The following is a 53,974-nucleotide window of genomic DNA, read 5'->3' as shown; positions in this document are numbered from 1 at the left end:
CTGGTTCGCACACATCGGCGAACCCATCGAGCGCTACGGCAACAAGCGCGGCAAAATCGTCAAGTTCTCACAGAGAAATTACGAGAAGATGCTGTTCGCGCCAGAGACCAACAGCATCGAACTGCTTTCGCCGCGTATCGTGCCGCCCGACGAAGCCTACGAGGCCGTCAACTGCGACGCGCAGGCCATGTATTCATCGGACGCGTCGCTGATTCTGTCCATACGCGCCAGCAAGCTTGCGCTGGCGCCGTTGTTCGACGCCGCGCGGGCCATACCCGGCCTGTTTGAGCATTGCGAATATGTGTACTGCTATGCTGAAACGCAGGGCTATGGCACCGGCTACGCACTCGGCTACCGGCAGATCGATGAGGCCCATCCGATGACCTTTGGCACTCCTTGCCCCGCAAATAACTGGGCCGCCATCAAGCGGCGCGGGTTGCAAGCTTCGCACCTGCGCGATGTATATCCCATCAATGGTTTCACGCAAGCCAGACTGGATGCGCTGCCGCCCGAGCGCCGGCAAGCGCTGCGCGACACGATGCAGGCGTATGGCCGCTGCGAAGAGCATGCCGGCTTGACTTTCTGGTACCTGCCACCCGAGGAACTGGACGCCGCCCGCGCCGCACTGAACGCACACGCCATGCTGGGCGCCTACATCAACAATTGATACCCATGACCACACATTTATCGCTGCACTGCTATCTGCAGGACGAGGCCGCAGAACGCCCCAAACGCTGTTCCGACGTCACCATCCAGGCCGACCCGGCCACCCTGCGCGCCATCGCCCACTTCCTGCTGGCCAGCGCGGACACCTTTGATCAGGCGCCAGAGCGCGCCGGCATGCACGCCCATCTGCAAGACGAATGGGACGGCTGGCAGGACGACTTCCCCGACCTCGTCGTGGTAGCGGCCTAGGTGGCAGCCTACCCCGGCGCCTGCGTCGGCGCGCGTCGGGTAACATACGCCACCTTTGCCATACAGAGAACACTCGATGCCCCATTCCCGATACGCCCTGCCGTCGCTGCGCACGGCCGTGCTGGCCGCCGCGCTGGCCAACCTGTCCGCCTGCGCCAGCCCGCCCGCGCACGAGGCGCTGTTCCTCACCACCACCCTCACGCCCGCGCATTCCTTCACCAAGGGTATCGAAGGCCCGGCCGTGGATGCGGATGGCAATATCTATGCCGTCAACTTTGCGCGCCAGCAGACTATCGGCAAGGTCAGCCCCGGCGGCATGGGCGAGGTGTACCTGACCCTGCCCGGCACCAGCATCGCCAACGGCATCCGCTTCGGCAGCCGTGGGCAGATGTACCTGGCCGACTACATGGAACACACGATCTACCTGGTCGATCCGGCCACGCGCGCGCTGACCATTCACGCGCGCGAGCCGCGCATGACGCAGCCGAACGATATCGCCATCACGCAGGACGACGTGCTGTATGCGAGCGACCCGAACTGGAAAGAAAACACGGGCCGCGTGTGGCGCATCGCGGCCGATGGCACGGTGACCCTGGCGCTCGACACCATGGGTACGGCCAACGGCATCGAGGTCAGCCCCGACGGCAAGATTTTGTATGTGAATGAAAGCGTGCAGCGCAATATCTGGATGTATGACATCGCCGCAGATGGCAGCCTGAGCGGCAAGCGCCTGCTGATCAAGTTCGACGATTTCGGCATGGATGGCATGCGCGTGGATGTAGACGGCAACCTGTACGTGACGCGCTATGGCAAGGGCAGCGTGGTGAAACTGTCGCCACAGGGGCGCATCCTGCGTGAGATCAGCGTGCCCGGCGCCAAGCCCAGCAACATCACCTTCGGCGGCCCCGATGGCCGCATGGCGTACGTGACGGAAGTGGTGCAGGGACGGCTGCTGCAATTCCGCGTCGACCGCCCGGGCCTTGAGTGGCAACGGGCGCAGCAGCATAGGGCAAATGCGGCAAATGCGGCGGCGGCAGCGGCAGCCGCGCCACCGGCCGCAGCGGAGCAGGTCAGCGCGGAATGACGCGCTCCGCCTTCAACTTCTTGAACAGGTTAAAGAAGGCATCCTGCGTATCCTGGAAATCGAGAAAACCCGCCTTGCGGCTCTTGCCCATGTCCGTCATCACTTCCATCGGCCGTCCCAGGTCGGCATCCGTATGCCACCAGGAAGCGAGGCGGCTGATGTCGGCTTCCACCAGGCCGTGCTGCTGCGCGATGGCGCGCCACCGCGCGGGCGCGTCCTGCATGCGCTCGGCCAGCGGCGCCATCGTCCCGGGCAAGTCCGCCGCCTCGACGCCAAAGTAGGCGGCCAGGCGCGGCCACAGCCACTTCCAGCGGAATACATCGCCATTGACGATATTGAAGTCTTCGTTGCGCGCGGCGGGGCTGTCGGCCGCCCATGCCAGGTGGCGCGCGATCTGGCCCGCGTCCGTCATGTCGGACAAACCGTGCCATTGGGCGCTTGAACCGGGAAAGACGAAAGGCTGGCCGCCGGCCTTGCACAGATTCGCATACACGGCCAGGGTCAGGCCCATGTTCATGGCATTGCCCAGCGCGTAGCCGATGATGGTGTGCGGGCGGTGCACGCTCCACGTAAAACCGTACTGCGCGGCCGCGTCGAACAGCCGGTCTTCCTGCTCATAGTAAAAATTATCAACGTCCTGGCGGCCCTGCTCTTCACGGAACGGCGTGACGGGAACGCTACCCTTGCCATAGGCATCGAACGGTCCCAGGTAATGCTTGAGGCCCGTCACCAGCGCCGCATGGCGCAAGTGGCCAGTGGGGCCCAGGGCGGCCAGCACATTGGCCACCATGGCGCCATTGACGCGGATGTTTTCCTGCTCGTTTGCCTGGCGTGCCCAGGCCGTGAAAAAGACGTGGCTGGCGTCAAAGCCCGCCAAGGCGGCGCTGACCGCCGCGCCATCCGTGGCATCGAGCGGCAAGCATGCGCAGCCTGCGGGGACTGGCGTGCGGCCGCGCGAGACGCCCGTCACCTGCCAGCCCTGCGCCAGCAAATGCGTGGCCAGGCTGCTGCCGATAACGCCGCTGGCGCCGATAATCAATGCGTGCTTGTTCATGCGTACTCCCATGCCTGTATAAAGAAAATCATGATATATCGGACAGAAATTCTTATCCGCGATAGTATTTCACCTCATTCATGAAAAATATTCTTCAATCATGTCCGAACACTTGAAAGGCATCGCGCCTTTTCTTGCCACCGCCGACGCCGGCAGTTTCACCAAGGCGGCCACACGGCTGCACCTGAGCAGCTCGGCCGTGAGCAAGAGCGTGGCGCGCCTGGAATCGCGCCTGGGCGTGATCCTGTTCGAGCGCAGCACGCGGCGTTTGCAGTTGAGCAGTGCGGGGCATGCCTATTACGCCACCTGCAAGCGCGTGCTGCAGGAACTGGCCGATGCGGAAGACGTCCTGGCCGAACACGCGACGGAACTGGCGGGCAAGGTGCGCATCGGTGTGCCCGCGTCGTATGGCCGCCTGCGCGTCATGCCGGCGCTGCTGGCCCTGTGCGCGCAGTATACCGGGCTGCAGCCATCGATCGCCTTCAGCGACCGCTTCGTCGACCTGTTCGAGGAGCGCATCGATATCGCCGTGCGCATCGGCGCGCCATCGCACTGGCCCGCCGCGCTGGGCCAGATGCAGCTGGGGGCGGAACGCCTGATCCTGTGCGCGGCGCCCGCCTACCTGGCGCGGTGCGGCACGCCCGCCTCCGTCGCGGAACTGGAGCGGCACGACTGCATCGCCTATGGCCGTGGCGACGGTTCGCCCATGCCGTGGCTGTTCCCGGATGAGGACAAGGGCGGCCAGCTGGAATACCGCGTAGCCGCGCCGCGCATGACGGTGGGCGACGCCGAGGCGCGCACCGCCGCCGTGCTGGCGGGCCTGGGCGTGGCGCAGCTGGCCACGTGGCTGGTGGAAGAACACCTGGCGTCAGGCGCCATCGTCGCCGTGCTGCCGCAGCTGGCCACGCCAGGCCTGCCGTTGTATCTGGCATGGCCGCTGACGCGCCAGTTGACGCCGAAGACGGGCACCCTGTTGCAGGAGTTGCGCCAGCGCCTGACGATCTGAGGATCTGAAGACGTGAAAAATCAGTACAACACGTTCTTCGCTTCCGGCAGTTCGACATTGGCCTTGGTGACGATCACCACGCCCGTGTTGACGAACGGCGCGACCTTCTTGCCTTCGATCAGGCTGACGAGGGTTTTCACGCCCAGCGCGCCCATCGAGTACGAGCCTTGCACGGCGGTCGCATACAGGGTGCCGTCCTTGACGAAGTTTTTCAGGTCTTCATTGCCGTCGAAGCCCACGGCGATCACCTTGCCGGCCTTGCCCGCCTGCGCGATGGCGCGGCCCATGCCCACGGCCGTCGGTTCATTGGCGCCGAAGATGCCCTTCAAGTCCGGATTCGAGGCCAGCACGTCGGTCGTCTGGTTCAGCGCCGTGGCCATCTGCGACTGCGAGTAATACGTGCCGACGATCTGCAGCTGCGAGTTCTTTTCGATATAGCGCTTGAAGCCGCCCACCCTGCCCGTTTCGGAACCGGCGCCCGCCACATACGACATCACGGCGATCTTGCCCGTCTTGCCGACCTGCGAAATGAGGGCCTTGGCGCTTTGCTCGCCGGCCGCTTCATTGTCGGTCGAGAGGAAGGACTGGTAATAGCGCTTGCCGCTGTCGGCCACCAGCGAATCGATCAGCACCACGGGAATCTTCGCTTCCCACGCCTTCTTCAGGGCCGGCACCAGCGCGTCCGGGTCGGACGCGGCCAGCACGATGCCGGCCACTTTGCGCGTGACGGCGTTTTCCACCATGCTGACCTGGTCGGCGATGGCCGATTCCGAGGCCGGCCCCTGGAAGGTCAGGCTGTAGCCCTTGGCATCGGCGGCGCTGGCCGTGGCGCCCTTCTTGACGTTTTGCCAGTAGTTGGAATTGGTCGTCTTGACGATCACGGCGATCTCGCCCGGGGCGGCGAAGGCGGCGCTGGAGCTCAGGGCAAATACTGCGGTCGACAGACCGAACAGGATGGTGTTGAAGGCTGGGATGGTTTTCATTGTCGTCCTCATTTAATTATAGATTTATAGGTAAGACTGCGTTGCTGCACTGCCTCAGGCGCGGTTGCGCTTCTGATCGATCCAGACGGTCAGCAGGATGACCAGTCCGATAATGATTTGCTGGATAAAGCTCGAAACCCCGTTCATGTTCAAGCCGTTGCGCAGGATGCCGATGACGAAGGAACCGATGACGGTGCCGGAAATGGTGCCGATGCCGCCGATCAGCGAGGCGCCGCCGATCACGGCGCTGGCGATCGCATCGAGTTCGTACATCACACCCTCGTTCGGCTGCGCAGTCACCAGGCGCGACATCAGCACGCAGCCCGTCAGGCCAGACAGGGCACCGGACAAGGTGTACACCAGCAGGGTCACCCGCCCCACCTTCACGCCCGACAGGCGCGCCGCTTCCGCATTCGAACCGACGGCATAGATATGCCGGCCAAAGGTGGTGCGGCTGAGCATGATGGACACGGCCACGGCGATCACCACCATCAGCACCACCGGATACGGAATGCCAGGGAAGACGACTTCGGGAAAGGTGCCGCCCGTGTCGCGCTCGATGCGCCACAGCACGCCGTTACCCAGTTCGCCGAACGAGTCGCCGAGGCCGGAAATGGCGCGCGCGCCCGTGACCTGCAGCGCCAGGCCACGGGCGATCAGCATCATGCCCAGGGTGGCGATGAAGGGAGGCAGTTTCAATTGCGTGATGCAAAAGCCGTTGACGGCGCCGCACATGGCGCCCACCACGACGCCGCCCAGCATGGCGAGCGGCACGGGCACGCCGCTCTTGACAAGCAGCGCGGCGGCCACGCCGGCCAGCGCCAGTACGGAGCCGGAACTCAGGTCGATGCCGCCCGTGATGATGACGCAGGTGGCGGCAATGCCCAGGTAGGCGATCGACGTCACCTGCAAGGCCACGCTCATGCCGTTGCTGACGGAGAAAAAGGCGTTGCTTGTCAGGGAAAACACCAGCAGCAACAGCGACAGGCTGCCCAGCGCGGCGAATTTTTGTATCAGTTCTTTATTCATTTTTTTAAGCTTTCTGTTTTTAATGGGCTGCCGCCTGGCCAGGTGCGGGACTGGCTACGCGCCCCGACGCCAGTTGCATGATCTCTTCCTGCGACGACTCGCGCGTATTGACGATGCCGCTGATGCGCCCTTCATGGAACACGGCCACCCGGTCCGTCATGCCCATGATCTCGGGCAGCTCGGACGTGATCAGCACCACGCCGATGCCTTCCGACGCAAGCTTGTCAAGCAGCTGGTAGATGGCGAACTTGGCCCCCACGTCGATGCCGCGCGTGGGTTCGTCGAAGAAGATAATTTTCGATTCGCGGTACAGCCATTTGCTGATAACGATCTTTTGCTGGTTGCCGCCAGAGAGGTTGCGCGCGATCTGTTTCGAGGTCGGCGTCTTGATGCCCAACGCCGCGATGTACTGCTGCGCCACCGCTTCTTCCCTGGCGAAATCGATGAAGCCGAAACGGTTCGCCAGCCCCGATACATTGGTCAGGGTCAGGTTGGCCGCCACCGACATGCGGATCGCCAGGCCGTGGCTCTTGCGGTCTTCCGACAGGTAGGCGATGCCGTGTCCGATGGCGTCGATGGGGCTGGTGATCGTCACCGCCATGTCGCCCAGGTGGATCGCGCCGCTGGTCAGCGGATCGGCGCCGAAGATGGCGCGCGCCACTTCCGTGCGCCCCGCGCCCATCAGGCCGGAAAAGCCGAGGATCTCGCCGCGCCGCAAATCAAAGCTCAGCGGGCCGAAGACATCCTTGCGGTGCAAATCGGTCACGCGCAGCAGCACGTCAGCGGTCGGTGTCGAGACGCGATCGGGAAATTTTTCATCGAGGGTGCGGCCCACCATCTTGGCCACGATGGCGTCCAGGCTCGTGGCGGCAAAATCGTCGGTGCAGACGAATTTCCCGTCGCGCAGCACCGTCACCCTGTCGATGATGTGCTGCATCTCTTCCAGGCGGTGCGAGATGTAGACCACGCTCACGCCGTTGCGCTTGAGTTCATTGATGATGTCGAACAGCTGGCACGTCTCGCTTTCCGTCAGCGACGACGTGGGTTCGTCCATGATCAGCACTTCCGTATTGAGCGACAGGGCCTTGGCGATTTCCACCATCTGCTGCTGCGCGCAGGACAGGTTCTTGACCAGCTGGCGCGGGTCGATGCGCAGTTTCAAACGGTCCAGCAGCGCCTGCGCGTCGGCACGCATTTTTTTGCGGTCGATAAAAATGCCGCGCACCGGTTCGCGCGCGAGGAAAATATTCTCCGCCACGCTCAGGTGCGGGATCAAATTCAGTTCCTGGTGGATGATGGCGATGCCTGCCGCCTCCGCATCCACGCTGCAGGCAAAACTGCATACCTTGCCCTTGTAGACCAGTTCCCCCTCGTCGGCTTGGTACACGCCGCTCATCACCTTCATCAGGGTGGACTTGCCGGCGCCGTTTTCGCCGCACAGCGCATGCGCCTCGCCCTTGCGCAGGCTGAAACTGACGTTGTCGAGCGCCAGCACGCCGGGAAAGCGCTTGCTGACCTTGTTCAGCGCCAGTATCTCTTCGGATTCATTCATGGTGTGTCTCCTCCACTCCACTGCCATAGGCCGGCGCGCCGATGTCTGAGCACCTTGGCGGCACGCCGGTCTGCTACTTCATTAACTGTCGATCAGTTGCGGATTCCATGCATGCACGGTCTGGTGCTGCTCACCGAGGCCGTTGATCCCCAGGCGCATGGTGTCGCCCGGCTTCAGGTACACGGCTGCGGGTTTCTGGCCCATGCCCACGCCCGGTGGCGTGCCGGTGCTGATGATGTCGCCCGGGTACAGGGTCATGAAGCGGCTGATATAGCTGACCAGATTGGCCACGCCGAAGACCATCGTCTTGGTATTGCCGTCCTGCACACGCTTGCCGTTCACTTCCAGCCACAGGCCCAGGTTTTGCGGGTCCGCCACTTCGTCGGCCGTCACCAGCCAGGGGCCGATCGGGCCGAAGGTATCGCAGCCCTTGCCCTTGTCCCACTGGCCGCCGCGCTCCAGTTGATACTCGCGTTCGGACAAGTCATTGACGACGCAGTAGCCGGCCACGTGCGACAGTGCATCCGCTTCGCTCACATAGCGGGCGGTGGTGCCGATCACCACGCCCAGTTCCACTTCCCAGTCGCTTTTCTTCGAGTCCTGCGGCATCACCACGGCATCGTTGGCGCCGATGATGGCGCTGGTGGCTTTCATGAACAGCACCGGTTCGGCCGGCACAGCCATGCCCGATTCGGCGGCATGGTCGGCATAGTTCAGGCCCACGCACAAAAACTTGCCCACGCCTTTCCACGGCGGCGCGATGCGGCCAGGATGGTCCACCACCGGCAGGCTGGCGATATCGATGGCGGCCAGGGTCGCCAGGCCATCCTTGCCCAGGGTCGCGCCCGTGATATCCGACAGCACGCCGGAGAGGTCGCGCACAGCGCCGTCAGCATCGATCAAGGCAGGTTTTTCAGCGCCCTTGGCGCCATAACGCATCAGTTTCATGGGGTTCTCTCGTTGTAGTGATTAATTTGACCAGCCACCGTCGATCACATGGACCATGCCGGTGGTAAAGGCGGATTCATCGGAAGCCAGGTAAACGGCCAGGGCGGCGATTTCCTCTGCCCTGCCCACTCTTCCCATCGGCTGGCGTGCCACGAAAGCGGCTTGCACTTCATCGATGCTCACGCCCGTCGCTGCCGCCTGCGCGGCAATGCGTTCCTTCAGCGAAGGCGACTCGATGGTGCCGGGGCAGATCGCATTGCAGCGGATGCCGCGCGTGACAAAATCCGCCGCCACCGATTTCGTCATGCCCACCACGGCCGCCTTCGAGGTACCGTAGATAAAGCGGTTCGGCGCGCCCTTCACGCTGGATGCCACGGACGACATATTGACGATGGAGCCGGCGCCCCTGGCCAGCATGCCGGGCAGCACGGCGCGCATCAGCCGGTACATGGAGCGGGCGTTGATATCGAAGGAACGGTCCCAGGCCGCATCGTCGCAGTCGAGGATGGTGCCGCCGTCGACGAAGCCGGCGCAGTTGAACAGGATATCGACGGAACCGATCTCGTCGGCCAGCGCGGCGATCGCCGCGCCATCGGTCACGTCGAGCCGGCGGATGGCGCAACCAGTCGCCTCCTTCAGCGCGTCGAGCTGGGACTGGTTGATATCGGTGGCGATCACGGTGGCGCCTTCGCGCACGAACGCTTCGGCCGTGGCGCGGCCGATGCCCTGGCCGGCGGCGGTGAGCAGGGCGATTTTGCCTTGTAGTCTGGCGGTCATGTTGTCTCCTTTGTTTTATATTGATTACCCCAACACCTGAGCTGCCGGGGTCAGACCATCAGGGTCTGACCCCGGTCTTCGCTTTGGGGTCTACGACTAATCCATATGAAAAACCTGTTCCATCATCGCCCAGTGCTCGCCTTCGGCGCGCGAGGCCAGCGGCTGCTGGCACGGGGCGCAAAAGGTCCACCAGCGCTGCGTTTCGGGGTCGGCGGAGATGGCCGCCATGTCGGCTTCGAAGTCCTCGCCGTGGTATTCCCAGTAACCGAACAGCAGGTTTTCCGGCTGGCGCAGGAAGATCGAATAATTGCCGACATGCGCGGCTGCCAGTTTGGCCAGCACCTGCGGCCAGACGGCCGCGTGCAGGGTTTTGTATTCGGCGATACGCTCCGGCGCGATGCCGATGAGCATGCCCATTCTTTTCATGGCGTTTCCTCGTTGATACCGTAAAAGCGCAGTGCGTTGAGGCCGAAGATATCGTTCCTGTCCGCTTGCCCCAGATGCGCCAGCAGCGCTTCGCTGGCGGCCAGCCACGCCGCATAGCCGCCGGCCAGGTCCACCACGGGCCAGTCGCTGCCCCAGATCACGCGCCGGGGGCCGAATACTTGCAGCACATGTGCGGCATAGGGACGCAAATCGTCCACGCACCAGCCGGGCCGCGCTTCCGTCACCAGCCCGGACAGCTTGCAATGCACGTTCGGCAGCGCGGCCAGCTGCGCCATGTCTTCGCGCCAGGTGCCGAAGGCCGCATCGGCTATCGGCGGCTTGGCCGCATGGTCGATCACGATGGGAAGCCGCGGATAGTCGCGCGCGCATTGCAGCAGCGCGGGCAGGTGGCGCGGCAGCACCAGCGCGTCCAGCCGCAAACCGTGTTCCACCATGGCGTTCAAAGCTGGCGCCAGCGCGGGATCGGCGATCCATGCATCGTCATCGAGATCCTGCAGCATGGGACGCAAGCCTTTGAGCTTGCCGTGCGACGCCAGGCGGGCGATATTGGCCGGCGCGTCGGGCGCCCGCAGCGCCGTCCAGCCCACGACGGCGCGGATAAAGCCGCTTTCTTCGGAGAGCGCCAGCAGCCAGTGCGTATCGTCTTCGGACGGCAGCGACTGCACCAGCACGGTGCCGGCGATGCCGTGCGCGGCCAGCAGGGGCGCCAGGTCGGCGGGCGCGAAATCGCGGTGGATGGCGGCCAAGGATGGCGGCGGCCAGCTGCCGGCGCGCGCGGCCAGCTGCCAGAAATGCTGGTGGGCGTCGATGCGCATCACGCGGCCACTCGCGCAGGCAGCGGCGCGCGCGCATCGAGCAAGTCCGCTTCCCGCAGCGCCTGCCACAGGGCGTCGGGCAGCGGCGCGGCAAACCAGTCCAGGTTTTGCCGCAGCTGCGCCAGGTCCTGGCCGCCCGGGATGCAGGAAACGACGGCCGGATGGGCGAGCGGAAACTGCAGTGCGGCAGCCTGCAAGGGCACGCCAAAGTCGCGGCAGACGGCGTCCAGGCGCGCCACGCGCTTGAGGATCGCGGCCGGCGCATCGGCGTAATTGAATTTGCCGTTCCCGGCCAGCACGCCCGAGTTGAACGGGCCGCCGATCACGATGGCGTTGCCGCGTTCCACGCAGGCGTCCAGCAGCGGCGACAGCGACGCCTGTTCCAGCAAGGTGTAGCGGCCGGCCAGCAGGGTGCAATCGAGGTCGAATTCCGCCATCGCGCGCAGCACGATCTCGCATTCGTTGACACCCAGGCCCACGGCTTTCACCTGGCCGCTGGCGCGCAGTTCATCGAGGGCGCGAAAGCCGCCGCCGGACGTCAGCTGGCGCCAGTAGTGCTGATCGCGTTCGCCATGCGTGGCCTTGCCGATATCGTGCACGAACAGGATGTCGATGCGATCGAGCCCCAGCCGCTGCAAGCTGTCGTCGTGCGAACGCAGCACGCCGTCATACGTGTAGTCGTAATGGGGGCGGAACGGCAGCGGCGCGGCAAAACCGTCATCGCCTGGGCGCACGGAGGCGTCGGGCCGCATCAGCCGTCCCACCTTGGTACTGACAACAAAATGATCGCGGGGCCGCCCGCGCAGCGCAGCGCCGAGACGGTGTTCGGATCGGGTGTAGCCGTAGAACGGCGCCGTGTCGAAGAAACGCACGCCGGCATCCCAGGCGCCATCGAGGGTGGCGCGCGCCTGCGCGTCGCTGACCGGCTGGTACAGGCCGCCCAGCGGCGCGCAACCCATGCCGATGCAGGGCAGCGAGAGGCCGCCGCGCGGCAGGGTACGGCGGCGCGTGGTATCCATGACATCCATCGCCGTGGCCCTCATGCTGCGCGCAGCGGGAAGCAGCCTGGCCCCACCGCCTCGAATTGTTTATAGGTCAGCACGAATTCCTGGTGGCCCAGGTCTTCCGAGCGGCTCAGTGCTCCATTGGCCACGTTCAGCACGGCGGTGACGATCTCCGCGCCCACTTCTTCCAGCGTGGCCTCGCCCGTGAGGATCTTGCCGGCGTTGATATCCATGTCGTCGGCCAGGCGCTCGAAGGTCTGCGGATTGGCGCACACCTTGATGACGGGCGAAATCGCCGAGCCCACCACGGAGCCGCGGCCCGTCGTGAACAAGGTGATGTGGGCGCCGCAGGAAATGAGTTCGACGATTTCCGCGTTGTCCGACACGTTAGGGAAACCGAAGCGCGGCTCGCCGTCCGGCACCACGTCGAGCAGGTACAGGCCGCCGCCGGCCGGCTGATCGCCCGGTTTCAAAATGCCGACGATGGGCGAGGAACCGCTCTTGGCGTAGGCGCCCAGCGACTTTTCTTCCTGCGTGGTGAGGCCGCCATCTGCATTCCCCGGCGAGAAGCTGCCATGGCCCATGATGGTGTAGTAGCGGGCCGCCTTGGCCACGGTGTCGACGATGGCGTTGCCCAGGTCCGGGCTGACGGCGCGCCGCTGCATGTGGTATTCGCAGCCGACCAGTTCACCCGTCTCCTCGAAGATGCAGGGGCTGCCGGCCGCGATCAGCGTGTCGAACGCCACGCCGACGGCCGGGTTGGCGCTGATGCCGCTGGTGCTGTCGGAGCCGCCGCAGATGGTGGCCACCACCAGTTCATCGATCCCCATCGGCACGCGCTCCTGCTGCGCCAGGTGCTCGAGGGCCCAGCTGATCCACTCGACGCCGCTGCTCACGCTGGGGCGCGTGCCGCTGTTTTCCTGGATGGTAATCGTATGCACGGGGCGGTCGCTGTCGGCCACGGCGCTGGAGAGGCCATATTTGTTGAAGCCTTCGCAGCCCAGGGACACCAGCAGCACGGCGCCCACGTTCGGATGCGTCAGCAGGCGGCGCATCACCTGGTCCGCGTATTCATTGGGGAAGCAGCCAGTAAAGCCGATCAGGTGCACGGGCTGGCCGGGAAAAGCGTTGACCATCAAGCGCGCCACGTGGTGCGCGCATTCGACCATATAGGCCACCACCACGATATTGCGGATGCCCTTGCGGCCATCGGCGCGCAGATAGCCCGACAGGGCCGGTGTCGTTACGGGAGCGTTCATGCTTGGTCGTCCTTGTCCAGGAAATGGTGGCCGTCCTGGCCCAGGGTAAACGTGGGGATGTAATCGCTTGCCAGGTTGTGGGTGTGGATATGCTCACCGATGGCGACGGGGGCCGTGATGCTGCCGATCAGGGCGCCGTAGCGCAGCACCTTGTCGCCCACGGCCAGCGCGCGGCGCGCCACCTTGTGGCCGATGTGGATGTCTTGCACCAGGGTGATGGGCAAGCCATCGATGGCGACGACGTCGCCGCAGGCCAATGCCGTCCTGGCGATCAGGCAGTTATCCTCGGGCGACATCAACAGCAGGCTGGCAGGCTGGGAAGCGAGGCTCATGGCGCACCCTCCCCGGCAAGGATGGCTAGGCGTCCGGCTGGCTCAGTTTTTCGCGCGTGCCGATCGAGGACAGCATGGTGCGGCGCGAGGAATCCAGGTGCGAGCGCATGCCCTCGAGCGCCTTCGGTATGTCGTGCTCCGCCAACGCGCGCAGGATCGCCAGGTGCTCCTGCACCGCGTACTGGTTGCGGCCTTTTTCCTCGCCCTTGTCCCACTGGTAGTGGTAGTGGAAGACAAACGAGACGATATCGTAGAAGCCCTGCGCGAAGCGGTTGTTCAGCAAGCCGATCAGAAAAGTGTGGAACTCGCGGTCCAGCGCCGGAAACGCGTTGTGGCGCGTGTCGATCCTGGCCGCCAGCTTCTCGTGCTGCTTGATCAGCCGCGCCAGTTCCGCATACGCCGGATCGCCGTGCGGCAGGTGCGCAAACTGCTCCACGGCCGCCATCTCGAACATGCGCCGCATGTCCGCCAGTTCCGTGGCGAACGAGCGGTCGAACGCGCACAGGCGCCAGCCGCCGCGCGGTTTCTTTTCGATCAGGCCGAAGCGCGAAAAGCCGATCAGGAATTCGCGCACGCTGACGGTACTGGCGCCCGCCTCGCGCGCCAGCTCCGCTTCCGAGAATTCCGCGCCGGGCGGCATGTCGCGCTGGTACACGCGCTCCATCAGCACTTGCTGGATGCGCTCGGCCCCCGACTGCAATTCGGAGATATCGAAGTAGTCGCCCGGTATCGGTTTGCGCAGCAAGCGCCGGTCCGCCGGGCTGGCGATCAGCCGCCGCGTCGACAGGTAGGCGATCGCGCTGCGGATCGCCGTGCGGCTGCCCTGGCAGATGGTGGTCAGGAACTGCTCCGTCGGCAGCATCTCGCCCACTGCGGCATTCTCGGCGAGAAATTGCAACAGCAGATTGGTACTGCGCTTGAAGACGGTGGCGGGTTTGGACATGGATGAATGAACGCGCTATGCCAGCGAAGGGGAAAGTGGATGAGTGGGCCATTTTAGTCGATATCGGATTGGATCGGCATGCCGAAAAAGAAACAACTGCGTTGACCGGGGCGTTCATGGCAGCGCTCCCGGCGCCAGCATGGCGCGCAGGCGCGGCTGCGCCAGGGAGGGACAGAGCTGCCGCGCCAGCGATGCCACGGGCGCCATGCGGCGCTCGATCTTGCCAGCGTGGTGCTGGGCGATGTCGGCCAGGCGGTGCGCGAGGAAGGGGTTGCCGAAGCGCTCCCTGACCTGCGCCACGTAGGCCAGCGCGGCGTCACCGTGCTGTGCCCCCATGGCGGCAAACACGGGCAGCACTTCCTCGTGCCATACCGCTTCCAGCGCGGCGCGCATGGCGCCGTCGTCCATCGCCTCGCGCACCGTCATGCCGGCCGGGCTGCCCCGCTCCATCCACAGCTGCGCCAGATAGGTGTGGCCCAGGTTGAGCAAAAACAGCTTGCGCCGTTCATATTCGCGCAGGCTGTCCGTCACCACCACTTGCGGGTGGCGGCACGGCAGCAGCATGCCTTCCTGCGCCTCGATGGCCCACAGGGCATAGGGCTCGGCCACCGCGCCTATCGGTTCGATCGGTTCGGAAACGATGCGGTCGACCAGGGAATTGATCCACAGGCAGCCCGTTTCCAGGTAGCCGATGAACGCGGCAGCGCAACGCCACTGCCGCGCCAATGTCACGATCACCTGGCGCAGTACATGGCCGTTGTCGGCCACCAGTTCGCACGGAAAAATCGAGATGGGCGCGGCGCCGGCCAGGAAGCGCCCGTGCAGCAGCACCAGCAGCTTGGCGGGAAAGCTGGCGGGAACGGTCGCGCCGTCGAGCATGCCCGCGTGGTCGGCGCCATCGAGCTGGTAGCCCGTGTCGCCCGTATTCGAGATGATCACGCGCGCGGCCACGGCCGCATCGCGCACCTGCCGCCAGTCGCTGCCGGCTTGCCACGCCTGCGTGACGGCGTCGGCACGGCGCTCTTCATCGACTTGCGCGCCGTCCTGCCAGCCGCGGATGCGCACGGGGTAGCCGTCGCTGCGGCGAAACGCCGCCACCCTCGCCGCGCCCTGCGCGCTGTGCGTGGTCTGTACGATGGTGATATTGCCCAGCGCCTCGCCTGTCTTGGCCGCTTCGCTGACGAACAGGTCGGCGTGCGCCTGCAGGAAGCGGCTGGTGCCAAATTGAAGTATCGGGTTGATGTCGCTCATCTCAGACCTCGACGATGGCCTTGATGACGCCCGCTTCCGGCTGCATCCAGCGATCGAGCACGCCGGTAAATTCGTCGAGCGTGGTGCGGTGGGTATTGAGCAGCGCGGTGGGTACCTTCCCCGCCTTCATGGCCGCCACCACTTCCTCGAAATCATCGACGGTGGCGTTGCGGCTGCCCAGCAAGGTCGTTTCGCGCTTGTGGAATTCAGGGTCGGAAAAGGACAGGCGGTCGCGCACGATAGACACCAGCACATAGGACCCGCCGTGGGCGACGAAGTCCAGGCCCCGCTCCATGGCGGCGATATTGCCGGTGGCGTCAAACACCACGTCGAAGAATTCGCCGCCGGTGGCGTCCAGCAGCTGCTCCTTGTCGCCCTCGCCCAGCGCCACCGTGCGGGCGATGCCCAGCGCGTCGCGGCAGAACTGCAGACGGTCGGCGCGGCCATCGAGCACCGTCACGTCGGCGCCCTTCAACGATGCGAACAGCATCACGGCCATGCCGATCGGGCCGGCGCCCACTACCAGCACGCGCTTGCCGGCATCGACCGCCCCGCGCTTGACGGCATGCGCGCCGATGGCGAGAAATTCGATCATGGCCGCGTCGTCGAGCGAGATGCCTTCCGTCTTGAAGACAAAGCGCTCTGGCAGCGCCAGGTATTCGGTCATGCCGCCGTCGCGGTGCACGCCCAGCACTTCGATGCGGGTGCAGCAGTTGGTCTTGCCCTGGCGGCAGGCCACGCAGCTGCCGCAGGACAGGTAGGGTATCACGTAGACCTGGTCGCCCACGGCCAGGCGCGAGCCGGCTGGCGCGCTCTCGATATGGCCGGACAGTTCATGCCCCATCACGCGCGGGTAGCTGAGGAAAGGCTGGGTGCCGCGGAAGATATGCATGTCGGTGCCGCAGATGCCGACGCGGCGTATGCGCAGCAGCACTTCACCCTCGCCGGGCACGGGAACGGGGCGCTGCTCCATGCGCAAACTGCCGGGCGTATCGCAAACGATACTTTTCATCATGGTCGTCCCTCTCGCCGCCCGGATCTTGCCGGCGGCATATTATATTTAACGTACAAATCAACTGTGAAAAAAATCCGTCTGCGCGGATTGTCTTTCCAGCCCTGCCAAGGGCGCTTCTTGCTGCGCCGCACAACGATCCATTCGTCATTCCATGTGGCTCAAACGCGCCGTTCATGGCGCAGTCGTCGTTCGGTTTTATAAATATACCGTACAAAAAAATGAAGGTCAACGGATTCTTTTACCGGCTTTTTCAGTTCCTCTGCTACATTTCTGCTTGACCCTGACGTTACGTCAGGCGCCATCGTGGTTGCACGCACTGGAGACAAGGAGAAGGCGATGCTGTTGAAAATCGGGGAACTGGCCAGGCTCACGGGCCTGACTATCCGCACCCTGCACCACTACGACAGCATCGGCCTGCTCTCGCCTTCGGCGCGCACGCAAGCTGGCTACCGCCTGTACCAGCACGGCGACATGGACCGGCTGCACCGGATCATGGCGCTGCGCAAGTTCGGGCTGTCGCTGGCCGATATCGCCAACGCCCTCGCCGGCCCGGATCTTCCTTTGCATACCATCGTGGCGCAGCAGATCGCCATGCTGGAACACCAGATCGCGCAGGCTTCCACCTTGCGCGAACGCCTGTGCAGCTTGCAGGCGCAACTGGCGCAGGGACAGGCGCCGGAACTGGCCGAGTGGCTCACCACTATGGAGTTGATGACCATGTACGACAAATACTTTAGTCACGAAGAACTGCAACAACTGCCGCTGCTGTCCGATGCGGCCGTGGAACAGGAATGGAAAGTGCTGGTGGCGCGGGTGCGCGCCGCCATCGAAGCAGGCGCAGACCCCGGCGATGCGCCAGCGCAAGCGCTGGCCACGGAGTGGATGGTCAAGCTGGTGCGCGACACGGGCGCCCATCCGGGCCTGTTCGCGCGCCTGAACGACATGCACGCGCAGGAGCCCATCATGCAGGCCACGACCAGCATCGATGCGCAACTGATGCAATTCATCCTCGCCGCCTTCAATGCCTCGCGCATGGCGCTGTACCGGCCTTTCCTCGACGAGCAGGAATACGCGTACTTACTCGCAAACTACGGCAAGCGTTCGGGCGAATGGCCGGCCCTGATCGCCGCCGTGCGCGCCGCCATGGATGCGCGCACGCCGCCCACCGACCCGGCCGTGCTGCAACTGGCGCGGCAGTGGCTGGACCTGTTCCGCTCGTACGCAGGCACGAACCCGGCCACGCAGCTGAAATTCCGCCAGGCGCACCAGCAGGAACCGCGTCTGATGGAAGGCAGCTTCGTCGACGGAGCCATGCTGCAATACCTGGGCGCGGCGATGGCCGTGGTGGCGCAGGAGCGTCCCGCCAAATAAGTTGACGTGTGGCATCTCGTGGGCGCGGCCATGTAGAATCGGCCTTCGCCCACGAGAGGAAAAACCGATGCGCCGCTTTCTGTTTGCTTGCCTGACCCTGCCCGCCCTGCATGCCGCCATGGCTGCCGAGCCGCCCGTGCAAGGGGTGTGGCAGGGCACTGTGGGCAAGGCCAATATCGTGGCCTGCTTCAACCAGCCCAGTCCCACGCAAGGGTCTGATCGCAGCGGCAACTATTACTACACGCGCTACAAGACGCCGATCATGCTGTCCAAGCCGAATGGCAAGGCGTTGTGGCAGGAACTCAACGCCAAGGGCGACACGACGGGCACATGGAGCCTGGACGCGCCGCAAGATGGCAAGGTCACCGGCACATGGACGGACCCGCAAAGCGGCAAGACCCTGCCCGTGGCCTTGACCCTGCTGGAAGCGGCGGGCGACCGCGAACACCCATCCTGCGCCAGCGATGCCTACAACCTGGCGCTGGAAGCGTTTCCCGGCACCAAGGTGAGCAAACCGATCGCCTTCGAAGGCAAGCAATACCGCAACCTGCAAGTGGGCGACACCATCACCGTGGAATTGATCGCGCCCGGCGATGGCGTGGCAAAAATCAATGCGCAGCTGCGCGCCGTGCTGGCCAGGAACAAGAAGGACCTGGAAGACTTCTACGCCACGCGCCGCGAATACCTGGGCCGCAACGGTTTCACGACGGAAGACGAAGTGTATGCGGAACCCACCTACTGGTCGCCGCGCTGGGTAACCATCAAATTCTACCGCTGGGCTGCCGGTTATGGCGCCAACGGCATCTCCATCAAGTTCCGCACCTGGGACGTGAAGACGGGCCAGGAAACGGACGTGTGGAACTGGTTTGGCGCCAGCGCCAGCGATGGCGACGACAAGGCCGAATTGCCCGACCGCTTACGCCAGGCCCTCTTCAAGAATGTGACAATCGATGCCGAGTGCAAGGGCACGGATTACGACGGCCGCGGCCGCTTCCACCTGTCATTGAAACCCGAAGGCGTGTCCTTCTGGGAAGACTCGAACGGCAGCGGCTGTGAAAACGATTTTTTACTTCCCTACAGCAAGGTCGGCCCTTTCCTCACCGTCAAGGGCCGCGCCGCGCTCAGCGATCTGCTGCCGAAGAACTAAGCATAGTAGCTGTCATCGAGCAGCATGTCCTCGAAGAAAGCGCCATACGGCAAGGTCGGATGGCGCAGATGGATTTCCAGGATCCAGCGCATCGGTGACGGCGAAAAATCCGCGTCGGCCAGCGCGCCAGCGTAGAGCGTCGCGTGCGGGAAGTCGGACACGCGGTGGCCGCCCAGGTCAAAGTTCAATTCCCAGCCCAGCTTGCGCGCTTCCTCTTCTGCGTAGGCATACAGGGCTTGCCCCGTCAGCCTGTCGCGCTGCCACACGGCGCGCACCTGGTGAAACAGGCATTCCGCATCGCGCGCGCAGCGGGCATAGTCCGCCTGCTGTTCGCTGGCGCCCACCGTAAACGTGGCGCCGCCATCGCCTTCCCACGCCTGCACACGCGGTGCGATATCGAGGAAGAAAATGTCGCTCTCTTGCAGGATCACGTCGGGCTCGGAGGCGCGTTTCATCGGTTTCGTGGTATTGCGCCCGAAGCGCACGCGCGTGGGATGCCAGCTCAGCGCAAGCCCCATGTCCAGCAGCACCTGCTTCGCCATGGCGACGGCGTCTTCTTCCAGCATGCCGGGGCGGATGCGCGCGGCGATGGTGGCAATCGCCTCGCGCGTCTTGCGGCGCGCCAGCAGCATGCCGTCCTCGGTATAGGCGGGGCCGACCCGCTCGGCGTCCAGTGTCGTGTGCATGTTTGACCTTCCTCAAGGGCGCGGCCGAAGTGGCGCGCCAGCAGGAAAAGTATAGATTTACGCCCGGCGCAGCGGGGGTGCTGGCTGCCGCGCTTTCCGGACAGCATGGCGGGGATTCCTGCCATGCGCGGTGTCAGGCTTGCCGGTAACTGGAGAAATGTTGCCGGTATTGCTTGGCCGATACGCCCAGGCGCCGCAGGAATACCGTGCGCAACTGGTCGGCAGTGCCGAAGCCGCAGCGCCAGGCGACGGTTTTCAGCGGATCGCTACTCGCTTCGAGCAGGGCGCGCGCCGCATCGAGCCGGGCGCTTTCGATGAACTGGGCTGGCGTCACACCCAGCTCCCGCACGAAGACGCGGGCAAAGTTGCGCGGACTCATGGCCACCAGCCGCGCCAGGGTGTCCACGTCGAGCGCCTCGCCCAGATGTGCCAGCACGTATTGCTGCGCCTGCGCCACGGGAGAAGCCGCATCCACCACGGGCATCAGATACGGACTGAACTGCGACTGCCCGCCCTGGCGCTGCGTGTACACCACCAGGCGGCGCGCCACCTGCAGCGCCAGCTGCGCCCCTCCCACCCCGCCTGCTTCGGCCAGCAAGGAGAGCGACAGGTCGATGCCGGCCGTTACGCCCGCCGAGCTGACCAGATTGCCGTCATGCACATAGATGCTGTCCGCATCGACCTGCGCCAGCGGAAAACGGGCGGCCAGCGCGGCCGCATCGTTCCAGTGCGTGGCCACTTTTTTACCATCGAGCAAGCCCGCATGGCCCAGCAAAAACGCGCCATTGCAGATGGAACCGTGGCGGCGCGCCTTGCCGGCCGCACTGGCCAGCCAGGCGCTCAGGTCCGCGTCAACCGGTTGCGCCGGCAAGCCGGGGCCGCCCGCCACCAGCAACAGGTCATAGGCGTCGTGCGCCTGCGCATAATGCCGGTGCGCGGCCAGGCATAAGCCGTTGGAGCAGCACAGCAAGCCTTCCTGCGTGCCCAGCACCTCAATCCGGTATTGCCGTTCTGGCGGCAGAAAGCTGTTCGCCTCGGCAAACACGTCCATGGGTCCGCTGACGTCGAGCGCCTGCACGCCGGGAAAGATCAGGATAGCGATCGTTGGCATGGCTCAATCCCGCGCCACGGCAGCCACTTGCTGCGCCACCATCTCCGCCGTGGCCGCCGCCAGGGTCCAGCCCAGGTGGCCATGGCCCGTGTTGTAGTACACGCCCGGCGCCTTGCCCGGCCCCACTTTCGGCAGCATGTCCGGCAGCATGGGACGCAAGCCCGCCCACGGGATCACCTTGCGCGTATTGATGCCCGGAAAGCACTGCTCCACCCACTGCAGCAGTGGCCGGATGCGGTCGGCGCGGATATCGTGGTTGATGCCGTTGAATTCGGCCGTGCCCGCCACTCTGAGCCGGTCTTCGCCCAGGCGGCTGCTGACCAGCTTGGTGGCATCATCGAGCAGGCTGACCTTGGGCGCCGCCGCGCGGCTGGCAAGGTCATCGAGCTGCACGGTAATCGAGTACCCTTTCACGGGATACACATTCACATGGTCGCCCAGGGATGCGGCCAGGGTGCGGCTGGCCGTGCCCGCGCAGATCACGACGGCGTCGAACAGGGTGCTGTCCTCGCCCGCGCCGTCTCCCACGCTAATGCGCACCTTGCCGTGTTCGCGCGCCAGCGCCGTGACCTCTGCACCGTAGCGGCAAGCCACGCCACGGCGCACGCAGGCGTCGGCCAGGCCGCTGGTGAATTTGTGGATGTCGCCCGTGGAATCGCTGTCCGTGTAATAGCCGCCGTAAAACTCGCCCTGCAAGGTCGGCTCGATGGCGCGCATTTCCTGCCGCGTGACGGCGCGCCGCTCCAGTCCGCCCTGTGCCAGCAGGCGCGACACGCCTGCCGCCCGCTCGAAGCCGGCACGCTCCCGGTACACATGCAGGATGCCGGCGCGGCGGTGATCGAAAGCTATATTTTCCTCTTTCGCCCACGCAAACAAATGTTCGCGCGCGGCGATCGCCATGCGCGCCGTGGCGATGGTGTTGCGCTCGTAGGCGGGCATGGCGGCAAGAAACTCCGCAAACCAGCTCAGCTTGTGCCAGCTGGGCCATGGATGCAGCAGCAGTGGCGCATCGCGCCGCGCCATCCATTTCAAGGCGTTGAGTATTGTTGCCTTGTGATTCCACACTTCCGCATGCGAGGCCGACAATTGCCCGCCGTTCGCGTATGACGTTTCCATGGCGGCATAGCGGTGGCGCTCGATCAGGGTCACGTCCACGCCCCGTTTCGCCAGCGCATACGCCGTCGTCACGCCCGTGATGCCCCCGCCCAGCACGGCCACGCGGCTCATTGCGGCAACACCTTGTGCACGACCGTGTCACCCACCTGCAACACGTCCCCATCCGCTGCCAGCACATCCATGCGGCGCACAGGCAAGCCTGAACCGCGTTGCAGCAAGGTGGAATGCGCCTCGCCCGCCTCGAACAAGTGCGCCTCGCTCCACTGGCGCAAGCCTACGACGACGGGAAACAGGGCCAGCCCCTTTTGCGTCAGCACGTATTCCTGGTACGCCGTGCCGTCCGAGGCGGGGGCGACCGTAAAGATGCCTTCTTCCACCAGGGTGTGCAGGCGGTCGGCCAGGATGTTCTTCGCCACGCCCAGGCTTTTCTGGAATTCGCCAAAGCGGCGCATGCCGTCGAAGGCGTCGCGCACGATCAGGAGCGACCAGCGCTCGCCGATCGCGTCGAGCGCGCGCGCCACGGGACAGGGGTCGGTTTTCAGGCTCTTGCGCTTGGCCACGGCATTCTCCAGGATTGACTGGTTGCATTTTAAAACTTCTCGGCGTAGACTCCAACTAGTTTTAATTTGAAACCACCTACATACAAGCCCATGCGCGATACCAACCCACCCATCACGACAGCACTTCCCCCTTCCCTCGTCTGGCTGTTTGCCACGGCGGCCGGCCTCAGCGTGGCCAATGTGTATTACGCCCAGCCTTTACTCGCCACCCTGGCGCACGAATTCGGCATGACGGACGCTGCCAGCGGTATGGTCGTCACGGCCACGCAGCTCGGCTGCGCGCTGGCCCTGCTCTTGCTCGTACCGCTGGGCGACATGCTGAACCGGCGCCGCCTGACCCTGTTCCAGCTGGGCTTGCTGGCCGTCACGCTGGCGGCGCTGGGCTGCGCCCGTTCCACGGCCGGTTTGCTGGGCGGCATGCTGCTGGTGGGTCTGCTGGGCACGGCCATGACGCAGGGCTTGATCGCCTATGCGGCCAGCGCGGCAGCCAGCCATGAGCGGGGCAGAGTCGTCGGCATGGCGCAGGGCGGCGTGGTGATCGGCTTGCTGCTGGCGCGCACCCTGTCCGGCGTAGTGGCCGATCTCGCCGACTGGCGCGCCGTGTATTTTGTTTCGGCGGCCATCGCTTGCGCCCTGCTGTTGCTGCTGTGGCGCAAGCTGCCGCCGGCGCAGCCGGCCAATCGACGGCTGGGCTACGGCGCCCTGCTCGCCTCGATGCTGGACATGCTGCTGCACCACAAGGTGCTGCGCGTAAGGGGCATGCTGGCCCTGCTGATGTTTGCCGTTTTCAATATTTTCTGGAGCGCCCTGGTGCTGCCATTGACGGTGCAAGGCTATTCGCATGCGGCCATCGGCGCGTTTGGCCTGGTGGGCGTGATCGGCGCGCTGGGCGCGGCGCGCGCCGGGGCGCTGGCCGACGGCGGACGCGCGCAGTGGACGACGGGCGCGGCCCTGTTGCTGCTGCTGGCCGCGTGGCTGCCGCTGAGCTTTGCGGGCGCGGCCCTGTGGCCCTTGATCGTCGGCATCATCGCGCTGGACCTGGCGGGCCAGGCCATCCACGTGACGAACCAGAGCCTGATTTTCAGGCAGGACAGCGATGCGCACAGCCGCCTGGTGGCGTGCTATATGCTGTTTTATGCGGTGGGAAGCGGAGTCGGTGCGATTGCCGCCACCAGCGTGTATGCGCTGGCGGGCTGGCATGGGGTGTGCGCGCTGGGCGCGGCGGTCAGCTTGCTCGCCCTGCTGTTCTGGCGGCTGACCTTGCCTGCTGAAAAAGCTTAGTTCAGCATGGCCGCGGTAGAACCATGGCGGTAGGTTTTCAAAGCGTCCGGCTGGATCTGGATCAGCGAACCGCTGACTTTAATCAAATGCAAGTCCGTCAGTTGGTGCAGCACGCGCGACAGGGTGGCAGGCGCCAGGTTCAAAAACGATGCCAACAGACTTTTCTTCAGGTCCAGCTTGACCTCGTTCGAACGCTGCTGGTCCGACGCTTGCAGCAGGTACTCGACCACGCGCTGGGTGGCGTTCTGCACGGAGCAGCGCTCCACGTTGCGGATAAAACCCATCAGGTGATGCGACAGGCTGTTCATCATCTGGCGCGCGATGCGTGGCGACTGGTCCAGCAGGCGCAGCAGCGCGTGCGGCGGGATGCGCAGCAGCAGGCAATGCTCGAGCGCTTCGGCGCAGAACGGATACGGTTCATCGAGGAAAATCATGGCTTCGCCGAAGCTCTGGCCCGGACGGATCAATTCCAGTACCTTGTCCGTGCCTTCCATGGAAAACACGCTCAGCTTGACGAGGCCGAAGACCACCACATAGGCGCCTTCCGCCACCTCGCCCTTGCGGAACAGCACTTTGCCTTTTTCCACTTCGACGCGCACGACATCCTGGCGCAATTGTTCTAATTGCGAAGGGGAAATATGGCGGAACAGAGCCTGGCTCGATAGCAAGCCATCGACGTTGACCTTATGCATGACACTCTCTTATTAGATTAGCGAATGACTAAGAGTGTAATGCGCAGGCACGGTCAAGGCCATACGTCAAAGGAACTAGGGTTGTCTAGGCCGGAACGCCATGCAGATCAAACAATCGCGGATTCCTTGCGCACTATTTGCGCGTTGTTTGATCTTTATTTACTCAATTCGCGCTCGACGGCGTAGACGGCAATCTGCACGCGGCTGCTGAGCTTAAGCTTTTTGAGGATGTTTTGCACGTGGATTTTCACCGTGCTTTCGGCCACGTCCAGCTGGCGCGCGATTTCCTTGTTGCTCAGTCCTTGCGCCAGGCAGGCCATGGCTTCCCGTTCGCGCGGCGTCAGTTTGTCATAGTCGGCCTGGGGCGCATTCTGCCCCGCGCGGAACTGCGACACGAGCTTGGCCGTCATGGCGTCGGCAATCACGGATTCGCCGGCGGCGGCGCGGCAAATGGCCTGGCCCAGCTGCTCGGCTTCGATATTTTTCAGCAAGTAGCCGCGCGCGCCAGCGCGCAGGGCCGCGCCCAGGTCGGCCGCGTTTTCCGACACGGTCAGCATCAGCACGACCATCTGCGGCAGGTCCTGCAAGATCAGCTGCAGCGCCTCGACGCCGGACACGCCGGGCATGTTCAAGTCCATCAGCACCACGTCGGGCCGCAGTTCGGCCGTCAGGCGCACGCCGTCCAGCCCGTTCGAAGCCTCGCCCACCACCTGGAATTGAGGATTGCGCTGCAACAGCAGCTTGACGCCGCTGCGCAGCAAGGTGTGGTCATCGACCAGCAGGATTTTGATTGGTGCGTTCACTATGTTTGTTGCCTGATAGGGATAAGTCATCTGTTACGCGGCCTGGCGCCGGGCTGCCGGCAAGGCCAGCGAGATCGTCGTGCCGGCGCCGGGCCGGCTGTCGATGGCAAATTGCGCACCGAGCCGCTCGGCCCGTTCCTGCATGATACGCAAGCCGATCTGCAATTCCGTTTTCTTGTCGCGCAGGTTGGCGGCAAAGCCTTCGCCATCGTCGCGCACCTGCAGCGCAAAATCGCGCCCGTTTTCCACCCGCAGCGTCACGCTGCCCGCTTGCGCGTGCTTGCGGATATTCGACAGCGCTTCCTGCACGATGAACAGGATCTGCAACTGCTGTTCCGGCGCCAGCGGCGCGCCATTGCCGCTCATCTCCAGGGTTCCCGTGACGCCCGTCTGCAGCTCGAACTTGGCCAGCACTTCCGTGAGCTTGCTTTCGAGGTCGCTGCCATGCCAGCGCGTGCGGAAATTGACCAGCAATTCGCGCACGTCCTGGTAGCTTTGCTCGACGCCCATGCGCATCAGCGGCAACACTTCGGCCGCTTCGTCGAGCTGCCCCCGGCGCACGGAATCGTCGAGCATCTGCACTTGCAGGCTGATGAAATTGAGGCTTTGCGCGATGCTGTCATGCAAGCCTTCGGCCAGCAGGCTGCGTTCGCGCGCCACGGCAAATTCCTTTTCGCGCGCGATCAGGCGCTGGTTTTCGATGGCGATGCCCAGGCTCTGGCCCAAGGTTTCCAGCCAGCCCTGCTGCTGCGCCTGCACGGCTTGCGGCTGCGCAAAGTGCAGCGAAAAACTGCCCACCACCTGCTCGCGCGCGAGGATGGGAAAGACGGCGATGGCGATAAAGCCTTCGTCCTGGCAACGGTAGCGCTGCAGCGCATCGACCTGGCGGAAATCGCGGATCTGGATCACGCCCTGCGCCACAGCCGCACCGCACAGGCAATCGTTGTTGCGGATGCAGTGTTCCTCTTCCACCATGGCATCGGAAATGCCCTCGTGCACGATGATGTGCACGGTATCGTGCTGCGGGTCGAGGATGCGCACGGTGCCCCCTTCGGCCTGAGCGAACTGCATCACGTGGCGCAGGAAGCCACGGCACAGCGCATCGATGGCGTGCTGCCCCGCCAGCAAGGTGGAAATCTCGTGCAGGGTGGCCAGCTGGCGTTCCTGCGCGGCGCTCAGGCCCGATGCGGCTTGCGCCAGGCGGCGCTGGCGCCAGCGCGAGGCTGGAAGTTGTTTGCGGGAGGATTGACTGCGCGGCGCATGCATGAAGAACTCGAATCTGAAAAGTGGTGCGCCCGGCAAGCGCTGCGGCCTGCCGGGCTGGTAAAGGTTACAAACGGATCTCGGTACCGAGCAGCTTGACGAACTGCGCCAGCCAGGCCGGATGCGCAGGCCAGGCGGGGGCCGTGACGAACTGGCCATCCGTAACGGCGTCCGTGACGGCGATGTCGGCATACGTGCCGCCCGCCAGTTTCACTTCCGGCGCGCAGGCGGGATAGGCGGAAATGCGCTTGCCGCGGATGACGTCGGCGGCGGCCAGCAATTGCGCGCCGTGGCACACGGCCGCGACAGGCTTGCCCGCTTCGGCGAAATGGCGCACGGCGGCGATGACTTTCTCGTTCAGGCGCAGATATTCGGGCGCGCGGCCGCCGGCGATCATCACGGCGTCATAGTGGGCCGGGTCGATCTCGTCGAAGCTGGCGTTCAGGGTGAACAAATGGCCCGGCTTTTCTGTATATGTCTGGTCGCCTTCGAAATCGTGGATGGCCGTCTTGATCGTCTCGCCGCTCTTCTTGCCGGGACAGACGGCATGCACGGTATGGCCGAGCATCAGCAGGGCCTGGAAGGGCACCATCGTTTCATAATCTTCTGCAAAATCGCCGGTCAAAAACAGAATTTTCTTCGCTGCCATTTGGTTCTCCTATGAAAGATTGATCCCGCATCCCTGCCTGCAGGACGCACCGCAAGGCGTATCTTAGCGCGACTTGGCAGCCATACTGGATATTTATCAAACTTTTGCGCCTTGATCGAGGATTTTACAGGCTGAGGCAGAATTTTTTACAGGCTCGCCGGTCAAATTCAAACGACACCTTCCGAGAGCCAGACCATGAGCACCGCCACGCACTCCCTTGCCCCATCTGCCCTGATCCGTATCTTCGACCATTTTGCCGAGGCGCAGCAGGCCCGCAGCGCCCTGCTCGACGATGGGTTCCCCGCATACGCCGTGCAGCTCGACACGGTCGACGACGAGGCCGTCCCCACCGTCCCCATACAGGGCAAGGCCGCATGGCGCGGCATGTTCCGCCTCGTCGTGGCCATCAGCAACCCGCAGGAACGGGAACGGGCGCACGCCATCGTGCAGGCGCATCACGGCTGCGATATCGAACTGCGCACGGCCAGCCACGCGGGCGGGCAGCGCGCAGGCGCACAGGCGCTTGCAGGCTGACGTCCTCCCCCTGCGCGGCGAAATTATGGCAAGATCAGCATTCCTTCATTCCTCAGTGGAACTTGCCATGATTTTTGAAATTGCCCACATCCAGATCAAATCGGCCACGCATGCTGCCTTCGAAGCGGCCGTGACGAAAGCCATCCCCCTGTTCCAGCGCGCACGCGGCTGCGAATCGATGCGCCTGGAGCGCTCGATCGAAAACGGCGATGCCTACCGCCTCGTCGTGGGCTGGACGACCCTGGAAGACCATACCGTGCATTTCCGCGGCAGCGACGACTTCCAGGCATGGCGCGGCCTGGTGGGCGAATTCTTCGCCGCCCCGCCCCAGGTCGAGCACATGAACACGGTAGTGACGGGCTTCTAGCCAGGCACCTACACTGCCGGGTGGTGAAACACTTGCCGTAAATACGCGAGGAAGGTTTCATCCTTGCACAGGGTCTTGCCCGGCGAATCAGACAGTTTCGCCACGGACTGGCCATTGCAGCGCACCAGTTTCATGACGATGTTGAGCGGCGTCAAACCGACATCGTTGGTGAGATTGGTGCCGATGCCAAAGCCCGTCATGATGCGGTCGGCGAAGTGCTGGTACAGGGCAAACGCCTTGTCCAGGTCCAGGCCGTCGGAAAACACGAGACGCTTGGTATTGGCGTCGATGCGCAGGGCCGCGTAGTGGGCCAGCGCCTTCTCGCCCCACTCGACGGGGTCGCCCGAATCGTGGCGCAAGCCGTCGAACAGCTTGGCGAAATACAGGTCGAAGTCGGCCAGGAAGGCGTCCATGCCCACCACGTCCGTCAGGGCGATGCCCAGGTCGCCCCGGTATTCCTGTACCCAGTCTTCCAGTGCCGCCTTCTGGAAGTCGCGCAGGCGCACGCCGAAGGACTGGAACGATTGCATGTATTCATGCGCCATGGTGCCGATCGGCACGATGCCCAGCTTTTTCGCCAGGTAGACATTCGACGTGCCCTTGAAATATTCGGGCACCTCGCGCGCCAGCCGTTGCACCACCTCGTCATGCCAGGCGCCGGAAAAGCGCCGGCGCACGCCGAAGTCGGAAAACTCGAACGGATGCTTGCGCCGCGGCAGCTTGCCGAATTCCTTGACGGCCGCCACTTTCAAGCCCAGGCGGTGGCGCCCTTCGCGCATGGCCGCATCGAGGTCGAAGCGGCGGAAATACAGTTCGTTGATGATGTACAGCACGAAAATCTCGAAGCCCATCACGTGCACCTGCGGCCCGGCCGCATGCACGAGCAGGGTGTCGCCATCCGTGCTGACGTCGATGAATTTGCGCTGGAAGCGGAACACCGTCAGGAAGTCGACGAAATCGCTCTTCATGAAACGCAGGGTGCGCAGATAGGCCAGCTCGTCATCGGCAAACGACATCGAGCACAGGTGGTCGAGCTGTTCTTCCAGTTCGCCCTTCAGTTCGGCCAGGGGAAAGGCGGTGGCGTTACGGCAGACAAATTCGTATTCGGTATGGGTATTCGGATGACCGTGCAGCAATGCTTGCCACATTGTAAATTTATACAGATCGGTTTCCAGCAAACTGCGCACTATCGGGGTCATGTGTGTTTTCTCCAACTTCCTGAAGCCAGAATAGTACGCCACCGCAAGCATTTCAGCAGGGCACGATTAATAATGGCTCAGGCAGCCGCGTTGGCCAGCAACTCGGGCATAACGTCGGCGGAGGTGGCCAGCCGCGCGCCGCGTGCATGCATGGCGGCAAGGAAGTCGCGCTGCTGCGATGCAAAGCCCGTGACGGGGCTCATGCAGTCCGTCAGCAAGACCAGGCGCGACAGGGCCGGCTTGCCTTGCTGTGCTTCCAGGTAATCGGCGATGTGCTCGGTGCTGGCTTTCACGCAATGGCTGCCCGCCTCGCCGGTGACATAAATCTGCTGCGCCGGCAGCAAGGTGGCAAGGAAATCCAGGTTCAGCTGGGTAGCCGCATCCTGAGGATCGGGCACTTCCGCCATGACGGCAGAGTAATGCTCGGTCCACGGATTGGAACCCTTGCTCAGCTTGGCCACCACTCGCAGGTGATCCACTTCCCAGGCGTTGTAGGCGGCGCGCACGGCCGCATGGATATTCTGGCCCCAGCTGCCGATCTCGCAATGCACGGGCCACACCATCAATTGATAGCGTCCCGCTTGCTGCAAGGCATCGAGGTAAGCCAGCGCACGCGGCAAGGCGCCGCTGGCGGCGGGCAGGAACAGGCGGTCGCGCACCTGCTGCGCGCTGATCTGCGTAAATGGCGGCACGGCGCCGCCATCGCCCGTGCGCCAGAAGGCGGGGTGGGCAATGTCGTAGCGATGGTGCGCATCGAGCGTGATGCTGATCTGCGTCAAACCGCTGCCCCCTTCGCGGATCAGTTGCGCCACGCGCAGCATGTCGGCGTGGGCGCCAGGCACGGCCAGCGCCGGTGCCGTATCTGGCGGCAGCCAGGCGGCGGGCAAGTCGCAAAAATCGTTTTGCGGATCGATGACAAGCAGGTGCAACTGGCGTTTCATGGCGGTCCTCTGGCGTGGCAATATCTCGCATGATACGGGCAACTTCGTCGGCGCGCCTGCACCGGCTACGCCAGGACTGTGCTCACTCGCAATAACTTGCGCCGAAACAAGCCACGCGACGGTTCAGGGATGGAAGACGTAACGGCGCTGGCGCCGCTCGACCAGCTTGACGGCCACCTCGCCCGCTTCGGCCATGGCGTCCGCTTCCGTTGTAAACTGGTGGTCGGCCGACACCCGGCGCTTGCGAACCAGATTCATCCGGTGCATGGGATTGGGCGAAGGGGCATAGATGGCGACGTAGGCGCCCCATAGCTTGCAGCCCGGCAAGCGCTCTGCCGTGTAATTCACCTCATAAAAATCAACATACTTTATCGGCACGATGTTCGCTCCAAAAATGACATGGCCGGACAGCTTGTCTCTACGGACTGACGCGGTGAGGGTAAAACCATGCGCTCGCGATTGCTCAGGATACTCAATTCAGCTCTCTTTTTATAACGCGGCACAGGAGAAAAAGATGAATGACTACATTATCTTCATGCACGACGACACGGAAACACCGGTGGACGTCGCCACCTCAGCCTGGGAAGACTACTTCGCCATGCTCAGGGCCAGTGGCCGCTTCTGCGGTGGCAGTTCCATCGGGCCCGGTATCTGCGTGCACCAGTCCGGCCAGGCCAGACCGGTCACGTCACACTTGTCAGGCTATCTACGTGTGCAAGCTGAAAGTATAGACGATGCAAAAAAATTATTAATCGGAAACCCCGTACTGAACGCAGGGGGAACGGTGGAAATTCGCGAACTGCCGCGCGACTGACGCGGCCTGTCTGGCGCCTATTTTCCCGCCTCGGCCGCGGGATGCATGGACCAGACGACGCTGAGGATTTTCCATTCGCCATCACGCTTGACCATCTGCCACGCTTCCACGCCATAGTTGGACAATTGATTGCCGACGAGGAATTCGTAGTCGAAGTTGACCCACGCCACGTGACGGTCCTGGGTGATCTTGACGTTGTAGAATTTTTCTTCCGTGCGCTGCGGTTCGCGCTTGATGAAGTTGGCGAATGCAACATAGCCGGCCGCCCCGACGCCGTCGAAGTGGACGTCCGTCGTGTCGCGCATTTTCTTGATGAAACCGTCGTCGGCCGGCGAGGCAAACAGGATGTTCGTATGCAGCAGCAGCGACGACAGCAGCTTGACATCCTTGGCGATCAAGGCCGCCTGGAAGTCGGCGACGACTTTTTCGATGGCGCGGATATCCTCGGGCGTGGAGGCGTGGCGCCCCACGTGAGGCGGCGCAGGGGGCGCGGTCTGCGCCAGCGCCATGCCTGCTGAAAACAAAGAACATCCGAACAATACCGCGCTTGCCAACTTGTGCATGAGGGACTTTCATGGCGAACGGCTCGCCAGGCTGGCACGGGGCGTGCCGCTGGCAAGCTTATGTCAACCATGGCAGATTGGCAATCCCTCTTTGGAACTAGGCGAGGATCGAACTCAGGCAGCCAGCGCCTCGATCGAGGCACGGCCCTTGGCGATCGCGCTGCTGACGGCTTCCTCGCCCATGGCCACGCCTTCGGCTTGCACGAACTCGATATCCGTGATGCCGATGAAGCCCAGCGCCGTGCGCAGATAGGTGCTCAGGTAGTCATACGCGGCGCCCGGGCCTTCGCTGTAGACGCCGCCGCTGGCCGTGAAAATATACGCTTTCTTGCCCGTGGCCAGGCCGACGGGGCCCGTCGCCGTGTACTGGAACGTGCGTCCCGCGCGCGCCACGTGGTCGATCCACGCCTTCAGGGTCGACGGCACGGAAAAGTTGTACATGGGCGCGGCCAGCACCAGCACGTCGGCGGCCAGCAATTCATCGACCAGGATATCGGACAATTGCACGGCCGCTGCCGCCTGCGCGCTGCGCTGTTCAACTGGCGTAAAAAAGGCGCCCATCACCTCTTCCGTCAGGTGCGGCACGGGCTGCGCCGCCAGGTCGCGTTCAACGACGCTGGCGCCTTGCGCGGCCAGTTTCGCGACGAATTCGCCGGACAATTGACGCGACAGGGAACCGCTGTTGCGCACGCTGCTATTGATGTACAAGACTTTGCTCATGAAATGCTCCTTCGAAAACGGTAGACTGGAATGCCGCATCGCGGCCCTTGCACACAGCATAGTTCGGGTCTACCATCGATGAAACCGTATAAATATAAATGATTAGCATCGAATTTTTAGATATGGAGTCACCATGAGAGAACCGGGCCAGCCTTCGCTCGACCAGTTGCGCGTGTTTGTCGCCGTCATCGACGCGGGCGGCTTCGCCCACGCGGCGCGCCAGCTACACCGCACGCAATCGGTGATCAGCTACACCATCGCCAACCTGGAAGAACAGCTGAACGTGGTGCTGCTCGACCGCGGGAAGCGCAAACCCACCCTGACTGACGCGGGCAAAGCCCTGCTGGCCGACGCGCGCGCCGTGGCCCTGAAGGTCGACGGCATGCGCGCGCGCGCCAAGGCGCTGGCGGGCGGGCTGGAAGCGGAAGTATCGGTCGTGGTGGACGTGATGTTTCCCACCTGCGTGCTGGTGCGCGTCCTGGAAGCGTTCCAGGCGCAGTTCCCCACCGTCGCCCTGCGCCTGCGCATCGAAGCCATGGGCGCCGTGGCGCAGCTGGTGATGGATGGCAGCTGCCACATCGGCCTCGGTGGCTGGATGACGGCCACGGCCAGCGTCTTCGAGCGCCTCGCCGTCGGCCACGTGCGCCTGATTCCCGTGGCCGCCCCCAGCCACGCGCTGGCGCAGCAGGCAGGGCCGATTGCCTCCAGCGTTGCGCGCGAACACGTGCAACTGGTGCTCAGCGACCGCAGCGTGCTGACGGAGGGCCAGGATTTTGGCGTGCTGGGATTGCGCAACTGGCGCCTGGGCGACCTCGGTTCCAAGCACGCGCTGCTGCGCGCAGGCCTGGGCTGGGGCAACATGCCCGAAGCGATGGTGCGGGAAGACCTGGCCGAAGGCCGCCTGGTGCACCTGCCGCTGGCCGTCGACAATGGCGAGAATTACCCGATCTACCTGATCCAGCGCGCCGACACGCCGCCGGGCCAGGCGGGCAAGTGGCTGACGGAGCGGTTTGCGGAGCAGTTGCCGTTGCTGGCACAAGGGTTTTAAACGCCAAACAAAACCTACTGCGCGTCGCGCTTTGCGGCCTGCGATGCTCACCGTACTAAAGTACGGTTGCGCTTCTTAGCCACAAATCGCTGCCGCTCGCTACGGTTTTGTTAGGCGTTGTGAGTTCACAATTGACACAGGTATGATGCGGGTAACACTTTAATAAGGAACCACATGGCCGGCATCGACGACTTCGTCAACAAACAAAAACCTGGCGCGCGCTTCGTCATCACGGCGCAGATGCTGCGCATGACGCCGCAGCAATTCGACTCGCTGGCGCAGGAATGGATGGAAGACGGCGGTCCCGGCTTCGACGTGGCCGGCATCCCGCACCGGGTCGTCGTCAATGGGCAATTCTATATCGGCAGGCTCACCGTGCAGCGGCACGGCGAACCTGCATAAGGACTACTCCACACCCAGCACGTGCAGGCGGCGGCGCAAACGCGCCACTTCTTCCGACAAGTCGACCACCAGCGCGGCCAGTTCGGCGTTCGCGTCGAACACGGATTCGATTTCGTGCAGGCGGCGCGCGCGCACCAGGTCCAGGCTGGTGAAGCGCCAGGCCGTCAGCTGCCCCGCCGGCGGGCCGTCCTGCAGCAGCACGCCCGTCTGCACGTGCTGCACCACCCAGTCCGGTTCCACGGCGCAGGCGCGCGCCAGTTCTTCCAGGCTCAGGGCACGGTCTTCGAGCAATTCGCCAATTACCTTGTTTGTCATGATTTACCCTCCCAGCTTCTGGCGCGGATTGAAAGCCATCTCGCGCGCCATGGTTGCATACAGTTCCCGCGCCTTGTCGTCGTTCGCCGGCGGCAGCACCACTTCCAGCAGCAGATACAGGTCGCCCGGCTGGGCGGCGGGAATACCGCGCCCTTTCAGGCGCAGCTTGCGCCCCGTCTGCGAATTGGGCGGCACGCTGACGGACACCGTGCCAGATGGCGTGGGCACGTCGATCTCGCCGCCCAGCGCCGCTTCCCATGGCGTGACGGGCACCGTCTCGAACACGTCGCGCCCTTCCACCTTGTAGCGCGCATCGGGCCGGAAGCGGATCTCCAGGTACAAATCACCGGCGGGAGCGCCGCCGCTGCCGGGATTGCCCTGCCCTTTCATGCGCAGCTGCTGTCCTTCCGTGACGCCTTTCGGTATCGTCACTTCCAGGGTACGCTCGCGCGTTACCACGTGGCCTTGCGCATCCGCTTCGGGCACGCGCATGACGATGTGGCGCTTGGCGCCCTGGTAGCTGTCCTGCAGGTCGATGGTGATGGCCGCGTGGCTGTCCTCGCCCTGCATCTGGAAGGTGCTGTTGGCGCGGCGCCGGCCGCCCACGTGGGCGAACAGGTCGGCAAAGAAATCGCTGTCGTCGGCGCCCGACGATTCGTAGCCCGAACCCCAGTCCGGCGGCGGACGGAAGGGCTGGCCCTGCGCGCCCTGGTTACGGCCCAGTTCATCGTAGGCGGCGCGCTTTTCCGCGTCGCCCAGCACGCCATAGGCCTCGTTCAGGGCCTTGGTGCGCTTGTCGGCGTCCGGTTCCTTGCTCACGTCGGGATGGTATTTGCGCACCAGCTTGCGGTACGCCTTCTTGATCTCGGCCTCGGTCGCCGTCTTCTCGACGCCCAGCTCCTTGTAGTAGTCCTTGTATTCCACCGTGCTTGCTCCCCATGGTTGAACTGCCTATGGGAAGAGTACACGAATTGGCGCCGACAGCGCGTGCGCACAATACAACACCGCCCGCGGGGCACGGGGCGCGCGGGCGGTGAAAATGGCAGCGGAAAATGCCTAGCGCACGCGGCGCACCGAGGAAATGCGGCGGTCCAGGCCTCCATGCAGGCGGCCATAGCTGCCCGGCCCCATCACCACGCAGCGGCCGCGGAAATTGGCATCGACGCAGAACTCCCAGCGGCCGTAATTGACGACGATCGATTCGGCGCGGTCGTTGAAGCCATAGCGGTTCAAGTCATGCACTTCGCGGTCCAGGCGCACGGGCCGTCCGCGCATGCCGGCGTCAGGGAACATCAGCACGGCGCCATTCATGTCGGGACGGTGGCCGCCGCCGTGGCCGGGATAACCTGGATGGCCGGGGTAAGGACGCTCCGGCTCCGGACGCGGAGGGCGCGGCGGGTAGGGACGGTGGTGGTCGCCGCCATGGCCCGGGCGGCCCGCTTCGCGCACCGAAGAGATGGCGTCGTTCATGCCCGGCATGCTGCTGTAGCGGCCCGGTCCCAGGGTGCGGCAGTTGCCCCGGTAATTGGCGTCCTTGCACACTTCCCAGGTGCCCGAGCGCACGATCACGCTGGAGGTCTTGTCGTTAAAGCCCATGCGCGACAAATCTCCCGCATCGGAACGCAGGGTGACGGGACGGCCTCGGAAACCGGCGTCCTCGAACAGGGTGATTTCGCCCGCGGATGCGGCAAGGGGCGCGAGGAAGGTGGCGGCGCACAGCAGCGCGGGGCGGAAAGATCGAACCATGACAACTCCAATACTGAGACATTTTCGCCAGTGTAGTCCAGGCGGCAGGCGGCGAGTGTAACAAAGGGCAAGCAAATGTCAGCACACGGCTGGGAATGTAAAAGCCGCCTGGCGGGGCATTCCCGGCAGGCGGCCTGTCAGCACGGCGTCAGGACGCGGTCAGCGCACGCGGCGCAGCGAGGAAATCTGGTTTTCCATGCCATTCAGGCGGCCATATTCGCCCGGCCCGATCACTTCGCAGCGGCCGCGGAAGTTCGAATCGCTGCACACTTCCCACTGGCCCTCGTTGACGACGATGGACGAGGCGCGGTCATTGAAATTGAGACGCACCAGGTCTTCCGTGCTGCGATCCAGCGCCAGCGGTTCGCCGCGCATGCCCGCCTCGGGGAACAGCAGGACGGCGCCGCGCTGCTGGTACTGCGGCTGCTGGTATTGCGGATACTGCTGCTCGTACTGCGGCCGCTCATACTGCTGCTGGCGGCGCGCTTCGCGCTCGTCGACCATGCGCGCCGAGGAGACGCGCCCGTCAAGGCCGCGCCCCAGGTCGTCGTGACGGCCGGGGCCGAAAATGCGGCAAGTGCCCTGGTAGTTCGAGTCGCTGCACAACTGCCAGTAGCCGTTATGGATGACGATGCTGCTGGTGCGGTCGTTGAAACCGATGCTGACGAAATCGTCCGTATCGCGGTTCAGGCGCGCCGAGCCGCCATTCTGGCCCGCGCCCGAATACACTTCCAGGGTGCCGCCACGGCCATAGCCGCCATGGCCACGGTCTGGATCGCGCCCAGGGCGTCCCGGATTGTAGCCATCGCCGCGCCCCGTTTCGCGCACCGAGGTGATGGCGTCGTTCATGCCAGGCATCGAGCGGTATTCGCCTGGCCCCAGGCTGCGGCAATTGCCGCGAAAACCGGAATCCGTGCACACATCCCAGGTACCCGAACGCACCATGATGCTGGACGTCTTGTCGTTGAAGCCCATGCGCGACAGGTCGTCCGTCGTCTCGCGCAAGGTCAAGGCGCGGCCGCGGAAATTATCATCCTCGAACAGGGTGATCTCGCCCGCATGGGCGCCCAGGTGGGTGAACAGAACGGCGCTGGAAAACAGCGCCAGTTTCAAGCTAGGGGATATCATTCTCAACTCCAGTTAATTAATCGTTATTCTTCATGCATTGCGGTGCCGTGTCAACGCAGGCGGCGCAGCGAGGAAATGCGGCCGTCGAGTGCATCAAGCGTATTGTAGATACCGGGCTCGAGGATCTCGCAGCGACCACCGTAATGCGCATCGGCGCACACTTCCCAGTCGCCGGCATTGATCACGATGGAATTGGTCTGGTCGTTGAAGTTCATGCGTACCAGATCGCTCACATCGCGATTCACCGGCAGGCCGCGTCCCCCCATATGAGAGCGCGGGTACAGCAGCAGCATCGGGTCTTCGCTGGCCGGCTGGTTTTCCTCGCGCGGGTCAACCAGGCGTGCCGATGACGTCTTGCCTTGCAGATTGCGTGGCAACTCGTAGCTGCCCGGGGCATACACTCGGCAGCTGCCATGGAAATTGGAGTCACTGCACAGTTGCCAGTAACCGTGGCGCACGCGAATGCTGGCGGAGCGGTCATTGAAGCCGATATCGACAAAGTCGTCGCGGTCGCTATTGATGTCGACCGAGGCACCGCGCTGCGCCGAGGTATCAAACACTTGCAGCGCCGCACCGCGCTCGCGCTCGCGTTCTCGCTCTGGCGGTGGCCGCGACGTTTCTGGCGACGGCGACACTTCTGGCGAGGATGGCGACGGCGCGGATGGCGTTTCGGGCCGGCTGCCGCCGCCCCTGCCGTCCGCCAGGCGCACCGAGGAAATCTTGTCGTTCATGCCGGGCATGGAAGGGTAATCGCCGCGCTCGAACGTCTTGCATGCGCCCTTGAAGTTGGCATGCGCGCACACCTCCCAGCGGCCCGAAGCAACCTTGATGCTCGACACCTTGTCATTGAAATTCATGCGCGACAAATCGTCCGTCGTGTCGCGCAAGACCACCATGCGGCCCTTGAAATTATCATCGGTGTACAAGCTGATTTCAGCGGCGTGCGCCGACACATGGGCTAACAGCGCACTGGCACACAGCAGCGCAAGACTCAGCGGACGATTCATCGGGTGGTCTCCAGTACCGGTAAAGGTCAATTAGTGATCGACATGACAACTGATGCCAGTGTAACCATCCGCAGAAAAAAACGGTGTAACAAAGTATGGGAAAAGCACAATAAATTGTTACCAAAAGCAATAACCGGCCCCGGCAGGGACCGGCCGTTCCTGCCCGCTTGGCGTCAGCGCACTTCGCGCACGGACGAGATGCGGTTGCTCATGCGCTCCAGGCTCGCGTATTCACCGGGGACCAGTGTCCGGCAACGGCCGCGGAAATCAACGTCCTCGCACACTTCCCAATAGCCGGAGCGCACGCGCACGCTTTGCACCGTATCGTTGAAATCGCGCTCGCGCAAATCGGCAGAGGCGTTGCGCACGGTCAAACTGCGGCCGGCGAAATCGTCGCGCGTATAGAAGGTCAGTTCACCGCCCAGCGAGCGCCCCGGCAAATGGCCGTGCTCACGGTCGCGGTCGCGGCGGCCGTCCCAGTCGCGCCCACGGTCACGATCACGATCACCGTCGCGATCGCGGCCCGGATGACCACCCCAGCCGCCGCGCACTTCGCGCAGCGAGGTGATTTTGTTGGCGCGGCCATCGAGCGAGGGATACTCGCCCGCCTCCAGCAGGAAGCAGGCGCCGCGGAAATCGGCTTCCTCGCATGCTTCCCAACGGCCCGAGCGCACGCGGATGCTTTGCGTCGTGTCGTTGAAACGGACATCTTCCAGGTCGGCGACGGCGTCGCGCACGGTCTGCGAGCGGCCGTGATAATCGTCGCGCGAATACAGGGTCAGTTCGCCGGCGCCGGCCAGTTCGGCCGTCATGGCGGCGCCCAGCAACAGGGCGCAATTCAAGGCTTTCTTCAACATGGTCTTACTCCATAGTCAGGGTACTGCGGTTGACTATTTGGTCATTTTGCCAAATAGAGCACGCAGTCTATCCGCGACCGGCCCACTTAGCTGTAACAAATGATTACCGCGCCCGGCGCCCCTCCGGGCATCTCCCGGGAGCGGCGGCGGACAAGCACGGCGAATGCCGGTAGAATCTTGTGTTTAGTCAAGCTTGCCGCCCATGCCATACACTACCTCGTTTACCCTGCCCGCCATCCGCACTGAAGTCTCGTCTCTGTGGAAGCTGGCCTGGCCCATCCTGATCGGCCAGCTGGCCACCGTCGGCATGGGCGCGGCCGACGTGGCGATGACGGGCCATACGAATCCCGAGGAACTGGCCGCCGTGTCGCTGGGCGCGGCCATCTGGTCCATCGTGCTCGTCACCGTGAGCGGCATCATGATGGCGATCAATACCCTGGTGGCGCATGAAATCGGCGCCGCGCGCCACGACCGGGTGCCGCACATCGTGCGCCAGTCGCTGTGGAAGGCGCTGCTCGTGGGCCTGGTGGCTTGTTTGCTGACGAACATGGCGGCGCTGGTATTCGACCACCTGATGCTGGAACCCGCCGTCGCATCCAAGGCCAAGCTGTTCGTGCACATCATCAGCTGCGCGCTGCCGCCGTTCGCCGCCTACCGCGCGCTGTACGGCTACAGCACCAGCATCAACCAGACCAAGCCCGTGATGGTCATCGCGCTGGCTGCGCTGGGCCTCAATATCCTCGTCAACTACCTGCTGATCTACGGCCACTGGGGCATGCCGAAGATGGGCGGCGTGGGCTGCGCCGTGGCCACCACCTGCTGCGTGTGGATGATGCTGCTGGCCATGCTGGCCTGGATCAGGATCGCCCCCGCCTACCGCGCCACGTATCCGTTCACGCACTGGGAAGGACCGCAGCTGTCCTCCATCGGTCCCATGCTGCGCCTGGGCCTGCCCATCGGCGTGACCTATTTTGCCGAAGTAAGCGCCTTTGGCGTCATCAGCCTGCTGGTGGCGCGCTTCGGCGTGATCCAGGTGTCGGCACACCAGATCGCCCTGAATTTCTCGTCCGTCGTCTTCATGGTGCCGCTCACGTTCGGCATCGCGCTGGTCACGCGCGTGGGCCACGCCGTGGGCGAAGCCAATCTGCGCCGCGCGCGCTTCATTTCGTGGGTGGGCGTGGCCATGTCGCTGACGGCGGCCATCGTCTCGGCTGCCGTCATCACCGTCTTCCGCCACCAGATCGCGCAAGCCTACACGTCCGACCCGCAGGTGCAGGCGCTGTGTGCGCAGCTGCTGCTGTTCGCCGCCCTGTTCCAGCTGTCCGACGCGACGCAGGTGGCCACTTCCTGCGCCATCCGCGGCTACAAGGTGACGCGCCAGCCGATGCTGATCCAGTTGCTGGCGTTCTGGGGCTTCTCGCTGCCGATCGGCTACGTGCTGGGCCTCGCGCCGGCCGGCTTCCCCTGGTCGCCGACCGAGCCTATGGGCGCCGCCGGTTTCTGGATCGGCCTCGTCACGGGCCTGACGGTGGCGGCCGTGCTGCTGACCTGGTATTTGAACCGCCTGTCGCAGCAGCGCCTGCGCGCCGCCCGATAAGCCAGCGAGGAAGCCGCCATGCCGCAACAACGCCCCTTCAGGCAAGTCGATGTCTTCAGCGCGGTGCCCTTCCTGGGCAATCCGCTGGCCGTGGTGCTCGACGCGAATGGCCTCGATGACGCGCAGATGCAGGCGATCGCGCGCTGGACGGGCCTGTCGGAAACCACCTTCGTGCTGGCGCCGCGCGATCCCGCCGCCGATTACCGCGTGCGGATCTTTTCGCCCGAGATGGAATTCCCGTTCGCCGGCCACCCGACCCTGGGCACGGCGCATGCCCTGCTCGATGCGGGCATGCAGCCCAAGGGCGCGCGCATCGTGCAGGAATGCGGCGTCGGCCTGGTGCCGATAGAACGCGGCGCCGGCGGCATGCTGGCGTTCCAGGCGCCGCCCTGCACCGCGCGCACGCTCCCCTCTGCGCTGCTGCCGCTGCTGCAAACGGCGCTGGGCGACGCGACGGCCGCTGGCGGCACCATCGTCGACATGGGCATCCGCTGGCTGTGCGTGCCGCTGCCGGACGCCGCGGCCTGCCTGGCCGTCCATGCCGACATTGCGGCGCTGACGGCATTGCTGGCCGCGTCAAGCGCTGACGGACTGGCCCTCTACGGCGCGCACGGCGCCGGCGGGCCGGCCGATTACGAAGTGCGCGCTCTGCTCAGCGAGCACGGCGCACTGGTCGAGGATCCCGTCACGGGCAGCGCCAACGCCTGCATCGCGCACCTGCTGGCGGGCGCCGACTACCGCGTGCGCCAGGGTACCTGCCTGCAGCGCGACGGCCGCGTGTCCGTCAATTTCCGCGATGGCCACGCCTGGATAGGCGGCGCATGCCTGACCGTGGTCGCAGGGTCGATATTGGCCTGACCAGGCAAAGCGCCATGGAATGAGTGGCGATCGGATATTTCCATCGAAGGAAATACGGCCAGGAACGCCTTATTCCGTGGCCGGAGCTATCGCATAAACAGGCACGCTCTGGTATCGTCTTACGCTTAGGCAACGCTCAAGCGCGCCTTTTTGCATGCAGAGCCATTCATTCCTCCAACTACCGAGACATCCATGCGTTTTATTCTTTGTTTTCTGGCCGCGATGGCCAGCGTTCCCGCATCGGCTGAAAAGCTGACCCTGGAACGCATCCACGCCGATCCGGCGCTGGCCGGCCCCGGCGTGCGCAACCTGAAGGTCTCGCCCGACGGCGAGCGCGTCACGTTCCTGCGCGGCCGCGCCGACAACCAGTTCCAGCTCGACCTGTGGGAATTCAAGCTGAAGGACAAGAGCACGCACCGCCTGGTCGACTCCAAGGCGCTGGTGCCGAATGAAACGATTTCGCCCGAAGAGCAGGCGCGCCGCGAACGCGAGCGCACGGCCAGCCTGAACGGCATTCTCAGCTACAGCTGGTCGCCCGATGGCAAGCAGCTACTGGTGCCGCTGGCCGGCAATCTGTACCTGGTCGACGCGGCCCATCCGGACAAGGCGCGCCTGGTCGCCAAGGGCAATGTGCTCGATCCGAAAATCTCGCCGAAAGGCCGCTATGTGTCGTTCGTGCGCGACCAGAACATCTATGTCATCGACCTCAAGACAAACAAGGAACGCCAGCTGACGACCGATGGCAAGGGCACCATCCGCAACGGCGAAGCCGAATTCGTGGCGCAGGAAGAAATGGGCCAGCGCACCGGCTACTACTGGGCTCCCGACGATTCCGCCATCGCGTATAAACGCTATGACGAAGCGCCCGTGCCCGTCGTGCGCCGCTTCGAAATCTTCGCCGACCGCACCGACGTCGTCGAGCAGCGCTACCCGGCTGCCGGCGACCCGAACGTGCTGGTGCAACTGCTGATCGTCTCGCCGGAAACGGGCGCGCAGCGCCAGGTGGACCTGGGCACGAACCCGGACATCTACCTGGTGCGCGCCGACTGGAGCGCGGACAGCAAGTCGCTCGTGTACCAGCGCCAGTCGCGCGACCAGAAGACCCTCGATTTGGTGGCAGTTGATGCAGCCACGTTGGCGCAGCGCACACTGCTGACGGAAACGTCGAAGACCTGGGTCAGCATCCATGACGACCTGCGCTTCCTGTCGAACGGCACCTTCCTCTGGTCGTCCGAACGCACGGGCCGCAACCATCTGTATTTGTACGACATGGGCGGCAAGCTGCTGCGCCCGGTCACTTCGGGCGCATGGGGCATCGACAGCGTGCTGGCCGTGAATGAAAAAACCGGCAAGGTGTATGTGTCCTCGAACCGCGACGCCGTGATCGACAAGCAGACCTACGCGCTGGCCCTCGATGGCAGCACGGCCGACAAGCCGCAGCGCGTGACGAAAGCCGACGGCTGGCACGACACGAAGTTCTCGAGCAATGGCGAAGTGTTTGTCGACACGTATTCCGACCCGGCCACGCCGCCGCAAGTGAGTATCCGCCGTCCGGACGGCGCCATGGTGGGCTGGCTGGAAGAAAACGCGCTGAACGCCAGCCACCCATACGCGAAATACAAGGCGGACCACCTGCCGACGGAGTACGGCACCCTGAAAGCCAACGATGGCCAGACGCTGTACTACTCCATCGTCAAGCCGTCGAACTTCGACGCAAGCAAACGCTACCCCGTCTACCTGTCGACGTATGGCGGCCCGCACTCGCAGCACGTGGCTCGCCGCTGGGGCAACAACTTCGACCAGTACATGGCGCAGCAGGGCTTTGTCGTCTTCCGCCTCGATAACCGCGGTTCGTCGCGCCGCGAGCGCGCATTCACGGACGCCATCTATCACAACCTGGGCGCAGCGGAAGTGGCGGACCAGCTGGTCGGCATCGACTGGCTGGGCAAGCAAAGCTTCGTGGACGCGAAACGCATCGGCGTGTTCGGCTGGAGCTACGGCGGCTTCATGACCCTGCGCTTGCTGTCGGCCGCGTCCGACAAGATCGCCATGGGCGTATCGGTGGCGCCCGTCACCGACTGGTCGCTGTACGACACCCACTACACGGAGCAATTCCTCGGCATGCCGAAGGAAAACGTCGATGGCTACAAGGCCAGTACCGTGTTCGCCCACCTCGACGGCCTGAAGTCGCCGCTGCTGCTGGTGCACGGCATGGCCGACGATAACGTCCTGTTCAGCAACAGCACCCGCCTGATCGACGCGCTGGTGAACCGCGGCGTGCAGTTCGACCTGATGACGTACCCGGGCGCCAAGCACGGCATCTCGTCGCGCGCGGGCCAGCGCCACGTGTACAAGAAAATTGAAATGTTCTTCAAGCAGAACCTGGGCGTAGCGAAGTAAAGCGCGCCCACAAATAAAAACCACCGCCTGTCTCGCGACAGGCGGCGGTTTTTTTATTGAGCGTGCGTCAGCTTAAGGTTTGCGCGTAACGGTCTCGACCGCATCCTTGACGTCGCCAACCTTCTTCTGCACTTTGCCTTCGACCTGGTTTGCCAGACCCTTGGCTTGCTGTTCTTCGCTGCCGACGACTTTGCCAGCGGCTTCCTGGATTTTACCGCCGACTTCCTTCAGTTTACCTTCGACTTGATCTTTGTTCATGATGGATCCTCACTGTAGTTGGTACATCTGTTGTCCGGCCCCGAAGGGCCGGTACTGCGGCTCACACGCTGTTGCAAACTGCTTGCTGCGTGTCGATGTATCCATAGTACGCAAGGGGAATCAAAGGCTCTGTACGGTTCCTAACACATGCTCAATTTGCGCCAATATCGGCGATCACACGGGCTTGCGCCAGACGGTGGCCAGCCACGGCTGCTGGTCGCGCGGCAAGCCGGGCGGGCGGTAGTACTGCTCGATCAAGGTAAAACCGGCCGCCTGCACGTAGGCGGCCCACGTCGCTTCGTCGTGATAGCTGCCATAGCGCGCGCCATTCCAGCCTTCCTGGTTCTGCCCGCGCGGGTTCGAGCTGAACAGCACGCCACCGGGCTTCAGGCACGCGTACAAAGCGCGCAGCACGCCGGGCAAGGCGGCGCTGGGCACGTGGAACAGCACGGCATTGGCAAACACGCCGTCGAAGTGCGTGGCGGGCAGATCGAGGTCGATGAAATCCTGCTGCCAGACAGTGCAGCCGCTGTAGGCGCGCGCCATCTCGACGAAGCGGGGACAGCCATCGACGCCAGTGGCATGGTGGCCCATGGCCGTGAACGCTTTCAGATCGCGGCCAGGGCCGCAGCCCAGGTCGAGAATATCCAGCGGCGCCGGCTTGCCGATGGCCCCCAGCAGCGCGGCGATGTTCTGGCTGACGTCGTGGTCGCGCGTGCCCTCGAAAAACTGCTCGGCGCTGGCGTCGTAATGAGCCAGGGTGCGATGGGTGATGGCGTGGATGGGGTCTTGCGGGTCTTGCGGCGGGGTTGGCTTCATGGCGGTCCTGTCGATATGTGCCGCCATTTTACGGTGCCAGGGCACTGCGCGCTGGCACCGCTTTATAACTACCAGACGCGCACGCGCTGTTCCGGCGCCAAGTACAGCTGCTGCCCCGGCTGGACGTCGAAGGCCGGGTACCAGGCGTCGAGGTTGCGCACGGTGGCGGCCCGGTATTGCGCCGGCGCATGGCCATCCGTGAGGATCTGCTGGCGCGCCGCCGCTTCGCGCGCCTTGCTGCGCCAGCTGACGCCATAACCCGTGAAGAAATCGCGGTCCGCATCCGCCTGCGCCGGCTTGCCCTGCTGCGACAAGGTGAACGCGTCATGCGCGGCCGCCACGCCGGCCAGGTCGGCCAGGTTTTCGCTCAGGGTCAGCTGGCCATTCACGGCCAGGTCGGGAAACGGCTTGTAGGCCGCGAACTGCGCCACCAATTGCCTGGATGCGGTCTGGAAGTGCGCCAGGTCGGCTGGCGTCCACCAGTCGCGCAGCTTGCCCTGGGCGTCGAACTGGGCGCCCTGGTCATCGAAGCTGTGGCTGATCTCGTGGCCGATGGTGGCGCCGATGCCGCCATAGTTGGCCGCATCGGATGCCTGCGGGTCGAAAAATGGCGGCTGCAGGATGGCGGCCGGAAAGTTCAGCGCATTTTGCAGCGGCAGGTTGACGGCATTGACCAGCTGTGCCGGCATGGCCCAGGCCTTGCGGTCAGGCGACTGGCCCAGCTTGGCCAGCTCCTGCCGGTAGTGGAACTGTTCCGCCCGCTGCACATTGCCCAGCGCATCGCCGCGCACCACGCGCAAGCCCGCATAGTTGTCCCAACGTTCCGGATAGCCGACGCCCACGTACAGGGTCTTGAGTTTTTCCTGCGCCTGCGCCTTGGTGGCCGGCGCCATCCAGTCCAGCTTGTCGATGCGGCGCGAGAAGGCGGCGACGATATTCGTCACCATGTCCTGTACGCGGGCTTTCGATTCAGGCGGGAAATAGCGCTCCACGTACAGCTTGCCGACGGCGTCGCTGAGGGCCGCGTTGGTTGCCGCCAGCGCGCGCTTGCTGCGCAGCGACTGCTGCGGCGTGCCGCTCAGGGCGCTGCCGTAGAAGGCGAAGCGCTGGTCGGCGGCGGCCTTCGGCAAGGTCGTGCTGAAATGGTTGATCGCGTGGAAGGCCAGGAAATCCTTCCATGTGGCCAGCGGCACGCTCGCCACCAGCGCCGCGCTGCCCGTCATGGCCGTCGGATGCCAGACGATGAAGTCCGTCTGCCTGCCCAGGCCCGCTGCCTGGAAGAAGGCCTTCCAGTCCAGGCCAGGCGCCTTGCTGGCAAAGTCGGCTGCACGCCACGCGTTATTGCCCTTGGCGACATCGGCCGAATCTTCGCGGCTGGCGTGGCTCGCGGCAATTTGCTGCTCCAGCGCAAACACGCGCGCGGCACGGGCCGGCGCATCGCGGTAGCTGGCCTGCTTGAGCATGGCGGCGATATGCGCCTGGTAGCCCGCGCGCAAGCCCTGCATGCGCGCGCTGTCGCCCTGGTAGAACGCGCGGTCGGGCAAGCCCAGCCCGCCCTGCAGCAGGTAGGCCACGTTGCGCGTGGTGTCGTTCAAGTCTTGCGCCACCCACAGGCCGAACAGGTTTTCCGTATAAAAATTGGTGGCATTGAGCGGATCGACATCGGCGCGCAAGCTCTCGCCCAGCGCGCGGGCCAGCCCTGCCTGGTCGCGTATGCCATCGATCTTCTTCAGCAGCGGCTTGATCGGCGCCCAGCCTTGCGCTTCGATAGCTGACTCATCCATCCAGGAACGGTAGAAATCGCTGACCTGGCGCGCCGATGCATCCGCCTGCGGCGCCGCCGCCAGGCCTTCGACGAGGGAGATGATGCGCTCGTTGGTCGCATTGGCGAGGATGGCGAACGAGCCCCAGCTGCTGCGGTCGGCGGGAATCTCCGTGCCGCGCAGCCAGTCGCCATTCACGTAATCGTAGAAATCGTCGCCGGGCAAGACAGCCGTGGGTGCCGCCATCGCGGCGGCAGGACTGGCGGCCGCCTCCTGGCCATGCGCGTGGACGGCACCCCCGGCCAGGGCGATGCCGGACAGGGCCAGCGCCATGGCGCGCTTGCGCCAGGAAGCAGGGAAAGAGGAAGCGGCAGCAGTGACAACGCGCATGGTGATCCTTTCAGGCAAAGTAACGACAGTAGTATGCAAAATCATAACGTGTTTTGAAGCGCCGCAACACACTCCCCGGTCAACACGACGCCAGCAGGCATGCGGCTTGGGAGGCGATTCCGGCAGCAGGCAAGCAATCATCTAAATTATTTTCATTTTTTTTCAAAAACACCCTCAAGTTCCCGTTGGAGCTGCCGTTAATCTAGACAAGCGGTAATCCATTCACTAGTTACGGGTGTGCTCATGACCTCCAACGACGTTCTCTCGATGTATGAAAATATTGCAGGAATGACCAATAAAATGGTCGTGGCCGCACGTTCGAGCGACTGGGATGGCTTGGATACCCTGGAAAACCAGTGCGCCAGCGCCGCCAGCGCGACCATGACAGGCAAGGTACCAGCCCTGGCCGGCGCCTCGCGCCTGCGCAAGATCGACTTGCTCAAGCAAATCCTGGCAAATGACCGCGAAATCCGCAGCATCACGGAACCGTGGATGACGCAGGTGCCGAGCGCCATGCCAGGTTCGCGCGCCCGCATGTAAGAAACTTGCCGCACCAGGAACGACAAAAGCACCTGCGGGTGCTTTTTTTGCGTCTGCCTCCGCGCCAGGGAGCGCGCCATCTGCGGTACCAGGCAAGGAGGGGGGGGTGGGGGAATTTGGAAGGCGAGCCCCAGGTATCTCCTGGCGTCGCCTCGCTGCCGGTTGCATCCGGCGTTCGCGAGCACATCGTCGGCATCGCAAACCGCTTCCAGACCCAGGCGTTTATGCAACGCTACACCTGTTTGCCGCGCCACACTATCGTTGGTGACTGCGCCAGGCTGGGGCTGTTTTATCGTAGAGCAAGTCCACTGAATTAATCATATCACCATCTTTAAGAAATAAGCAACGCGATTGGCAAGCGTTTCCATGTATTTTTTCAATATCTTTTTTTATATCAAATTGTCGTGCCGCCTTGCATCGCGTTAACGCGAGAACGGCTCCGGTTCCGGCTCGGCCCCTACCCCGCCTTCCACCGCTTCCGTCAGCACGGGCACATCCTTCTTCTTGCGGCTGAAGGGCTTGCGCAGCAAGACCCAGTATTTCGACGGCGCGCCCGGCCCGGCCGCCTGCTTGCGCTTGCGCGCGACATACACGATGACCGCCGTCAGCAACAGGAAGACCAGAGTGCCGATGCCAAGCCACAGCAAGCCATTGCCGCCCGCCGCCTTCTCGCCCGCTGGCGGCACCAGGGGCTTGGGCTTGGCATGCGGCACCCGCGCCTCGGCCGGCGCGGCAGCAGGCGCAGCGACGGCGGCAGCGGTGGCAGGCTGAGCCAGCGCCTTTTGCAAGGCGCCAAGCTTGCCTTCCAATTCGCCGAGCTTCTCATTCAAAGCCGCGTTTTTCTCATCCAGCGCCACGCACGCTTGCGCCTGCTCCACATTGGCCTGCGGCGCGCAGGCGGCGACGGGCGCCGTCGCGCGGCGCAACGGCGCCGGACGCAACGCGGGTACAGCCGGCGCGGGCGCGGCCGGCGGCGGCACGAACACACGCGCCGGGCGCACGAGGCCCTCGGCGCGCGCGCGGGCCGCCAGCGCGGCGGCATCGGGCGACGGCGCGCCGGCCGCAGCCCGTGGCAACGGTGCGGATACGGGCGCAGGCAACGGAATCGCGGGCCGGACTGGCGCACTGACGGCAGCGGCAGCAGGCGGGGCCGCCGTCAGCCACACGGTGCCCAGGCGCACGACGGCGCCATTGCCACTGCCCAGCAACAAATACAGATGCACATGGCCCGCCTGGATCGCTTGCCGGGTACTCACGCGCACATAGTGGCGCCCGCCGCGTTCTAGCGGGCTGATCGTCAAGGTTTGCAGGGCCGGATCCATGCCGATGCCGCCACCGCGGTACACATCGGGCGAAGCCAGGCGCACGGCCACGCCGCTGGTTTCCTCGGGCGCCAGGGCCGTCAGTTCGATTTCGGCCAGCAGCGGCTGGCCCACATGCGACAGCACGGCCATCTCACCCAGTTCGGCCGCCATGACGGGCGGCAAGGCCAGGCTGGCGGCGGCGCACGCGATCAGGGACCAACGGGGAAGACTGCTGCTCTGCATGGACTGATCACTTTGATAACAGGGTAAATAAGGGGAACTCGCCTGTCTTTAACGGCAGGAAAACGCAAAAATATAGATAGGCCAGGGTAAAAATGATGCATTACAGCATCATCCTGTGCCTTTTTTGCGCCTGGAGTACACTCGATCCACCTCTATCGATGAAAGGGATGTCATGAGTAGCAGAATCGAACGCGACAGTTTCGGCCCGATCGACGTACCCGCCGACCGGCTGTGGGGAGCGCAAACGCAGCGCTCGCTCGAGCACTTCCACATTTCCACGGAAAAGATGCCGCCCGAACTGATCGCCGCCCTGGCCACCGTCAAGCGCGCGGCCGCCCACGTCAACCTGGACCTGGGTCTATTGGATGGCAAGAAAGCCATCGCCATCACGCAGGCGGCCGACGAAGTGCTGGCCGGCAAGCACGACGCGGAATTCCCGCTGGCCGTCTGGCAGACGGGCTCTGGCACGCAAAGCAATATGAACATGAACGAAGTGCTGGCCAACCGCGGTTCCGAGCTGATCGGCGGCTTGCGGGGCGCCGAGCGCCTGCTGCACCCGAACGACGACGTCAACCTGGGCCAGTCCTCGAACGATATCTTTCCGACCGCCATCCACGTGGCCGCCGCCCTGGCCGTTGCCAACACGGTCTTGCCGCCGCTGCGCCAGCTGCGCGCCACCCTGGATGCGAAAGCCACGGAATTTGCCGACATCGTCAAGATCGGCCGCACCCATTTGCAGGATGCGACGCCGCTGACCCTGGGCCAGGAATTTTCCGGCTACGTGGCGCAACTGGACTTTGCCGAGCACATCATCACGGCAGCGTTGCCGCCGCTGCTGCAACTGGCCGCCGGCGGCACGGCCGTGGGCACGGGCTTGAATGCCCACGTGGAATTTGCCGGCCGCATCGCGGCCGAGCTGGCGCGCCTGACGGGCCAGCCGTTCGAGACGGCCAGCAACAAGTTCGCCGCCCTGGCCGCCCACGACGCCCTCGTCGCCGCCCATGGCGCGCTGAAAACCCTGGCCACGGCCCTGATGAAAATCGCCAACGACGTGCGCTGGATGGCCTCCGGTCCCCGTTCCGGCCTGGGCGAAATCACCATCCCCGAAAATGAGCCGGGCAGCTCCATCATGCCGGGCAAGGTCAATCCTACCCAGTGCGAAGCGCTGACCATGCTGTGCTGCCAGGTCTTCGGCAACGACGTCGCCATCACGGTGGGCGGCGCCTCGGGCAATTTCGAGCTGAATGTCTTCAAACCCTTGATTGCGCACAACTTTCTGCAAAGCGCGCGCCTGCTGGGCGACGGCATGCGCAGCTTCGACGAGCATTGCGCCCACGGCATCGCGCCGAACCGCGAACGCATCGCCGAACTGATGGAGCGTTCCTTGATGCTGGTCACGGCGCTGGCGCCGCACATCGGCTACGACAAGGCGGCGCAAATCGCCAAGCAGGCCCAGCATGAAGGCACGACCCTGAAGGAAGCGGCGCTGGCCCTGGGCTTTGTGACGGAAGAACAATTCAGTGCCTGGATCGTGCCCCTGGAGATGACGCGTCCCAACAAAAGCTGAGGCTGCACCCTGCATTGCTGGCGGCTTCAGGTAAACTAGGGATTAGTTGAGGTCGTCATCAAGTGTTTAAAACACATCATTGCAATAAGGGATACAATGCAAAAAGTAAGCTTTGATTTAACATCCGAGTTCGTCGAGCTGAACCAGCTGTTGAAGCTGGTAGGCCTGTGCGACAGCGGTGGCGCAGGCAAGGTCATGGTCGATAGCGGCGTGGTGAAGGTCGATGGCAAGAAGGAATTGCGCAAGACCGCCAAGATCCGCGCCGGCCAGGTCGTCAGCGTGGGCGATATCCGTATCACGGTCGTCGGCCCCGCTTGATGCCGGCATGGGGCGCGAAAGCAGCCCCATGCGTTCAGCCCTCACCGCTGCCAGCCGGTTGCCTGGATCAAGCTGCAACATGTCGTTATTGTCAGATAAATATCGATTGCAGAAGGGAAGCGCCATGGACCATCCCGAACAAGGTACGCGCAGCCAGGAACGCCTGATCGGCGACTTGCGCCAGGTAATAGAAAACGCGGAAGAATTGCTGCGTAACACAGACAAATACACCAGCAGCCTGTACCAGGGGGCGCGCGCCAGGCTGGAACTGGCCCTCGTCGCGGCCACAGCCGAGCTGGCCCGCTTTGAAGAAGAGCAAGTGACGCGCATGATGGACGCCACCCTGGCCGCGAATACCCTGTACCGCGATCAGACAGGCGAAGCGCGCGTGCTGCGGGCCTTCGAATAAGCCGTCACGCCGTCAATACCGCATGCGCCAGCCACTGGCGCAAGTATGCGGCCAGGTCAAATGCCGGATCCAGCTCGAACGCCGCATCGAGCGCGGCGCCAAAGGCCTGTCCCTGCTGCAAAGCCAGCAATGCCGCATGCGCGGCCGCATCCAGTACCAGCACTTGCGCCTTCCAGCGCGTCCGGCATACCAGCGCGTAGCTGGCCACCTGCATCTCTTGCGGAAACATCCCCTGCCCTTCACCATCCTGATGCGCCTGCCATAGGGCCGCCACCTGCCAGCCGGACGCCAGCAAAACGCAAGCGGGATGCAAGGTAAAACAGTGTGCTTCCAGTTGATCGGGATGCAGGGCGGCCAGCGCCTCTGGCGCCAGGCCCTGCGCATCGGCTGCGTAATGTGCCAGGTGCAAGGCCCATTCCAGGCGCGCCATGTCCGGCAGATAGGGCAACTCCGCCACGGGCGGGAACACAGCGAGAAAATCGGCGAAACGGGCGCCAAACTGATTCAAATCAGCGCTATCGGATGGCATCTTCCGGCCATACGCGTGCGCCAGGCCGCCAAAGAACTCCTCCCCCACCAGCGCCAGCACGACGGGGTAGACCTGGCTCAGCGTGCGGCGCCAGTTGGCGCCCAGGCTGCCGCGGTACAGTGAAAAACGCTGCGGCACCGCGTCTCCCGCGAACGGCGGCAAGGCTGCCGCCGTATCCAGCAAGGCTGCGGCAAACGCTTGCTGGCCAGCCGCCAGCGCGTCGAGCGGCACTGGCGCTGGCGAGGACGGCAGCGCCGCTCCCTGCCATGGGATCTGCGGCACATGGCGCGCCAGCATGGCCTGCGCCTTGTCCGCCTCGCCCAGCAGGATATCCAGCGGCGGTAGATCCGTATCCCATTCGACCAGGGTGGGCACGGCGCCAAAGCGCAGCAAGGCGGCCGCATACAAGTCCCAGACGGGATCGGCCACGGCGGCGCCATGGTGATCGACCACGGCATGCGGCGTCAGCAGATGGCCGCCCAGGTGCAGCTCACCCACGCTACCCGGCGCAATGGACTGCATGGCCGTCAAGGCGTCTTCGCCGTGGTTGCACTGGTTCACATACAAGTTATTGATATCGAGCAGCAGCCCGCAGCCGCTGCGGCGCGCCAGTTCCGCCAGGAATTGCGCCTCGCTCATGGCATCGTCGGCAAAACGCAGGTAAGTGGAGACATTCTCCAGCAAGATCGGCCTTTTCAGCACATCCTGCACCCGCCCCACTCTGGCGCACAGCAAATCGAGGGCGGCGCCATTCAAGGCCAGCGGCAACAGATCGTTGAGTTGCCGCTGCGCCACGGCGCCCCAGCACAGGTGTTCCGACACGAGGGCGGGCTCGATGCGCTCGGCCACGGCGCGCACGCGCTGCAGGTGCGCCTCGGAAAAACCGCGCGCGGAACCCAGGCCCAGGCCCACGCCATGCAGGCTGATCGGGTAATCCTGGCGCAGAGTCTGCAGCACATGATGATCCCAGCCCGATGGCTGCAGATAATTTTCAGTGTGTACTTCCAGCCAGCCCACCTTGGGCCGGCGCGCCAGGAAGTCGCGGTAGTGCACGGCGCGCAGGCCGACGCCGGCAAGCGCCTGGATGGTCGGCGGCATGAGCAGGCGGCGGACGCTTACGGTTGCGTGGCCGGCTTGACAGCCTTGCCGGCCTTGATGGGCTTGACGGAACCGCCCGCCTGTTCGCACGTGCCCTTGGCAACATACGTCCATTCCGTGGGCAGGTTGTCCGCTTCCGCCTGGCCGGCGCAGGAATGCGCGCCATCGGACGAGGCGCAATCGTTCTGCCCCGCCTTGGCCACGCCATAGCATTTTTCCTTGTCGCCAGGGGCGGGGCCATCGTGTGCGGCCGCGTTGATGGTGGTGCCGGCGCAGATGCCCGCGAGGGCGGCAGCGATGAGAGCTTGACGTTTGTTCATGGTGATTCCTCTTGCATGGGTCAAAGTGATGGCGCGTCCCGGGCTGCGCCATGGGCAACGCGAGGTGGTGGACATCATTTTACTGAATCGGCCGCGCCATGGCGAACCATGGTCAATTAGTCAATTTTACAGGAAGGAAGGGAAGGCAGGAAGACAGACAAAAACGCCCACTCGCCACCGTCGATGACGGTGGTGTGGGCATAGCGATGGCGAGCGCCAGACCGGCGCCGCGGGACTGCGCTCAGGCTGTCGTGTTGATGCGGTTACCGAGGTGGGCCGGCAGGCTCGGCGCCGACTGTACCGGTGGCAGCGCTGCCAGCAAGGCCGTGGCGGTCGAGCTTTGGATATCCTGGGCTTTTTTGAGGACAGTCAAGCCGACGGCTTGCCGCGTGCCTGTCTCCGCCATCGTGGTTGACAGTTGAGCAATGCTTCCGACGTCCATACGTTTCTCCAATGAGGTTCTACCCTTGTTAACGGATGCCGCCGGCAAACCTTTAGCTTATTTTTCCAATCTGTGCAGCAGCCAGGCCAATACGTGCTCGCGCGCATTCAAGTCCAGCCATGCTACGCCCTCGCGCAAATCGGCCGGCGCCGGGCTGTCGGACGCGACGGCGACCACATGCGGGTCGTGCGGATACAGGGGCGCTTGCCCCACTTCCGGGCGGAACACTTCCAGCTTGGGGATGGGGTCCGTCTTGAAACCTTCGACCAGGGTCAGGTCTGCCGGCCCCATGCGGGACAATTGCTGCGCCAGGCTCGGTTCCGGCGCGCCGCGCAGCTCATGCACGATGGCAAAGCGGTACGGCGACGCCACCAGCACTTCCGCG

General features: G+C 64.1%; 60 protein-coding genes (2 of these 60 cut by a window edge). 19 read left to right on the top strand and 41 right to left on the bottom strand.

Annotation, left to right across the window (positions count from 1 at the left end):
- The 3 genes from JAB1_RS26690 to JAB1_RS26680 form a co-directional block, all read left to right on the top strand.
- Positions 1-667: the 3' portion of a hypothetical protein gene (locus JAB1_RS26690; protein WP_070282615.1), read on the top strand. 83 nt of this gene lie to the left of the window's left edge; the window shows 667 of its 750 coding nt (coding positions 84-750); its start codon lies beyond the left edge, outside the window; the stop codon is at positions 665-667.
- A 5-nt stretch (positions 668-672) separates the two neighbouring features.
- Positions 673-915 (top strand): hypothetical protein, encoded by a 243-nt coding sequence (locus JAB1_RS26685; RefSeq protein ID WP_034781978.1) that lies wholly within the window; start codon positions 673-675, stop codon positions 913-915.
- Between the two features lie 76 nt (positions 916-991).
- The gene (locus tag JAB1_RS26680; RefSeq protein WP_254672264.1) at positions 992-1,999 is read left to right on the top strand and encodes an SMP-30/gluconolactonase/LRE family protein; all 1,008 of its coding nucleotides are present in this window, start codon (positions 992-994) and stop codon (positions 1,997-1,999) included.
- On the opposite strand, the gene JAB1_RS26675 is transcribed toward JAB1_RS26680, so the two are convergent.
- The gene (locus JAB1_RS26675; protein WP_070282613.1) at positions 1,986-3,053 is read right to left on the bottom strand and encodes an SDR family oxidoreductase; all 1,068 of its coding nucleotides are present in this window, start codon (positions 3,051-3,053) and stop codon (positions 1,986-1,988) included. The genes JAB1_RS26680 and JAB1_RS26675 overlap by 14 nt on opposite strands.
- 100 nt (positions 3,054-3,153) lie before the next feature.
- On the opposite strand from JAB1_RS26675, the gene JAB1_RS26670 reads away from it, so the two are divergent.
- Positions 3,154-4,059 (top strand): LysR family transcriptional regulator, encoded by a 906-nt coding sequence (locus JAB1_RS26670; RefSeq protein WP_070282611.1) that lies wholly within the window; start codon positions 3,154-3,156, stop codon positions 4,057-4,059.
- A 20-nt stretch (positions 4,060-4,079) separates the two neighbouring features.
- Here JAB1_RS26670 and JAB1_RS26665 read toward each other — a convergent pair whose 3' ends face one another.
- The 13 genes from JAB1_RS26665 to JAB1_RS26605 form a co-directional block, all read right to left on the bottom strand.
- Positions 4,080-5,042, bottom strand: coding sequence for an ABC transporter substrate-binding protein (locus tag JAB1_RS26665; RefSeq protein ID WP_070282609.1), 963 nt, complete (start codon positions 5,040-5,042; stop codon positions 4,080-4,082).
- Between the two features lie 54 nt (positions 5,043-5,096).
- Positions 5,097-6,071 carry an ABC transporter permease gene (locus JAB1_RS26660; protein WP_052140093.1) on the bottom strand — a complete coding sequence of 325 codons (975 nt, stop codon included), beginning with the start codon at positions 6,069-6,071 and terminating at the stop codon, positions 5,097-5,099.
- Between the two features lie 19 nt (positions 6,072-6,090).
- Positions 6,091-7,623 (bottom strand): sugar ABC transporter ATP-binding protein, encoded by a 1,533-nt coding sequence (locus JAB1_RS26655; RefSeq protein WP_254672262.1) that lies wholly within the window; start codon positions 7,621-7,623, stop codon positions 6,091-6,093.
- 81 nt (positions 7,624-7,704) lie between these two features.
- Positions 7,705-8,571 (bottom strand): fumarylacetoacetate hydrolase family protein, encoded by an 867-nt coding sequence (locus JAB1_RS26650; RefSeq protein WP_070282605.1) that lies wholly within the window; start codon positions 8,569-8,571, stop codon positions 7,705-7,707.
- Positions 8,572-8,592: 21 nt separating this feature from the next.
- Positions 8,593-9,348 carry an SDR family oxidoreductase gene (locus tag JAB1_RS26645; protein WP_070282603.1) on the bottom strand — a complete coding sequence of 252 codons (756 nt, stop codon included), beginning with the start codon at positions 9,346-9,348 and terminating at the stop codon, positions 8,593-8,595.
- A gap of 96 nt (positions 9,349-9,444) precedes the next feature.
- Complete coding sequence (locus JAB1_RS26640) at positions 9,445-9,774, bottom strand: L-rhamnose mutarotase (RefSeq protein ID WP_070282601.1); 330 nt, start codon at positions 9,772-9,774, stop codon at positions 9,445-9,447.
- The gene (locus JAB1_RS26635; protein WP_070282599.1) at positions 9,771-10,610 is read right to left on the bottom strand and encodes an amidohydrolase family protein; all 840 of its coding nucleotides are present in this window, start codon (positions 10,608-10,610) and stop codon (positions 9,771-9,773) included. Before JAB1_RS26635 ends, JAB1_RS26640 begins: the two co-directional genes overlap by 4 nt.
- Positions 10,610-11,638, bottom strand: a complete 1,029-nt coding sequence (locus JAB1_RS26630) for an aldo/keto reductase (RefSeq protein WP_070282597.1) — start codon at positions 11,636-11,638, stop codon at positions 10,610-10,612. Before JAB1_RS26630 ends, JAB1_RS26635 begins: the two co-directional genes overlap by 1 nt.
- A gap of 11 nt (positions 11,639-11,649) precedes the next feature.
- Positions 11,650-12,873, bottom strand: coding sequence for a UxaA family hydrolase (locus JAB1_RS26625; protein ID WP_070282595.1), 1,224 nt, complete (start codon positions 12,871-12,873; stop codon positions 11,650-11,652).
- Positions 12,870-13,205, bottom strand: a complete 336-nt coding sequence (locus JAB1_RS26620; RefSeq protein WP_070282593.1) for a UxaA family hydrolase — start codon at positions 13,203-13,205, stop codon at positions 12,870-12,872. The genes JAB1_RS26625 and JAB1_RS26620 overlap by 4 nt, the downstream gene beginning before the upstream one ends.
- Positions 13,206-13,230: 25 nt before the next feature.
- Positions 13,231-14,148, bottom strand: coding sequence for a GntR family transcriptional regulator (locus JAB1_RS26615; protein ID WP_070257543.1), 918 nt, complete (start codon positions 14,146-14,148; stop codon positions 13,231-13,233).
- Positions 14,149-14,262: 114 nt separating this feature from the next.
- A complete protein-coding gene (locus JAB1_RS26610; RefSeq protein WP_070282591.1) occupies positions 14,263-15,399 on the bottom strand; it encodes a D-mannonate oxidoreductase in 1,137 nt (378 codons plus the stop codon).
- A 1-nt stretch (position 15,400) separates the two neighbouring features.
- Entirely contained in the window at positions 15,401-16,411 is a 1,011-nt protein-coding gene (locus JAB1_RS26605; protein WP_070282819.1) for a zinc-binding alcohol dehydrogenase family protein, read from the bottom strand.
- Positions 16,412-16,750: 339 nt separating this feature from the next.
- Here JAB1_RS26605 and JAB1_RS26600 point away from each other — a divergent pair, with 339 nt between their 5' ends.
- Positions 16,751-17,785: a MerR family transcriptional regulator gene (locus JAB1_RS26600; protein ID WP_070282589.1), complete on the top strand. Its 1,035-nt coding sequence runs from the start codon at positions 16,751-16,753 to the stop codon at positions 17,783-17,785.
- Between the two features lie 67 nt (positions 17,786-17,852).
- Positions 17,853-18,932, top strand: a complete 1,080-nt coding sequence (locus JAB1_RS26595; protein WP_070282587.1) for a hypothetical protein — start codon at positions 17,853-17,855, stop codon at positions 18,930-18,932.
- On the opposite strand, the gene JAB1_RS26590 is transcribed toward JAB1_RS26595, so the two are convergent.
- From JAB1_RS26590 to JAB1_RS26575, 4 genes are all read right to left on the bottom strand, one after another.
- A complete protein-coding gene (locus JAB1_RS26590; protein WP_070282585.1) occupies positions 18,929-19,618 on the bottom strand; it encodes a M24 family metallopeptidase in 690 nt (229 codons plus the stop codon). The genes JAB1_RS26595 and JAB1_RS26590 overlap by 4 nt on opposite strands.
- Positions 19,619-19,751: 133 nt before the next feature.
- Positions 19,752-20,729, bottom strand: a complete 978-nt coding sequence (locus JAB1_RS26585; RefSeq protein ID WP_070282583.1) for a DJ-1/PfpI family protein — start codon at positions 20,727-20,729, stop codon at positions 19,752-19,754.
- A gap of 3 nt (positions 20,730-20,732) precedes the next feature.
- The gene (locus tag JAB1_RS26580; RefSeq protein WP_070282581.1) at positions 20,733-21,956 is read right to left on the bottom strand and encodes a D-amino acid dehydrogenase; all 1,224 of its coding nucleotides are present in this window, start codon (positions 21,954-21,956) and stop codon (positions 20,733-20,735) included.
- On the bottom strand, positions 21,953-22,405 hold the full coding sequence (locus JAB1_RS26575; protein WP_070282579.1) for a helix-turn-helix domain-containing protein: 453 nt from the start codon (positions 22,403-22,405) through the stop codon (positions 21,953-21,955). The genes JAB1_RS26580 and JAB1_RS26575 overlap by 4 nt, the downstream gene beginning before the upstream one ends.
- A gap of 90 nt (positions 22,406-22,495) precedes the next feature.
- Here JAB1_RS26575 and JAB1_RS26570 point away from each other — a divergent pair, with 90 nt between their 5' ends.
- On the top strand, positions 22,496-23,686 hold the full coding sequence (locus tag JAB1_RS26570; protein ID WP_070282577.1) for an MFS transporter: 1,191 nt from the start codon (positions 22,496-22,498) through the stop codon (positions 23,684-23,686).
- Here JAB1_RS26570 and JAB1_RS26565 read toward each other — a convergent pair.
- The 4 genes from JAB1_RS26565 to JAB1_RS26550 all read right to left on the bottom strand — a co-directional run bounded on the left by JAB1_RS26565 (position 23,683) and on the right by JAB1_RS26550 (position 27,093).
- Complete coding sequence (locus tag JAB1_RS26565; protein WP_034781930.1) at positions 23,683-24,378, bottom strand: Crp/Fnr family transcriptional regulator; 696 nt, start codon at positions 24,376-24,378, stop codon at positions 23,683-23,685. The two genes, JAB1_RS26570 and JAB1_RS26565, sit on opposite strands and share 4 nt — an antisense overlap.
- Before the next feature lie 155 nt (positions 24,379-24,533).
- Positions 24,534-25,211, bottom strand: a complete 678-nt coding sequence (locus JAB1_RS26560) for a response regulator (RefSeq protein ID WP_170846465.1) — start codon at positions 25,209-25,211, stop codon at positions 24,534-24,536.
- Between the two features lie 3 nt (positions 25,212-25,214).
- Positions 25,215-26,447 (bottom strand): ATP-binding protein, encoded by a 1,233-nt coding sequence (locus JAB1_RS26555; protein ID WP_034781927.1) that lies wholly within the window; start codon positions 26,445-26,447, stop codon positions 25,215-25,217.
- A gap of 64 nt (positions 26,448-26,511) precedes the next feature.
- Complete coding sequence (locus tag JAB1_RS26550; RefSeq protein ID WP_034781925.1) at positions 26,512-27,093, bottom strand: DJ-1/PfpI family protein; 582 nt, start codon at positions 27,091-27,093, stop codon at positions 26,512-26,514.
- Positions 27,094-27,288: 195 nt separating this feature from the next.
- On the opposite strand from JAB1_RS26550, the gene JAB1_RS26545 reads away from it, so the two are divergent.
- Together JAB1_RS26545 and JAB1_RS26540 are read left to right on the top strand one after the other, a co-directional pair.
- Positions 27,289-27,627: a hypothetical protein gene (locus JAB1_RS26545; protein WP_070282575.1), complete on the top strand. Its 339-nt coding sequence runs from the start codon at positions 27,289-27,291 to the stop codon at positions 27,625-27,627.
- A 67-nt stretch (positions 27,628-27,694) separates the two neighbouring features.
- Positions 27,695-27,994: an antibiotic biosynthesis monooxygenase family protein gene (locus JAB1_RS26540; protein ID WP_034781921.1), complete on the top strand. Its 300-nt coding sequence runs from the start codon at positions 27,695-27,697 to the stop codon at positions 27,992-27,994.
- An 8-nt stretch (positions 27,995-28,002) separates the two neighbouring features.
- Here the strand turns inward: JAB1_RS26540 and pncB are convergent, their stop codons facing one another.
- From pncB to JAB1_RS26525, 3 genes are all read right to left on the bottom strand, one after another.
- The gene (pncB, locus tag JAB1_RS26535) at positions 28,003-29,193 is read right to left on the bottom strand and encodes a nicotinate phosphoribosyltransferase (RefSeq protein ID WP_034781917.1); all 1,191 of its coding nucleotides are present in this window, start codon (positions 29,191-29,193) and stop codon (positions 28,003-28,005) included.
- A 77-nt stretch (positions 29,194-29,270) separates the two neighbouring features.
- Complete coding sequence (locus JAB1_RS26530) at positions 29,271-30,134, bottom strand: cysteine hydrolase (protein ID WP_070282574.1); 864 nt, start codon at positions 30,132-30,134, stop codon at positions 29,271-29,273.
- Between the two features lie 123 nt (positions 30,135-30,257).
- The gene (locus tag JAB1_RS26525) at positions 30,258-30,512 is read right to left on the bottom strand and encodes a hypothetical protein (protein ID WP_034781908.1); all 255 of its coding nucleotides are present in this window, start codon (positions 30,510-30,512) and stop codon (positions 30,258-30,260) included.
- A gap of 136 nt (positions 30,513-30,648) precedes the next feature.
- Between JAB1_RS26525 and JAB1_RS26520 the strand changes: the two genes are divergently transcribed.
- Positions 30,649-30,948, top strand: coding sequence for a hypothetical protein (locus JAB1_RS26520; RefSeq protein ID WP_070257532.1), 300 nt, complete (start codon positions 30,649-30,651; stop codon positions 30,946-30,948).
- Positions 30,949-30,965: 17 nt separating this feature from the next.
- Here JAB1_RS26520 and JAB1_RS26515 read toward each other — a convergent pair whose 3' ends face one another.
- A complete protein-coding gene (locus JAB1_RS26515) occupies positions 30,966-31,472 on the bottom strand; it encodes a nuclear transport factor 2 family protein (protein WP_175445121.1) in 507 nt (168 codons plus the stop codon).
- Between the two features lie 153 nt (positions 31,473-31,625).
- Positions 31,626-32,231: an FMN-dependent NADH-azoreductase gene (locus JAB1_RS26510; protein ID WP_070282570.1), complete on the bottom strand. Its 606-nt coding sequence runs from the start codon at positions 32,229-32,231 to the stop codon at positions 31,626-31,628.
- A 133-nt stretch (positions 32,232-32,364) separates the two neighbouring features.
- Between JAB1_RS26510 and JAB1_RS26505 the strand changes: the two genes are divergently transcribed.
- Together JAB1_RS26505 and JAB1_RS26500 are read left to right on the top strand one after the other, a co-directional pair.
- Complete coding sequence (locus JAB1_RS26505) at positions 32,365-33,279, top strand: LysR family transcriptional regulator (protein ID WP_034781899.1); 915 nt, start codon at positions 32,365-32,367, stop codon at positions 33,277-33,279.
- 174 nt (positions 33,280-33,453) lie between these two features.
- A complete protein-coding gene (locus JAB1_RS26500) occupies positions 33,454-33,681 on the top strand; it encodes a hypothetical protein (protein ID WP_034781896.1) in 228 nt (75 codons plus the stop codon).
- A gap of 3 nt (positions 33,682-33,684) precedes the next feature.
- Here JAB1_RS26500 and JAB1_RS26495 read toward each other — a convergent pair whose 3' ends face one another.
- The 6 genes from JAB1_RS26495 to JAB1_RS26470 form a co-directional block, all read right to left on the bottom strand.
- Entirely contained in the window at positions 33,685-33,996 is a 312-nt protein-coding gene (locus JAB1_RS26495) for a MerR family transcriptional regulator (RefSeq protein WP_034759737.1), read from the bottom strand.
- A gap of 3 nt (positions 33,997-33,999) precedes the next feature.
- Positions 34,000-34,920, bottom strand: coding sequence for a DnaJ C-terminal domain-containing protein (locus JAB1_RS26490; RefSeq protein ID WP_034781891.1), 921 nt, complete (start codon positions 34,918-34,920; stop codon positions 34,000-34,002).
- Between the two features lie 132 nt (positions 34,921-35,052).
- Positions 35,053-35,742 (bottom strand): beta/gamma crystallin-related protein, encoded by a 690-nt coding sequence (locus tag JAB1_RS26485; RefSeq protein WP_070282568.1) that lies wholly within the window; start codon positions 35,740-35,742, stop codon positions 35,053-35,055.
- A 159-nt stretch (positions 35,743-35,901) separates the two neighbouring features.
- Positions 35,902-36,870 (bottom strand): beta/gamma crystallin-related protein, encoded by a 969-nt coding sequence (locus JAB1_RS26480; protein ID WP_083300017.1) that lies wholly within the window; start codon positions 36,868-36,870, stop codon positions 35,902-35,904.
- A gap of 50 nt (positions 36,871-36,920) precedes the next feature.
- Entirely contained in the window at positions 36,921-37,877 is a 957-nt protein-coding gene (locus tag JAB1_RS26475; RefSeq protein ID WP_070282564.1) for a beta/gamma crystallin-related protein, read from the bottom strand.
- A gap of 173 nt (positions 37,878-38,050) precedes the next feature.
- Positions 38,051-38,734, bottom strand: a complete 684-nt coding sequence (locus JAB1_RS26470; protein ID WP_070282562.1) for a beta/gamma crystallin family protein — start codon at positions 38,732-38,734, stop codon at positions 38,051-38,053.
- Between the two features lie 202 nt (positions 38,735-38,936).
- Between JAB1_RS26470 and JAB1_RS26465 the strand changes: the two genes are divergently transcribed.
- From JAB1_RS26465 to JAB1_RS26455, 3 genes are all read left to right on the top strand, one after another.
- On the top strand, positions 38,937-40,331 hold the full coding sequence (locus tag JAB1_RS26465; protein WP_070282560.1) for an MATE family efflux transporter: 1,395 nt from the start codon (positions 38,937-38,939) through the stop codon (positions 40,329-40,331).
- 18 nt (positions 40,332-40,349) lie between these two features.
- The gene (locus JAB1_RS26460; RefSeq protein WP_070282558.1) at positions 40,350-41,189 is read left to right on the top strand and encodes a PhzF family phenazine biosynthesis protein; all 840 of its coding nucleotides are present in this window, start codon (positions 40,350-40,352) and stop codon (positions 41,187-41,189) included.
- 192 nt (positions 41,190-41,381) lie between these two features.
- Positions 41,382-43,589, top strand: a complete 2,208-nt coding sequence (locus JAB1_RS26455) for a S9 family peptidase (RefSeq protein WP_070282556.1) — start codon at positions 41,382-41,384, stop codon at positions 43,587-43,589.
- A 72-nt stretch (positions 43,590-43,661) separates the two neighbouring features.
- Here the strand turns inward: JAB1_RS26455 and JAB1_RS26450 are convergent, their stop codons facing one another.
- From JAB1_RS26450 to JAB1_RS26440, 3 genes are all read right to left on the bottom strand, one after another.
- A complete protein-coding gene (locus JAB1_RS26450) occupies positions 43,662-43,847 on the bottom strand; it encodes a CsbD family protein (RefSeq protein ID WP_034759763.1) in 186 nt (61 codons plus the stop codon).
- A 174-nt stretch (positions 43,848-44,021) separates the two neighbouring features.
- A complete protein-coding gene (locus JAB1_RS26445) occupies positions 44,022-44,666 on the bottom strand; it encodes a class I SAM-dependent methyltransferase (RefSeq protein WP_070282817.1) in 645 nt (214 codons plus the stop codon).
- A 68-nt stretch (positions 44,667-44,734) separates the two neighbouring features.
- A complete protein-coding gene (locus tag JAB1_RS26440; RefSeq protein WP_254672260.1) occupies positions 44,735-46,819 on the bottom strand; it encodes a M13 family metallopeptidase in 2,085 nt (694 codons plus the stop codon).
- A 288-nt stretch (positions 46,820-47,107) separates the two neighbouring features.
- Between JAB1_RS26440 and JAB1_RS26435 the strand changes: the two genes are divergently transcribed.
- Positions 47,108-47,359 (top strand): flagellar protein FliT, encoded by a 252-nt coding sequence (locus JAB1_RS26435; protein ID WP_254672258.1) that lies wholly within the window; start codon positions 47,108-47,110, stop codon positions 47,357-47,359.
- Between the two features lie 422 nt (positions 47,360-47,781).
- On the opposite strand, the gene JAB1_RS30045 is transcribed toward JAB1_RS26435, so the two are convergent.
- Positions 47,782-48,906, bottom strand: coding sequence for a hypothetical protein (locus JAB1_RS30045; RefSeq protein WP_070282551.1), 1,125 nt, complete (start codon positions 48,904-48,906; stop codon positions 47,782-47,784).
- Positions 48,907-49,078: 172 nt separating this feature from the next.
- Between JAB1_RS30045 and fumC the strand changes: the two genes are divergently transcribed.
- The 3 genes from fumC to JAB1_RS26415 all read left to right on the top strand — a co-directional run bounded on the left by fumC (position 49,079) and on the right by JAB1_RS26415 (position 51,200).
- Positions 49,079-50,473, top strand: coding sequence for a class II fumarate hydratase (gene fumC, locus JAB1_RS26425; RefSeq protein ID WP_070282549.1), 1,395 nt, complete (start codon positions 49,079-49,081; stop codon positions 50,471-50,473).
- A gap of 96 nt (positions 50,474-50,569) precedes the next feature.
- Positions 50,570-50,791, top strand: coding sequence for an RNA-binding S4 domain-containing protein (locus JAB1_RS26420; protein ID WP_034781865.1), 222 nt, complete (start codon positions 50,570-50,572; stop codon positions 50,789-50,791).
- A 124-nt stretch (positions 50,792-50,915) separates the two neighbouring features.
- Positions 50,916-51,200 carry a hypothetical protein gene (locus JAB1_RS26415; protein WP_034781863.1) on the top strand — a complete coding sequence of 95 codons (285 nt, stop codon included), beginning with the start codon at positions 50,916-50,918 and terminating at the stop codon, positions 51,198-51,200.
- 4 nt (positions 51,201-51,204) lie between these two features.
- Here JAB1_RS26415 and JAB1_RS26410 read toward each other — a convergent pair whose 3' ends face one another.
- The 4 genes from JAB1_RS26410 to mobB form a co-directional block, all read right to left on the bottom strand.
- Complete coding sequence (locus tag JAB1_RS26410) at positions 51,205-52,827, bottom strand: DUF692 family multinuclear iron-containing protein (RefSeq protein ID WP_070282546.1); 1,623 nt, start codon at positions 52,825-52,827, stop codon at positions 51,205-51,207.
- Between the two features lie 17 nt (positions 52,828-52,844).
- Positions 52,845-53,147: a DUF2282 domain-containing protein gene (locus tag JAB1_RS26405; RefSeq protein ID WP_070282544.1), complete on the bottom strand. Its 303-nt coding sequence runs from the start codon at positions 53,145-53,147 to the stop codon at positions 52,845-52,847.
- Positions 53,148-53,388: 241 nt separating this feature from the next.
- Entirely contained in the window at positions 53,389-53,589 is a 201-nt protein-coding gene (locus tag JAB1_RS26400; protein ID WP_034781856.1) for a YjfB family protein, read from the bottom strand.
- A 57-nt stretch (positions 53,590-53,646) separates the two neighbouring features.
- On the bottom strand, positions 53,647-53,974 hold the 3' portion of the coding sequence (gene mobB, locus JAB1_RS26395; protein ID WP_070282542.1) for a molybdopterin-guanine dinucleotide biosynthesis protein B. The gene runs 197 nt beyond the window's last position; only the last 328 of its 525 coding nucleotides appear in the window; its start codon lies off the right edge, out of view — the gene reads right to left on this strand; its stop codon occupies positions 53,647-53,649.

Source organism: Janthinobacterium sp. MP5059B, from assembly GCF_001758645.1.
Lineage (GTDB): Bacteria > Pseudomonadota > Gammaproteobacteria > Burkholderiales > Burkholderiaceae_D > Janthinobacterium > Janthinobacterium lividum.
The sequence above is the reverse complement of the archived record's forward strand: the minus strand, read 5'-3'. Positions and strand labels throughout refer to the sequence as shown.

What these genes read in the sequence shown, in the direction of transcription:
- JAB1_RS26655 (WP_254672262.1), bottom strand. Translation starts at nt 7,623, where the DNA reads ATGAATGAATCCGAAGAGATACTGGCGCTGAACAAGGTCAGCAAGCGC.
- JAB1_RS26520 (WP_070257532.1), top strand. Translation starts at nt 30,649, where the DNA reads ATGAATGACTACATTATCTTCATGCACGACGACACGGAAACACCGGTG.
- JAB1_RS26555 (WP_034781927.1), bottom strand. Translation starts at nt 26,447, where the DNA reads ATGCATGCGCCGCGCAGTCAATCCTCCCGCAAACAACTTCCAGCCTCG.
- JAB1_RS26440 (WP_254672260.1), bottom strand. Translation starts at nt 46,819, where the DNA reads ATGCGCGTTGTCACTGCTGCCGCTTCCTCTTTCCCTGCTTCCTGGCGC.
- JAB1_RS26540 (WP_034781921.1), top strand. Translation starts at nt 27,695, where the DNA reads ATGATTTTTGAAATTGCCCACATCCAGATCAAATCGGCCACGCATGCT.
- JAB1_RS26565 (WP_034781930.1), bottom strand. Translation starts at nt 24,378, where the DNA reads ATGCATAAGGTCAACGTCGATGGCTTGCTATCGAGCCAGGCTCTGTTC.
- JAB1_RS26680 (WP_254672264.1), top strand. Translation starts at nt 992, where the DNA reads ATGCCCCATTCCCGATACGCCCTGCCGTCGCTGCGCACGGCCGTGCTG.
- JAB1_RS26640 (WP_070282601.1), bottom strand. Translation starts at nt 9,774, where the DNA reads ATGAAAAGAATGGGCATGCTCATCGGCATCGCGCCGGAGCGTATCGCC.
- JAB1_RS26485 (WP_070282568.1), bottom strand. Translation starts at nt 35,742, where the DNA reads ATGGTTCGATCTTTCCGCCCCGCGCTGCTGTGCGCCGCCACCTTCCTC.
- JAB1_RS26435 (WP_254672258.1), top strand. Translation starts at nt 47,108, where the DNA reads ATGACCAATAAAATGGTCGTGGCCGCACGTTCGAGCGACTGGGATGGC.
- JAB1_RS26560 (WP_170846465.1), bottom strand. Translation starts at nt 25,211, where the DNA reads ATGACTTATCCCTATCAGGCAACAAACATAGTGAACGCACCAATCAAA.
- JAB1_RS26605 (WP_070282819.1), bottom strand. Translation starts at nt 16,411, where the DNA reads ATGAAAAGTATCGTTTGCGATACGCCCGGCAGTTTGCGCATGGAGCAG.
- JAB1_RS26470 (WP_070282562.1), bottom strand. Translation starts at nt 38,734, where the DNA reads ATGTTGAAGAAAGCCTTGAATTGCGCCCTGTTGCTGGGCGCCGCCATG.
- JAB1_RS26465 (WP_070282560.1), top strand. Translation starts at nt 38,937, where the DNA reads ATGCCATACACTACCTCGTTTACCCTGCCCGCCATCCGCACTGAAGTC.
- JAB1_RS26635 (WP_070282599.1), bottom strand. Translation starts at nt 10,610, where the DNA reads ATGCGCATCGACGCCCACCAGCATTTCTGGCAGCTGGCCGCGCGCGCC.
- JAB1_RS26500 (WP_034781896.1), top strand. Translation starts at nt 33,454, where the DNA reads ATGGCCGGCATCGACGACTTCGTCAACAAACAAAAACCTGGCGCGCGC.
- JAB1_RS26455 (WP_070282556.1), top strand. Translation starts at nt 41,382, where the DNA reads ATGCGTTTTATTCTTTGTTTTCTGGCCGCGATGGCCAGCGTTCCCGCA.
- JAB1_RS26665 (WP_070282609.1), bottom strand. Translation starts at nt 5,042, where the DNA reads ATGAAAACCATCCCAGCCTTCAACACCATCCTGTTCGGTCTGTCGACC.
- JAB1_RS26450 (WP_034759763.1), bottom strand. Translation starts at nt 43,847, where the DNA reads ATGAACAAAGATCAAGTCGAAGGTAAACTGAAGGAAGTCGGCGGTAAA.
- JAB1_RS26475 (WP_070282564.1), bottom strand. Translation starts at nt 37,877, where the DNA reads ATGAATCGTCCGCTGAGTCTTGCGCTGCTGTGTGCCAGTGCGCTGTTA.
- JAB1_RS26610 (WP_070282591.1), bottom strand. Translation starts at nt 15,399, where the DNA reads ATGAGCGACATCAACCCGATACTTCAATTTGGCACCAGCCGCTTCCTG.
- JAB1_RS26625 (WP_070282595.1), bottom strand. Translation starts at nt 12,873, where the DNA reads ATGAACGCTCCCGTAACGACACCGGCCCTGTCGGGCTATCTGCGCGCC.
- JAB1_RS26600 (WP_070282589.1), top strand. Translation starts at nt 16,751, where the DNA reads ATGCTGTTGAAAATCGGGGAACTGGCCAGGCTCACGGGCCTGACTATC.
- JAB1_RS26415 (WP_034781863.1), top strand. Translation starts at nt 50,916, where the DNA reads ATGGACCATCCCGAACAAGGTACGCGCAGCCAGGAACGCCTGATCGGC.
- JAB1_RS26480 (WP_083300017.1), bottom strand. Translation starts at nt 36,870, where the DNA reads ATGATATCCCCTAGCTTGAAACTGGCGCTGTTTTCCAGCGCCGTTCTG.
- JAB1_RS26590 (WP_070282585.1), bottom strand. Translation starts at nt 19,618, where the DNA reads ATGCACACGACACTGGACGCCGAGCGGGTCGGCCCCGCCTATACCGAG.
- JAB1_RS26675 (WP_070282613.1), bottom strand. Translation starts at nt 3,053, where the DNA reads ATGAACAAGCACGCATTGATTATCGGCGCCAGCGGCGTTATCGGCAGC.
- JAB1_RS26620 (WP_070282593.1), bottom strand. Translation starts at nt 13,205, where the DNA reads ATGAGCCTCGCTTCCCAGCCTGCCAGCCTGCTGTTGATGTCGCCCGAG.
- JAB1_RS26495 (WP_034759737.1), bottom strand. Translation starts at nt 33,996, where the DNA reads ATGACAAACAAGGTAATTGGCGAATTGCTCGAAGACCGTGCCCTGAGC.
- JAB1_RS26660 (WP_052140093.1), bottom strand. Translation starts at nt 6,071, where the DNA reads ATGAATAAAGAACTGATACAAAAATTCGCCGCGCTGGGCAGCCTGTCG.
- JAB1_RS26630 (WP_070282597.1), bottom strand. Translation starts at nt 11,638, where the DNA reads ATGGATGTCATGGATACCACGCGCCGCCGTACCCTGCCGCGCGGCGGC.
- JAB1_RS26595 (WP_070282587.1), top strand. Translation starts at nt 17,853, where the DNA reads ATGCGCCGCTTTCTGTTTGCTTGCCTGACCCTGCCCGCCCTGCATGCC.
- JAB1_RS26400 (WP_034781856.1), bottom strand. Translation starts at nt 53,589, where the DNA reads ATGGACGTCGGAAGCATTGCTCAACTGTCAACCACGATGGCGGAGACA.
- JAB1_RS30045 (WP_070282551.1), bottom strand. Translation starts at nt 48,906, where the DNA reads ATGCAGAGCAGCAGTCTTCCCCGTTGGTCCCTGATCGCGTGCGCCGCC.
- JAB1_RS26545 (WP_070282575.1), top strand. Translation starts at nt 27,289, where the DNA reads ATGAGCACCGCCACGCACTCCCTTGCCCCATCTGCCCTGATCCGTATC.
- pncB (WP_034781917.1), bottom strand. Translation starts at nt 29,193, where the DNA reads ATGACCCCGATAGTGCGCAGTTTGCTGGAAACCGATCTGTATAAATTT.
- JAB1_RS26505 (WP_034781899.1), top strand. Translation starts at nt 32,365, where the DNA reads ATGAGAGAACCGGGCCAGCCTTCGCTCGACCAGTTGCGCGTGTTTGTC.
- JAB1_RS26580 (WP_070282581.1), bottom strand. Translation starts at nt 21,956, where the DNA reads ATGAGCCGCGTGGCCGTGCTGGGCGGGGGCATCACGGGCGTGACGACG.
- JAB1_RS26685 (WP_034781978.1), top strand. Translation starts at nt 673, where the DNA reads ATGACCACACATTTATCGCTGCACTGCTATCTGCAGGACGAGGCCGCA.
- JAB1_RS26510 (WP_070282570.1), bottom strand. Translation starts at nt 32,231, where the DNA reads ATGAGCAAAGTCTTGTACATCAATAGCAGCGTGCGCAACAGCGGTTCC.
- JAB1_RS26585 (WP_070282583.1), bottom strand. Translation starts at nt 20,729, where the DNA reads ATGCCAACGATCGCTATCCTGATCTTTCCCGGCGTGCAGGCGCTCGAC.
- JAB1_RS26460 (WP_070282558.1), top strand. Translation starts at nt 40,350, where the DNA reads ATGCCGCAACAACGCCCCTTCAGGCAAGTCGATGTCTTCAGCGCGGTG.
- JAB1_RS26550 (WP_034781925.1), bottom strand. Translation starts at nt 27,093, where the DNA reads ATGGCAGCGAAGAAAATTCTGTTTTTGACCGGCGATTTTGCAGAAGAT.
- JAB1_RS26615 (WP_070257543.1), bottom strand. Translation starts at nt 14,148, where the DNA reads ATGTCCAAACCCGCCACCGTCTTCAAGCGCAGTACCAATCTGCTGTTG.
- JAB1_RS26645 (WP_070282603.1), bottom strand. Translation starts at nt 9,348, where the DNA reads ATGACCGCCAGACTACAAGGCAAAATCGCCCTGCTCACCGCCGCCGGC.
- JAB1_RS26650 (WP_070282605.1), bottom strand. Translation starts at nt 8,571, where the DNA reads ATGAAACTGATGCGTTATGGCGCCAAGGGCGCTGAAAAACCTGCCTTG.
- JAB1_RS26420 (WP_034781865.1), top strand. Translation starts at nt 50,570, where the DNA reads ATGCAAAAAGTAAGCTTTGATTTAACATCCGAGTTCGTCGAGCTGAAC.
- JAB1_RS26445 (WP_070282817.1), bottom strand. Translation starts at nt 44,666, where the DNA reads ATGAAGCCAACCCCGCCGCAAGACCCGCAAGACCCCATCCACGCCATC.
- JAB1_RS26530 (WP_070282574.1), bottom strand. Translation starts at nt 30,134, where the DNA reads ATGAAACGCCAGTTGCACCTGCTTGTCATCGATCCGCAAAACGATTTT.
- JAB1_RS26670 (WP_070282611.1), top strand. Translation starts at nt 3,154, where the DNA reads ATGTCCGAACACTTGAAAGGCATCGCGCCTTTTCTTGCCACCGCCGAC.
- fumC (WP_070282549.1), top strand. Translation starts at nt 49,079, where the DNA reads ATGAGTAGCAGAATCGAACGCGACAGTTTCGGCCCGATCGACGTACCC.
- JAB1_RS26570 (WP_070282577.1), top strand. Translation starts at nt 22,496, where the DNA reads ATGCGCGATACCAACCCACCCATCACGACAGCACTTCCCCCTTCCCTC.
- JAB1_RS26405 (WP_070282544.1), bottom strand. Translation starts at nt 53,147, where the DNA reads ATGAACAAACGTCAAGCTCTCATCGCTGCCGCCCTCGCGGGCATCTGC.
- JAB1_RS26410 (WP_070282546.1), bottom strand. Translation starts at nt 52,827, where the DNA reads ATGCCGCCGACCATCCAGGCGCTTGCCGGCGTCGGCCTGCGCGCCGTG.